This is a genomic window from Hyphomonas sp. GM-8P (assembly GCF_003263315.1).
In the GTDB taxonomy this organism is placed as follows: domain Bacteria; phylum Pseudomonadota; class Alphaproteobacteria; order Caulobacterales; family Hyphomonadaceae; genus Hyphomonas.
Genome location: NZ_AWFE01000035.1, coordinates 57,672 through 113,692, shown reverse-complemented (window position 1 = coordinate 113,692; position 56,021 = coordinate 57,672). Strand labels below are relative to the sequence as shown.

Genomic DNA, 56,021 nt, shown 5'->3' with positions numbered 1-56,021 from the left:
AGAAGGATCCGACTCACTTGGCCATCGACCCCTACATCGTGCTCGGCGTTCCGCGCTCGGCGACGGAGGCCGAGATCAAGAAGGCTTACCGGGCAAAGGCGAAAGCCCTGCATCCGGACCAGCACAAGGATGATCCCAAGAAGGCTGAAGAGTTCAAACGCGTCTCGGCCGCTTACGACATCCTTGGCGATAAGGAAAAGAAGGCGAAATTCGACCGCGGCGAGATTGACGGCGACGGTAACCCGACCGGCTTTGCTGGCGGTGGTCATCCGGGTGGTGCTGGCGGGTTCCGCTGGCAAAGCGCGTCGGGCCAGAGCCCCTTCGAAGGCGCGCAGGGCGACCCGTTCGAAGACATCCTATCCGGCATGTTCGGCGGCGGCCGGTCCCGCCGCGGCGGCCCGGGTCCGCAGAAGGGCCGGGATGTCCGCTACCGTGTGCAGGTTGACTTCGAGGATGCCGTGCTCGGCGCGCGCCGCCGCATGACCATGGCCGACGGCCGGGCGCTGGACGTGAACATTCCTGCCGGGATCGACACCGGACAGACGCTTCGTCTGAAAAGCCAGGGCCAGCAATCGCCTTATGGCGGCCCGCCCGGCGACGCGCTTCTGGAAATCGAGGTCCGTCCATCGAAGATCTGGGAGCGTGAAGGCAAAGACCTTCGCATGAAGCTGCCCATCGGCCTGAAGGAGGCCGTTCTCGGCGGCAGCGTGGAAGTGAAAACACCTTCCGGCCATGTCACGCTGAAAGTCCCGGCTGGCTCCAACACAGGCGCGCAGTTGCGGCTGAAGGGGAAAGGCGTGAAAACCGCGCCGCCGGGCGATCTGTATGTCCGGTTGGAGATCGTCCTGGAGAATCCGAAGGACGAAGGCCTGCGCAAGTGGGCGGAGAAATCCTGACGCCTGCCTGATTTGCTTTCCGGTGGTCAACCGAGCCTCCCTTGTTCCGGGGATATACGGCCGGGGCGTTGCCGGTAATGAGTTCAGTTCCAGAAACTGAACCTCAGGGGGGCGCTCATTATGCGCATCGCTATTATTGGCTTGTCCATGCTCACGCTTTCGGCCTGCGGAGCGGCCGGTTCCGAATTCGGCACTGAAGAAGCGGCTGGGCCGTGCGGCAATATCCAGGCCATGCTCGACGCGCGCACCGAAGCCGAACCGTTCAAGCGCCTGCGTGGCGTCAACAAGATGATGGGCGACACGCCGCTGTCGGATACTTTCATCGGGACGCACAAGCCTTTCGGCGCGGCCTGTACCGCAAGTGTCATGAACGGTTTTGGCGCCGGCACGACGATTTACACCTACAGCTGCCCCCTTTTCGAGGGCAATTCCATAGGCCGGGACGACGAGCGCGCAGATGCTGAAGCGGCGTTCGATACGGCGGCCAGTGAAATGCGGGCTTGTCTCGGTGACGGATGGGAAACCGCCGAGGATACCGAGAACGGAGATTATCAGGTATACCACAAACTCACGTATAAACCGGTGGACATGGCCGACAGTGCAAGCGGTTTCACCGTCGATCCCGCTTTCCTGGAGATGAGCTATACGCCCTTCATGCGCGGGCGGGGCGGACCGCCGGGCTGGCAGGTCATGTTGCAGTTCCAGGCGCAGGTCGATACTCCGGCGAAGGAGTAGGAAGATGCGCAAACGGATAGAACTATTCAGAACGGCCTTCGTGCTGGCAGCGGCGCTTGTGCCGGCAGGCTCGGCGCTGGCCGATTGCGCCGAGCTGAAGCAGGTCGCGGACAAGCTGGAAGCGGTCCGGCCCCTGACGTCGGATTTCCCGCTGGCGACCGGCTGGCTACATCGTGATGTGGCGCTGACCGGCGATTGGGTTCTGGACGGTTTCGACGACTGCCGTTTGGTGGACGGGCCGATCGGCAAAGTGACCCCGAAATATGTCACCACGGCGTATGAGTGCCATTTGCGGGAGATGCCGGGCAGTGAAGACGGCGCGGAGATGATGGTTGCGGATCGGGCTGCGTTCGAGACGCGGTTGAGGTCCGCGGTCGGATGGCTGCAGCCATGTCTGGAGAATGGCGAAGCGGGCTTTGAGCGGGATACAGGCAGTCATGGCACCACGGAGCGATTCGTGAGAATCCAGCGCAAAAGCGAGACTCTAGGACTGTATGAAAGGGCGAGGATTGCCCTGTCTATGGAAAGCTGGAGCGATGCGCGCCCGTACAATGATCCGAGGGCCGGATTTACCATGTCGATGACTCCGCGGGACATGAAGCTGGTCATTTTCAGCCCGGCCTGGACACTCGGTCCGCCGTGAGGCGGGTTGCCGGGGCGGCATTTGCCTGCATTTGAGGGGTGGAGGCACTGAATGAAAGTGAACGGTATCGTTCACTTCACATTCAGAGCTGCGGCCTTATACGGCAGGATATGAAACGGATTGCCGCCCTTTTTCTGGCCCTTGGCCTCGTCTTCGCGCCCGCGGCGTCGGCGCAGGACTGGATGAACCAGTTCTCGCCCGGACAGGCGCGCGATTCGCGCAATCAGGGACGGACCGTGCCGCTGAGCCAGATTTTCAACAATCTGAAGCGGCAATATGGCGGCTATCAGTTGAGCGCCGACCTGTATGACCGGGGCAATGGCAAATCGGTCTACGAGATCGACTGGATGACCAAGGATGGCCGCAAGATGCATTTCGTGGTCGATGCGCAAACGGGCGCCATCCTTGACCGCCGCGGTGCCTGAGCCAACATTAGCCCTTAGCCATTTCAGGGAGTAGCCGAACCATGCGTATCCTGGTTGTTGAAGACGATGCTGACCTGCGCCGCCAATTGGCCGACGTGCTGGGGCAGTCAGGTTATGCGGTCGATCTCGCCGCAGACGGTGAGGATGGCCACTTCCTGGGTGACACCGAACCTTATGATGCGGTGATCCTGGACCTTGGCCTGCCCAAGATGGACGGGGTGAGCGTGTTGAAGAAATGGCGCGCGGACGGAAAGTCCTTCCCGGTTCTGATCCTGACCGCCCGCGATTCGTGGAGCGAGAAGGTGGCCGGCTTCGATGCCGGGGCCGACGACTACCTGACCAAGCCGTTTATCACTGAAGAGCTGCTGGCCCGCCTCCGTGCGCTGCTGCGCCGTGCGGCTGGTCATTCCGCTGCGACGCTGGAAGCCGGCAAACTGATGGTGGATACCCGCGCCGCGCGCGCCATGATCAATGGCGAGCCGGTGAAGCTGACCGCGCACGAATACCGCGTCCTGTCCTACCTGATGCACCATCAGGGTCGGGTTGTTCCGCGTACGGAACTGGTCGAGCATATCTACGATCAGGATTTTGACCGCGACTCGAACACGATTGAAGTGTTCATCGGCCGCCTGCGCCGCAAGATCGGGCAGGACCGTATCCAGACCGAGCGTGGTCTCGGCTACCGACTCGTTGTGCCGGAGAATGAAGCACGCGTGGCCGGCTGATGCCGCCCCGTGCTGATTGCCGGGTATGAGCGACGCCGACACCAGACCTGATACATTCCTTGACCGCTGGACGCGCCTGTCGCTGGCCCGGCGGATCATTCTGGCGGCCGCTGTCTGGGGCCTGATCGTGCTGATCGGCGGGGCGCTGGCCCTGTCGGCGCTTTACCGGGCACAAACGCTGTCCCTTCTGTCCGACGATCTGGATCAGACCCTGATCACTCTGACGCGCGACATGACACGCGAGGGGGCGTTCCTGCCGGATGGCCGGGTGACCGACGACAACCACGTCTTCCTGTCGACAGATTCCCGCTACCAGACCCAGTATTCCGGCCGCTACTGGGCGATTGTTGCGGTGAACGAAGACGGCGAGGCGGTTGGTGACCTTCGCTCTCGCAGCCTGTGGGACGAGCCCGTGCCGGTGTCGCCGCGCCTGTTGAAGCGGGCGCTCGCCACGCCGGGCACGACGCAGTTCGGGATTGGGCCGGGGCCCGCCGGCCAGCGTATCTTCGCAGCAGCCAAGGCTATAATTGTGGAGAACCGCGCGACGCCGCTTGTGCTGGTCGCTGCCGCAGACAGGGCACAGAACGACGCCGCGGCGACCCGGTTTCGCAATTTGCTGATCGGCACAATGGTGGTCCTGTTTGGCAGCGTGTTCGCCGCGATGGTTGCCGGAATCCGCTATTCACTGCGGCCGCTGGTGAAGCTCGGCCATGACATTGCCGAGATCCGGGAAGGCACGCGGCTGAAACTGCCCGACGATTACCCGTCCGAAGTGCAGCCGCTGACGGAAGAATTGAACAAGCTGGTCGACCACAACCGGCAGGTTGTCGAGCGGGCGCGCACGCATGTCGGGAATCTTGCCCACGCTTTGAAGACACCAATTGCGGTCCTGCGCAACGAGGCGACAGGCAAGACTCAGCTGGACGATGTCGTGCGCCGCCAGGTCGATTCGATGCAGACCAATGTGGAGCACTATCTGAAGCGTGCCCGCATGGCTGCGCGGGCTGAAGCGCTGGGCGCGCGCACGGAAGTGCGCCCGGTTCTGGATGGTATCGCCCGGCTGATGAACCGGCTTTATGACGCCAAAGGCATTGATGTGACCGTCTTCGGTGGCGAGGCAGCCGTCTTCCGCGGGGAGCGGCAGGACCTTGAGGAGATGGTGGGCAATCTCATGGAAAATGCCTGCAAATGGGCGAAGGCCGATGTGCGGGTCAGCGTGCTCGACGATGCCACCGAATTACGGATCGAAGTCGATGATGACGGCCCGGGCCTGACCGCAGAAGAACGCGAAGGCGCGCTCAAGCGCGGGGTGCGACTTGATGAAACAACCCCCGGCACCGGACTGGGTCTGTCGATTGTCACAGAGCTGGCAGAGCTGCATAAGGGCGTGCTTGAACTGGATGAGGCCCCGGCCGGGGGCCTGCGCGCACGCCTGAGGTTTCCGAAACGATGAACCGCCTGAATATTGCTGTCGCCGGTCTCTGCCTCGCTGTGGCCGTGGCAGGCTATCTGGTGGTGGGCAAGCCGGGCATGCCCGACGAACCGATGGCCAAGCGGCAGGAAGGCCTCGCCCAGAAGATCGCCACGGCGCCGGAAACACTGACGCCTGCGGAAACCCTGTCGCGCCTGGAACTCGCGACGCAGCAGCGCCCGAACGACCCGCAGCCGCATTTCTTTATTGGCGAGATGCTGCGCGCAGAGGGCCGCCCGGAGGACGCAGCGCGCGCTTACCAGTCGGCCTTGCGGCGTGACGAGAATTTCGTTCCGGCGCTTGTGGCGCTGGCCGATACGCTGGTGGCGTTGTCAGGTGGCGGGGTCAGCCCGCAGGCCACGAGGCTGTATGGCCGGGCTTACGAACTGGACGAGACGCAGGTGCGCGCCGGAATGTGGGCCGCAATGGGGGCCGCGCAGGCAGGCGACCAGGACAAGGCCGAACAGGCCATGCGGTATATCTACAATAATCTTCCCGAAGGCGATCCTCGCCGGGACCGTTTCCGCGGCATGATCGAAGCCATCGGTCAGGGGGAAGAGGCTGCGCCCGGACCGGGACCGGCACCTTCGGAATAGGCAATTTCAGGGGTAGGCAGGGCCAGCTCCCGGGCGACCCGAAATCCCAGGCCGCTGCCTCGCGTGGATGGTGCGTGAATATCTCGGGTTGCCTCTCGCACTTCGCCCGGGCCGTAGTTCCAGGAGCCACCGCGTATCACACGATTTGAACAGTCAGGCTGCTGCGCGTCGCCATCCATGTCTGCGGCCCGTAGGGGGCCGTAGCAATCCTCCACCCATTCCCAGACATTGCCCGTCATGTCGAATAGGCCAAAGCCATTTGGAGCATAGGACCCCACCGGCGCCGTAAAGGCTGCGCCGTCGTCACAATTGAATGTGTTCCAATCCGGAAAGTTCTGCTTGGCCGATACATCTGCAGCGTTTCTCAGCATACAGTCCGCCTGCGTATTTTCGTTGATAGCATGGACCGACCGTGAGCCAGCCCGCGCGGCATATTCCCATTCCGCTTCGGTTGGCAGCCGATAGGTTTCCCCCGTCCGAAGGCTGAGCCAGCGCACATAGGCCTGCGCGTCGAGCCAGTTCACACAAACAACCGGATGGTCGGGTTCCTGAGCAAAGCCGGGGGCGTCCCAGGTTACATCTGCGTAGAAATCGAGACCGCCGTCGCGTAGCCCCCAGCACCAGCCTGCCGGTTTGTAACCTGTCGCGTCCATGAATGCCTTGAACTGAGCGACGGTGACTTCGGTACGGGCCAATGCAAAGCTGGTGGTTTCCCGTTCATCGGATGGCATTTCCTGAGTGTGGCGCGCCGGTTTCCAGAGCTCAGCGGATTTCAGCAGCTCGGCTTCCTCAACGGTCGTTCCCATCAGGAACCGCCCAGCCTGGATCGCCACCATGTCTGGACAGTCTGCACAATCCTGGAACACCGATCCTGCGGACGGGACATTGGTGCCGCCCGAGGCGCGCCCCATCCAGAATGTCGCCTGACTTGCGACAATCACCATGGCGGCCACACCGAAGACGGCGAGAACCTGCGTTCCGAGACGCTGTCCCGTTTCGTCGGTGCGTGTTGCCCCCAGACCAAACCGCATGAACCAGCCGCCGAACCCGGCCGTGATCAATGCGAGCAGGATCAGTCCCGGACTTGAGTGCGGGTGGACCACGCCACCTTCCGGCTCCAGGTCGAAGGCGATCCGGGCGGTCAGGACGGCTGCGGAGAGGGACAGGAGAGCAGCGCGGGCCGCCATCCGCCGCTGGCCCGGTTTGCCATCGAACGATGCCCGCCAGATTGCGTTCAGCCCGATGAATGCAAGAAGCGCCGCAATGGGCCAGGCAAACATGCCCGGATGAGCGAGGGGGGCAGATCCTGCAAGCATGCCGCCGACAAATGCGCAAATGACGGCATTGCCATAGCGGAACGCGCTGAAGGCAGGCTGGGTTTTGAAGTTCCTGAGCGTGTGGGCGTATCCGCCCAACGCGACGGCGAGCAGGATGAAGATGTAAACCCAATGGGGATCGGGCGAGAAATTTGCCTCTACACCCACAACAGCGAAAACGCGCCGGAGGGCGGCTCCGGCCAGGTCGACTATTTTCGCCGCAGTCGGCTGTTCAAACAGCGTCCCGAAAAAAGCCTGTGTCACACCGATCAGCCAGGCGAAGCTTTCGTGGACGAAGATGTGAAACCCATCGCGCATCAGGGACAACAGGGCCGCCACACTGATCAGGATGATCCCCACCTGGACGGTGAGATCGCCAAAGATTCTAAGCTGGCGCAATACGGGTCTCCCAGGCCGAAGCGGAAAGGGAAACCAGTAGCAATTCGCGTGCCACGCGAACTGTTATGGCGTGGTTCGGAGCGTTGACGCCGGCCTGTTTTAGAGGATGTGGCGTTCGAGGGTTCTGATCCCGACCCGGGATCGTCCATCCGCATCTATCGAACATGTTTCCATGCTGAACCGGCATCGCTGGCCATCAGGCGTAACGACGACGAGATCATCCGGCACGGCAGGCGGCTCCAGATGATGCCGCACAAAATGAGGGCCGAATTTCCTGGGTGGCAGGCCGCTGCGGATGAGCGCCGCTATGTTGTCTGCGCCCCGGATATCGCCGAAGGGTGAGGCGGTGGACCAGACGCCGTCCGGATGGAACAGGCTTGCGGCGGCCTCGGCATCGCGCCGGTCCACGCAATCGAGAAACCGCGCCAGCAGCGATCGGTCTGAGCGCCTTGCCGTGTGGGTGGTGTGCAGCAGGGCGTGCGCGGCTATCGAGTTCGGCTCCCCAAGTTCCGTATCGTACAGTTTCCGGACGTCAGGGTTCTCATAGGAGCGCCTGCGCGGGGCTTTGGCATCGATGTCGTAGATCGCTTTGCTGCGTTTTTTCAGGACATCAGGGTCCATGGATTTCGGCTCGCCGCCGCCGCCCAGACATCCGCCCGAACAGGCCATGACCTCGATGGCCACATATGCCGTGCGCCATGCGTCTGTCTCCAGCATGCGCTGAGCCGCGGCAATGCCATTGCAGACCGCTACAGTTCCGATGCCGGGAATGGTCGCCGTCTTTACGGCTTCGCGCACGTCACGCAATTGCTGCCACTCCAGCGGAACCTGGTCTTCCCGCCCTGTGAGGTGGGCTGCGGTACGAACCATCGCTTCCATCACACCGCCAGAGGCGCCGAAGATCTGCGCTGCGCCTGTGCTCTGGCCGAGCGGGCTGTCGAAACTGCCGTCTTCGGAAAGGGCGCCAAATGCAATGCCCCGGGACCGGATCATCCGGGCGAGTTCCCGCGTGGTCAACACATGATCCACGTCACCGGACATACCCGGCCGCAAGGCCTCGTCTTTTTTAGCCGTACACGGCATGACGCTGACAACATAGGGCTCCGTTTTTCCCTCGGCGAATTCCGGTCCGAGGGATCGCGCGAAATAGCCCCGCTTTGCGATGGCGCCATGCATCTGCTGGGGGGATTTCGTCGTGCTGAGATGCTGAAGGAGATCGGGCCGGTTGAGCTCAAGCCAGTTCACCCACCCCGGACAGCAGGATGTGAACAGTGGAAGGTCCGTCTGTGTTTCCAGACGGGTCAGCAGCTCCGTCCCTTCCTCCATGATGGTCAGGTCAGCTGTAAAATTCGTATCGAAGACATAATCGAACCCGAGCTGCCTCAGCGCGTTGATCAGCCTGCCGGTGCTGACAGTCCCGGGCGCCATGCCGAACTCTTCGCTGATCGCGATACGTGTGGCTGGCGCAACCTGGACGACAGATGTGCGTTTGCGCGCGTCGAGCGTATGCAGAACGTCGTGCCAATGCGGCGCCTCTATCAGGGCGCCGACCGGACAGACCAGCGTGCATTGACCGCAGGAAATGCACTGGGTTTCAGACAATGGGTCGTCGAAGACGGTGACGGGTAGGCGTTCGTCTCCGCGTTCGGCAAACCCGATCACGTATTGCTGCTGGCCGGCCTCGCCGCAGGCTTCGGCACACAGGCCGCACTCGATACATTTGGACAGGTCCCGCCATATGCTGGGCGACGTGTGGTCAGCTGATGAATGTTCAGGATGTGCGGCAGATCCCGGGGGAATTTCCTCCCAGCGCTCCTCCCACTGGTTTTCAGCGACAAGACTCTGCAGTTTGCAGGACCCGTTGACCTCGCATCGCATGCAGTCGTTCGGGTGGCGGGCTAACAGCCACTCTCCATTGCTCTGCCGGAATTCCCGAAGTGCATCTGAATCCGTTTCGACGACGTCGCCTTGATTCGCCGGAGTCGTGCAGGCTGGCCGCGGCTTTGTCTCGCCTTCAACCTCGACCAGGCACATCCGGCAGACCGAATGGGACGGCAGGCCCGGATAATGGCAAAGCGTGGGGATATGGATGCCTGCTTTGCTGGCAGCATCGAGCAGCGTGGCACCCTCGGCTATTTCGACCAGCCGCCCATTGATCGTCAGTTCGATCATCCGAAAAAGGTCTCAAATGCTGCAGGCGTCATAATCCCCAGTATAAACGCACAGCCCGCAATTAGACAGCCACGTCTCTATTGGGTTCAGGCCTTTCCAGCCTGCCCATACGGGCGTCAGGGTCTCGCCCGCGCCGGATGCATCTGCCGCACTCCCAATTTGGCGCGGGTCGCTCTATAAGACCGGCATGCGCGCACGCACTCGACGACTCTACACGTTTGGCATCGCCGCCGTCCTGCTGCTGGCTGCGGCGGGGCTTGCCTTCATGGCCCTGCGCCAGAATGCCAACCTTTTCTACACACCCCAAACGCTGGCCGAGAAAGGCCTGCCAAAAGAGGGGCGTGAGGTGAAAGTCGGCGGCTGGGTCGAGCCGGGGTCGCTGACCTATTCGGCGGATGGCGCCACCATGATGTTCACTGTGATGGACAACAGCGATGCCGACATCAAGGTCGCGTTCACCGGTATTGCGCCGGACCTGTTCCGCGAAGGGCAGGGCGTTGTTGCCATCGGCCAGTTCAGTCCCGACGGCACATTCACCGCCCGCCAGATCCTGGCGAAGCATGACGAGAACTACCAGCCGCGCGAACTGCGCCCCGAGGCAATCGGCGGATGATCGAAGCCGGGCATTTCGCGGCCTTCCTGGCGCTCGGCGCCGCGCTGGCGCAGACGATCTTCGGCCTGAAGGGCGATCGCCGGTGGGCAGGCATGTCCGCCGTGACCGGTTTTGGCCTGATGGCGTTTTCGTTCCTCACGCTGGTGCATGCCTTTGCCGTTTCGGACTTTTCGCTCCTGCTTGTGGCGAACAACTCCCACACGCTGAAGCCGATGCTCTACAAGATTGCCGGCACATGGGGAAACCATGAAGGCTCCATGGCGCTCTGGGCGCTGGTGACCTTTGCGTTCGGCGCAGCGGCGGCTGCCCTGATGAAGACGGGACGTGTGAATTTCGAGGCCCATGCGCTCGGCGTGCAGGGGTTCCTGACCGCCGGCGCGATGGGCTACCTGCTGTTTGCGTCCTCACCTTATCTGCGCCTCGACCCGGCGCCCTTTCAGGGGGCGGGGCTGAACCCGCTCCTGCAGGACCCGGCACTCTCCTTCCATCCGCCGATGCTGTATCTCGGCTATGTCGGGTACTCCTTCGTTTTCGCGCTTGCTGCGGCCGGCATGATGGATGGGCGCATTGACCGGGTGTGGGCGAAGGAAGCCCGGCGCTGGTCGCTCGCCGCCTTTGTGCCCCTGACCTTGGGCATCGCGCTGGGATCCTACTGGGCCTATTACGAGCTTGGCTGGGGCGGCTGGTGGTTCTGGGACCCGGTGGAGAATGCGTCCCTCATGCCCTGGCTGATCGGAGCGGCCTTGCTGCACTCCGTGATCGTCACGGAAAAGCGCGAAAACTTTGCGGCCTGGACGGCGCTTTTGTCCGTGCTGGCGTTCCTGTTCTCGATCATGGGAGCCTTCCTCGTGCGCTCCGGTGTGCTGACTTCCGTTCATGCCTTTGCTGTTGATCCGGAGCGGGGAACGATCCTTCTGTTCGGACTGATGGTCTATGGCGTGCTCGCCCTGGGCCTGTTCGTCTGGCGCGGGCCTTCCCTGAAAGGCGCCAAGCCCTGGCTGATTGTTAGCCGCGAAGGCGCGTTGATGGCCAATAACATCGTGCTTATCGTGGCAGCGCTGACCGTATTGCTGGGCACACTTTTCCCGCTGATGGCCGAAGCCGCTGGACGCACCATGTCCGTAGGCGAACCATATTTCCGGCTGACTTTCGTGCCCATCCTGGCGGTCCTGCTCGTCCTGCTGCCCGTCGCCCAGAACTGGGCGTGGGGCAAGGCGGATCTGAAGCAGTGGACGCGCTGGGCCATCGCAGGTGCCGCACTGGTCGCCGTGTTTGCCGCGCTGGGTATTGGCATCTGGAAGGTTTCACTGGGCGCGGCATTTGGGCTGGCGCTTGGCGTCTGGCTGATCGGCGGTGCCTTGTGGGAACTGCGGCGCCGTGCCGTCACGCTGAAGCGCGTGTTCCGCGTTTCCCCGCGCGTCTGGGGCATGACCCTCGCCCATATGGGGATCGGCCTGTTCATCATCGGCGCCGTGATCGAAACGACCGAACGGTATGAAACCACGGTTGCGCTGGCAGAAGGCGGATCGGGCGAGGCGGCTGGCTGGACCCTGACTCTGGAAGATGTCCGCTCCATCGAGGGGCCGAACTGGTATGCGGACAAGGCGGTGCTGACCGCCGTGAAGGGCGGTGTGACGACCGTGCTGCAGCCGATGAAGCGCTACTATCCTGCCGCGCGCATGCCGACGACCGAGACCGCGATCTTCAAGACCGGCACGGGCGATCTTTATGCGGCGCTTGGCGAGCAGCGTGTCGTGGACGGGCAGGCACGCTGGGTTTTCCGGGTCTACTTCAATCCGCTGATTGATTTCGTATACTTTGGCGTACTGCTGATTGGCCTCGGCGGCTGTCTCAGCATGGTGAAGGTCAAGCGATGAAGGCGTTGTTCCTGTCTCTCGTGATCGCACTGGCGGCCGATGTTCCGCTGGATAATCCGGCGGAGGAGGCCCGCGCGCAGGCGCTGATGCGGGAGCTGCGCTGCGTGGCGTGCGAGAATGAACCCGTCTCCCAATCCGCTGCGCCGATCGCCGAGGATATGCGGACCCGCATTCGCGAAATGGTCGGCGAAGGGTCTACCGACCAGGAAGTGCGCGACTGGTTTGAAAGTCGCTATGGCGAGTTCGTGCTGTTCCGCCCGAAGGGAAACAATCTGAGCGGCATGCTGCTCTGGCTTGGTCCGTTTCTCCTGCTCGCCATTGGCGGACTCATCGGCTTCCTCACCGCACGGCGGAAGCGGACAGTCGTGGACCAGATCGAATCGGAAGACGTCTGACCCCGCCTGCCATTCAGTCAGGATCTCGAAATTGTGAGGGGCAGGGTTTGCCGGCGCCGACCCCCGTGGGAATAGCCGTCAGGCTGGGTGGGGACATTGCTTGACGTCTGAATGGGACTTCGCAAGCCACCTTGGCAGTAGGCAAGACGTACGAAGTGGTGATTGACACCGGTAGGCCCGGGGATTGGGCCCTTCCAGCGCCGGCAACTGGCTTGAGGCATAGGCGCGATGACGCAACAGCCTGTCTGGCATGCGGTTAATCAAGCGCACAAATCAGCCCCTTCTGATCTATAGTGAAAACAAGTATGTCTCGCAAACTGTAGTATTTCAAGGGCTTTTTCGATTTAGTCATACTAACGGTATGTTTAAATCTGATAAGATTTGAAGTTTCAGAATTTTGTCGACCCCATCATTCGGCGGCTGGTTGAGAAGAGTTTTCCAGGCGCGGCCGGGCCTCGATCGGATTCCTCTCCATTCCTCGCCTGCCGGAAATGAGCTGATCGGACAGAGCGTCGGTCCGTTCCTGGGCACCGGCGTGATCTCCTGATTCCATTCGACTTACTGTCTTTTAATGACCACATTCGTTCTCGTATGATTATGTAACGTCCGACCGGACAAACGGCGATATTTCAGAGAGTTGGAGAGAGAAATCATGAAACTTGGCATTTCTCGGCAGGCACTGGTTGCAGCGCTTTTCGGAGCCGCAGCGGTTGGGACCTTGTCGATCGCGCCTCAGATTCTCAGCCCAGAGGCCGGCGCTCAGCCGATCGCGATCCAGGCGCCTGCGGGCGCGCCGATGAGCTTTGCCGACCTGATCGAACGCGTCGAACCCGCCGTCGTCAGCGTGAACGTGGTGTCCGAACGCCAGGTCAACGACATGGGCGACATGCAGGAATTCTTCGAACAGTTCCGCGGTCTGCCGGGGCTCGACGACTTCCTTGAGCAGCGCCGCCAGCAAGAAGAACAAGGCGAGGAGCCGCAGACGCGCGAAGCGCGTTCGCTCGGCTCCGGCTTCTTCATTTCGCAGGACGGCTACATCGTGACCAACAATCACGTGGTCGAGAACGCCGTCCAGATTGAAGTGGTAACGAAGGACGGGGCTGAACTGGAAGCCGAACTCATCGGCACTGATCCCGATACAGACCTCGCCGTTATCAAGGTGAAGGATAAGGGGACATACCCCTATGTGCGTTTCGGCAACTCCCATAATCTCCGCAAGGGCGACTGGGTCGTGGCCCTCGGCAATCCGTTCGGATTCAGCGGTACGGCGACGGCAGGCATCCTTTCGGCCGATGGCCGGGAGCTCGGCAATGATAGCCCGTATACGGACTTTCTCCAGATTGATGCTGCGATCAACCGCGGCAACTCCGGCGGCCCGACCTTCGACCTGCACGGCAATGTCGTCGGTGTGAACACGCAGATCCTGTCGCCCACCGGCGGTTCGGTCGGTATCGGTTTTGCGATCCCTGCCGAGCTGGCCCAGGAAGTGACCCAGGCCATCATCAAGGATGGTCATGTCTCCCGCGGCTGGCTGGGTGTCCAGATCCAGGACCTCACCGAAGACATGGCTGAGGCCCAGGGCATGGACAACAATGATGGCTCCATCATCGCTGACGTGACCGAAAACAGCCCGGCGGCCAAAGGCGGCCTCCAGCGTGGCGACATCATCCTGTCGGTCAATGGCCAGAAGGTCAGCGATGCGACCTCGACGACCCGCCTTGTCGGCCGTCTGATCGCCAACACATCGAACAAGTTCGACATCATGCGTGGCGGCAAGCGTCAGACGATCAATGTCGTCGTCGGCGAGCGGGGCGACAATCTCAGCGCCCAGCGCATTCCGGCTTCGGCCCTGTCCGAAGGCTCCGGCGACAATGCCGACGAAGCCACCATGGAATCGCTCGGCGTGACCTTCATTCCGCTCGACGACGAGATGCGCCAGCGTCTCGGCCTCGACAAGGACGAAGCCGGTCTCGTGATTTCAGAGGTTGAGCGTGGCGGAGCGATCGAAGAGGCCGGCCTGCAGCGCGGCATGGTCATCCTGGAAGCCAACAATGAGCCGGTCTCGAGCGTTGAAGTTCTGAAGAAGGCCATCGACGCCGCCAAGAAGGCGGACCGGACCAAAGTACTGATCGCTGTGCGTGTGGGCCAGATCACGACCTACCGCACCATCGACATCAGCAAAGACTAAGTGAGGCGGAAATGCTAGACACAGTTCAGGAGGATCCCATGCGTGTGCTGGTGATCGAAGACGACGCAGAAATGGCCAGCTTTATCGAGAAGGTCCTTGTTGAGGCTGGGCATTCGGTGGACAAAGCGGACGATGGCGAGCGTGGACTGGCAAAGGCGCGGTCGGAAGAATTCGACGCCATGGTGGTCGACCGCATGCTGCCAGAGAAAGACGGCCTGACCCTGCTGAAGGAATTCCGTGACGCGGGCGGCACGACACCGGCGCTCTTCCTGTCGGCGCTGGGCGACGTCCAGAACAAGGTACAGGGCCTGAAGGCCGGCGCCGAGGACTACCTCGCCAAGCCCTTCGCACCGGCAGAACTTGCTGCACGCGTTGAGGCGCTCGGCCGGCGCACGCCGGGCCAGGAACCGCCGGTCACCGTGCTGAAGGCGGGCGACCTGGAAATGAACCTGCTGACCCGCAAGGTCACGCGGGCTGGCCAGAAGATTGACCTGCAGCCGCGTGAGTTCCGCCTTCTGGAATACCTGATGCGCCATGCCGGCCAGGTCGTGACGCGCACCATGCTTCTGGAGAAAGTGTGGGACTATAATTTCGATCCGCAGACCAATGTGATCGATGTTCACGTCTCGCGCCTGCGCGCCAAGATCGACAAGGAATTCGACGAGCCGCTGCTACACACGGTCCGCGGGGCCGGATACAGGTTGCAGGGCTAGACGGATTGGCAGGGCGCTGGCACTAGCGAGCCATGAAATTCGCCCTGCCGACCTTCCTTAGGACGACCACATTCAAGCTGGCGCTGCTCTACAGCGCCATGTTCGCAGCATTTTCGGCGGCGTTGCTGGTCTACCTCTATTATTCGACGGTTTACTACATTCGCGCGGAATCCGACCGGCGGATGGATCTGGAATTCGAACAGCTGGGTAATGCCTACTTCACCGGCGGCATGGAACGCCTCAGCGAGTCGGTGTTCGAGCGGATGACCCGCAACGGATCGACCTTTTTCTATTATCTCGAAGATGCCTCGGGCCGCCGTATCGCCGGACACTTCCAGCGCATGCCTGCGCATAATCCTGATCTTGATGTCCAGACCGTGTACTTCGAAGTCACGCTGACGGAGCCGGACGGGTCCGAAGTCGTCCGTCCTGTGGCGGGCCGCATCGTGCGCCTGCGCGACAATGGCGGGGCTTTGCTGGTGGCGTTTGATACTGCGCAGCAAACCGCGATTGTGGGTCGGATCCAGAACGCCATCTTCATTGCCGCGCCCATCGGGCTTGTCCTGTCACTGCTGGGCGGTCTGTTGATCTCTCGCGGCGCGGCGCGGCGGGCAGATGAACTCGCGCGGACGGCAGAAATGGTGATGGGCGGCGAGCTTGGCCGCCGCGTGCCTGTGCGAGGGTCCGGCGACGAGTTCGACCGTCTGGGCCAGCGCATGAATGCGATGCTCGACCAGATCGAGAAGCTGGTCGAATCCACCCGCAATACCGGCAACGCAATTGCTCATGATCTGCGCTCCCCGCTCTCGCGTCTGCGCAACCGGCTGGAGATCGCGCTCTCCGAGCCGATGTCCAAGGAAAGCGCCGAAGCGACGCTTGGGGAGACGGTCGAGGAAGTCGACCGGGTGCTCGGCACCTTCAACGCCATCCTGCGCCTTGCCCGCCTCGAAGCGGGTGCAGAAGGCGAGCGCGTGCGGATGGACGTCAGCGAACTCGCCGAAGAACTGGCCGAACTGTTCGAGCCGGCCTGCGAAGAGGCCGAACAGAGCTTCCGCAGCCAGATCGCGAAACACCTGATGGTTCTGGGCGACCGGGACCTGATCGGCCAGGCTCTGTCGAACCTGCTCGACAATGCCATCAAGTACACCCCCGTGGGCGGAAATGTCAGTTTTACCGTGGCGCGCGGCCCGGAAGGCACGGTCGATCTCACAGTCATCGATACCGGACCGGGCGTTCCGCCGGACGCGCGCAAGCGGGTGGTCCAACGCTTCCAACGGATGGATTCGGCACGCACCCAGCCGGGTAGCGGCCTCGGCCTTGCCCTCGTTGTGTCAGTTGCGGAAATGCATGGCGGTGAATTGATCCTGTCAGACGGAAACGGCCCGGAGGGATCGCCCGGGCTGAAAGCGACATTGAGATTGCCCAGGGCATAAGCATGCTGAACGTCAGACCGATTGCTGAAACTCCTGAAGCAGCGCTGGCACTTGCCTGCGAACGGGCGCCATATCTGCGGCGGCTGGTCGGCCGGGATCTGGAAGACCGGGACTGGCGCGAAGCCATCGAAACCGTACGTATGCTGCCGAAATTGGGCCAGAAACCCATCGAAGAGGCGATGCGTGTTTTGCGCCGGGCCAAACAGGCAACGCATTTGTCGCTGGCCGGGGAAGACTTGTCAGGCACGCTGGACGTCATGGACGTCACACTGGTGCTGACAGAGCTCGCCTGTGAGTGCGTCGATACTGCCCTCAAAGTCGCCCTCGCGCATCATGGCCTTTCCGGCGATGGCATCTTCGCCATTGCGCTTGGCAAGATGGGCGCGTTCGAACTCAACTACTCCAGCGACATCGACTTCTGCATCTTCTATGACCCCGACGTGTTCGACGGAGGGGAACGTTCGCCCGGCGAGGCGGCACAGCGCGTCGCCCGGGATATCGTCCGCATGTTCGATGATATAACCGAAGACGGTTATGTCTTCCGCACCGATTTGCGCCTCAGACCCGACCCGTCCTCGACACCACTGGCCGTGTCCACCGCCATGGCGGAAGTCTATTATGAAAGCGTCGGCCAGAACTGGGAACGGATGGTCTGGATCAAGGCGCGCCCGGCCGCCGGAGACATCGCGGCGGCCAAGCGCTTCCTGAAGGGGATGGAGCCTTATGTCTGGCGCCGGAACCTCGACTACTGGGCCATTGGTGACATCCAGGCGATCAAACGGATGATCAACACCAAGGCCAAGGCGCGGGAATTCAGTATTCCGAACCCTGACATCAAGCTGGGGCCGGGCGGCATTCGCGAGATCGAATTTTTTGTTCAGACCCAGCAGCTGATCCTCGGCGGCCGGCGTCCTGAACTGAGGGACAATACGACCCTTGGCGCGATGGAGGCCCTGCGCGCTGGCGGAGTTGTTGAGGACGAGACAGCACGCGACCTGACCGAAGCCTATCGCCAGCTGCGCAATGTCGAGCACCGCATCCAGATGCGGAATGATGAACAGACCCACACGCTGCCGAAGGACCCGGAAGCGCGGGAAGTGGTCGCCTTCCTCAGTGGCTATGGAAATCTGGAGGAATTTGACCGGGACGTTCTCGAAACACGCCGGATCGTCCAGTCGGCCTATGACGCCCTGTTTGCTGCCGAAGACAGGGCGGCAGGGGAAACCCGGTCCGGCAATTTCGTGTTCACGGGGGTCGATGACGATCCGGGCACGGTCGAAACCCTCCGAGGCCTCGGCTTCAGTGATCCGAGTGCGGCGATCGAGACGATCCGCAGCTGGCACCGGGGCCGTGTGCCCGCCACGCGTACGGCGCGCGGGCGCGAATTACTGACGGCGATCCTGCCGCGCCTCCTGGAAGACATGGGCAAGACGGGTGAGGCTGACGAGGCGTTCCGCTGGTTCTCCCGTTTCTTCGGCGGCTTGTCGTCCGGTGTGCAGACGCTGGCCATGCTGCTGGCAGAACCGGACCTGCTGGACGATCTGGTCGCGACGCTGGCGCTGGCGCCCCGCCTCGCGGAAATCCTGTCCCGCCGTCCGGACTTGCTGGAATCGCTCGTCAGCGGGCAAGCGCCGGTGCGGCCTGAGATCGGACCTGATACGAGCTTCGACAGCGCGCTGGATGCCTGGCGCCGCTATCACCGCGACCAGCACTTCCTGACTGGCCACCGCCTGCTGCACGGGCTTATCCCGGCGAAGGATGCGGCGGAATACTGGACAGCGCTTGCCGACGACACAATCCGGGAAATGGCCGCCGCGGCGAAATGGGAAACCGAGCGCCGCAACGGGCCGCAACACGGTTCTTGGGGCGTGTTCGCCATGGGCAAGCTGGGCGGCAAGGAACTGACCGCCGGGTCCGATCTCGACATCCTCGTCATCTATGATGCCGACCCGCTGGAAGCGCAGACCTGGTACACGCGCTTCACCCAGCGCCTGATCACTGCGCTGACGGCGCCCACCGCGGAAGGCGCCCTTTACGAAGTGGATATGCGCCTGCGCCCATCCGGCCGCGCAGGCCCTGTTGCGGTCAGCCTGCCAGCCTTCACATCCTATCAGCACAAGGATGCCTGGACCTGGGAGCATATGGCGCTGACCCGGTTGCGCCCGGTCGCGGGAGATGAGGCGCTCGGGCAGACCGTCATGGATATTGCCTTCGATGCGATCACGGAACGTGCGAAGACAAATGCGGAAGCTATCCCGGCTGACATTACCGACATGCGTCAACGCCTCTACCGGGAAAAGCCGGGCAAGGGACTGTGGGACCTCAAAACCGCCGAGGGCGGACTGATCGATGTGGAGTTCGTCGTGCAGCAGGACATGCTGCTCGGTGGACGGGCCGAAGCGATCTGTGCGTCCACGCAGGACGCCATTGAACGCTCCAGCTTCAACATCGAAGAACGCCTTCTGCTGACGGAAGGCCTGCGCCTTCTCCAGGCACTCCAACAGGTCCAACGCGTGGCCATTGGCACCGAAACGCGCTCCGATGTCATGCCGGCAGGCCTGCGGGACAGGCTCTGCAGGGCCGTCGAAGCCGGCACGTTCCGTGATCTGGAGACTGAATTATCTTCCACAAAATCAAGGCTTCACCAGCTGGCTGTGGAAAAACTGCACCTCGACGCGACGGAAAGCGGGCCTTCTCCCGTTTCATAATCACTGGTCGCCCGGACACAGCGGCGGCCGCGAAAGAGAGGAGCTACCCCCTTATGAAACGTATCTTTCTCGCGACAGCATCCCTGGCCGCAGTGGCCACAATCGCTCTGCCGGCACTCGCTGGCCCACGCGGCGGCGGTCAAGGACCGGGCATGATGAAGGATCGCATGGAGGCGATGGACACGGACGGTGATGGCAACATCACCAAAGCCGAAGTCGATGCCCACCGTGCCATGATGTTCTCTGCCATCGATATCGATCAGGATGGCAAGGTCAGCGAAGCCGAGATGACTGCGCACCACGAAGCCATGATGGCCCAGAAGAGGACGCAGCGTCAGGCCGAGATGTTCAAGCGTATGGACACCGACGGTGACGGTACGATCAGTGCTGAGGAATTCACCTCCAAGCCTAACCGCATGTTCGACCGGTTCGACAAGGATGGCAATGGCGTGATCGCGATCGACGAAATCCCGGATCGCAAGGCCGGCTTCCGCGGCATGCGGGGCGACATGCCACCACCGCCTCCGCCGGAAGACGAATAAGAGATCGGGCTCAGGCCCGGTTGGGCGGCACGGCACGCATTCAGTATGTGACACCACCGTATTGAGTGCGTGCATCCCGCCTTCAACGGAGTAAGCTCGGTTCCGTGGCTTTTGTATCGGATCTCGACCAGATCACACGGGCGGCGGCGGGCGATCCGTCAGCCGTCTCGTGGCTGGTCGACCGGTACTCACCGGGCGTTCTCGGCCTGGCAACACGGATGCTTGGCGACCGGATGGAAGCAGAAGACGTGACTCAGGAGACCTTCCTTCGCGCATGGAAAGCGCTGCCCACCTGGGAACCGCGAGCCAGGTTCTCGACCTGGCTGCACCGCGTGGCGCTGAACCTCTGTTACGACATCCTGCGAAAGCGCCGTGAATCCCTGCCCGGCGAACTGCCGGAGATGACGGACCCGGAGCTGACCCCACCTGAACGGCTGTTGCAGACCGAACGGGTGAAGGCGATCGAAACAGCAATCGCCAACCTTCCGGAGCGCCAGGCAGCTGCCTTGACGCTCTGCGCCCTGCAAGGACACTCTCAGGTGGAGGCGGCGGAAATCATGGAAACAAGTGAAGAAGCGCTGGAAAGCCTTCTCGCGCGCGCCCGGCGCAGCTTGAGGGCGACACTGGCCGAACGGAGTGTGGCATGAAGGACCAAAGGATGACATCGACCTTGTCTGACGAACGGGTCCTCGAACTGATCGAGGCTTACGGTGCCGATCCTGCTGCCTTTCCCAAGGCGATGCGGGAGATTGCTGCGCGCCGCATGGCGGAGGCGCCCGGACTGTTTGCGAAAGCTCTGGATGATGCCCGCCGCCTGGACCAGTTCCTCGACCTCGTTCCGGCGGCCGAAGTGTCCGCATCGTTGCGCAACAGTCTGTTGGCGTGGGCGCCGAAACCGAAGCGGGATGCCGGGGCGAAGTTCGGCCTATGGCGGTTCCTGCCGGGATGGCTGCCAGCGGGGGCCGCGGCCTCTCTGGTCATGGGGCTTGTGATTGGTGTGAATGTTTCGCTGCCCGCATCGGTGGCCAGCGCCGAGACGACGGATGAGACCGACGTTGTGATGTATGCGGCCCTCGGATTTGGCGATTATGAATTGATGAGTGAGGCGGCAGAATGAGCGACACGTCTGATACGCCCCGGCGGTGGCCCCTGTGGCTGATTGGTTCGCTGATGGCGAACATGATTCTTGTGGGCCTTCTGTCTGGGCTCCTGATGCAGGCAGGCCCGAAGGGCACACCGGATAGGCCGCCGCGGGAGCGTATCTCCTGGGGTGACCGCGACGATGGCAGCCGTCAGGCCATGCGGCGGGTGTTCAAGGAAGCTTTCAAAGCGTCTGCGGAAGAGCGCACGGCGCGGGTCGAATCGCGCCGGCAGCTGGCTGAAGCAGTCATCGCCGAGCCCTATGACGCCGACGCGGTGCGGGAGGCTTTCCGCAAACTGAGATCGGCAGACGATGCGGTGAATGAGGCCACACACGAAGCCATGGTGAACCTGTTTGCCTCCATGTCGGAAGAAGAGCGCCAGCATATGGCGCAGATCCTGAGACGCGGACCGGGCGGTCATAAACCCAAGCGTGGTTCGGGACCGGGCGAACGCGGTGGTCCGGGGGATGGCCCTCCACCTCCGCCCCCGCCGCCTGATATGGAGCCGTAATCAGGGTTTCCTTTCGGCGCCCGGCGTTCCACAGTGGTGGCAAAACGGGAGGGCCGAATGAAAGAATACGCCGATTATGATGGTCTGGGTCTGGCGGAGCTTGTCCGCAGCAAACAGGTCAGCGCCGCAGAACTGCTGGAAGCCGCTGTCACGCGGGCTGAGGCTGCGCAGGACAAGCTGAACTGTTTCAGCGCGCTTTATCCGGATCTCGCGAAATCGCAGCTGGAAACCGGCGTCAGCAATGGCCCCTTCGCCGGCGTGCCCTTTGTCACCAAGGATCTCGCCGTTGAAGTAAAAGGCGCGCCGCTGACCAATGGCTCGGTCGCCTGGAAAGGCAATGTTGCCCAGCGCGATTCCGTGCTGACAAAGCGCTATCGCGAAGCAGGCCTCGTTTTCTTTGGCCAGACGACTACCCCGGAATATGGCCTGACCACGACCACCGAATCCACGCTCTACGGCCAGACGCGGAACCCGTGGGACCTGACCCGCACGTCGGGCGGCTCGTCCGGCGGAGCGAGCGCAGCCGTTGCTGCGGGTGTGCTGCCGGTAGCGCAGGCGAGCGATGGCGGCGGCTCCATCCGCATTCCAGCCTCCTGTACGGGCCTGTTCGGCATCAAGCCGTCCCGCGGCCGCGTGCCGATGGGGCCGGGGCGCACCGAGGGCTGGAACGGCATGTCCACCGTCCATGCGGTCAGCCGCAGCGTGCGGGACAGCGCGGCTCTGCTGGATGCCTGCCATGGCCGGGAGACGGGCAGCCGCTATGTGGCCCCGGCGCCGGACCGTCCGTATCTGGAGGAAGTCAGCCGCGATCCTGGCAGGCTGCGTATCGCGCTTTGGAAGCGGGCGCCGAATGGCACCATGCCGGATGCCGATGCGGATGCGGGGCTTATGGCAACCGCGAAGCTGCTGTCGGATCTGGGGCACGAAGTGGTCGAGACCGGACCGGAATTCGATGGGGAACTGCTCGCGAAGTATGCGCTGTTCACGATCTCCGCGAACATCGCCGCGGCCTTCGACGACCGCTCCGCCATGCTGGGCCGGCCGGTGCGCGAGGACGAGATGGAACCGATCACGGCGTCCATGGCGCATCTCGGCCGGACCGTGCCGATGGTGGAACTCGCCAAGGCGAACAATCTCTTCAATTCGGTCGCCATCGACTATGAGCAATTCCTGATCGATGGCGAGTTTGACCTGACGCTCTCGCCGGTGACGCATCGCGCGCCCGACAAGCTGGGCACAATGGCGCTGACGCAGGACGGTGATGCCATGGGCAAGGCGATTGCCGGCTTTGGCGCGCATTGTCCGATCTTCAACCAGACCGGCTGCCCCGCCATGTCCGTTCCGCTGCACTGGACGGAACCGACCGAAGAAGCGGCAGGTGGGCTTCCGATCGGCATGATGTTTGGCGGACGGTATGGGTCTGAAAGCCTTTTGTTCCGTCTGGCTGGACAATTGGAACAGGCCCGGCCATGGGCGGGGAAACGCCCGCCGCACTGGGTGGGCTGAACCAGACGGAAGAAAGACGATGAGCGAGCTGAAGACCCATCTTGGCGGATGCCATTGCGGCGCGGTCCGGTGGGAAGTGGACCTGCCTGACGCGTTTGAGGTGGAGGACTGCAACTGCTCGATGTGCGCCATGTCGGGCAATATCCACATCATCGTCCCGTCCAGCCGCTTCCGCCTCACACAGGGCAACGACAACCTCGTCGAGTACACGTTCAATACGGGCGTGGCGAAACACCTGTTCTGCCGGACATGCGGGGTGAAGAGCTTCTACATTCCGCGCTCCAATCCGGACGGCGTGGCCGTCACCTGGCGGTGCATCGATGACTGGCAGGACCTGAACGTCACCGTGAACAAGTTCGACGGGCAGAACTGGGAGAAGCACGCCCACACGCTGGCGCACAAGTCGAAGGCCTGACGCGTCAGTCCATACTGTCCAGCAGGCGGTGCATTTCCTCATCGGACCAACCGAAATGGTGGCCGTATTCGTGGATCGTGACGTGGGCGACCAGCTCGTCCAGCGTCACGTCTCCCCGCGCAGCCCATTCGAACAGGATCGGCAGGCGGTAGAGATAGACCAGCGGCTGCTGGATCGACGGATGCGTCACGCTTTCATGGATCAGCGGCACACCGGAATAGAGGCCGGACAGCTCCAGCGCATCCTGGATCTTCATCTCGTCGAGGATCTCATCCTCGGCATAGTCTTCCACGATGATGCGCACGGCGTCGGCGGCGGTCCGCATATGCTGGGGCAGGCGGGCGATGCAGGCTTCGGCGAGGCCAAGAATGTCCTCCGCTGTCGGAGCGGTCTCGTAGAGCATGCTCACACCAGCGACACGGCCGTGCCGGAGACCGCCACCATCATCATCGAGCCGCCCTGACCGATCACGGTGTAGTCGAACTTCGTGCCGACAATGGCATTGGCGCCGAGCTTCCTGGCTTCTTCCATCATCTCTGCCAGCGCATCGTCGCGCGTTTCGCGCAGCGTGCTTTCATAGGCGTTCGAGCGCCCGCCGACGATATTGGTGAAGCTGGCGAGGATGTCCTTGCCGAGATGCGCGCCGACCACGACCTCGCCGCAAACGACGCCGAGATACTTCGAAATCTCATGGCCCTGAACCGTGGGCGTGGTGGTGACGAGCATGGAGGGCGATCCTTTTGTGTTATCGAATAACGATATATTTGGGGAGGCGAGCCCAGCGTTTCAAGAGTCTTTTTCGAATACCAGCGCGGTCCATTCAACGCCCCGGGCCTTGTTTTCTGCCATGATGGAGTTCTTGCGGACGTGGCTGATGGGGCGGAGGTGGCAAGGCGCGGCGAGGGCGATGGTTTCTTCGCCTGTCACATCAAACATGCGGCGTCCTTCCGGGATGGGGCCGTGGCGCAAGCTCATGAACAGCCGGGCACCCGGCGCCAGGAGCGTCGCCACGCGTTCCATGCCGGTGGTGCGTTCTTCTTCGGTCAGGTGCATCCACACAGCGTTCAGCATCACCATGTCGAACCGCTCGACTCGAGCGTGCGTGTTCGCCAGCCCCGGCAGGCGGTCTTCCAGCCATGTGATCTCAGGTTCCGGATGAAGCTTTGCCGCTCGCAGGCGCAACGTCTCCACTGGTTCCACTGCCAGCACGGAATAACCGAGCGAAGCCAGCCAGGCGGCATCCCGCCCCGTGCCTGCGCCGATATCGAGCGTGCGTGCACGCGGCTCAGGAAACAGATGCCGCCAATGCGCATGCGTTTCCGGCGCCGACAGCGCCTCGTAACGCACAAACAGATCGTCTGCTTCTGCAGCGTATCCGGAGGTTGAGGTCAGGCTTGCCATGGTGGAAGCCTATCAGAAGCCTGCGCCCCGACAATCGGCACCGCTACTCTGCCGCCGTCTTCGCCCCGTCGTCGCCGTCCGTCAGGATTTCCAGCATCTTCAGCGCGCTGTCGGCAATGACGGTGCCGGGCGGGAAGATGGCAGAGGCGCCTGCTGCATAGAGCGCATCGAAGTCCTGCGGCGGGATCACGCCGCCCACGATGATGCGGGCGTTGGCCGCGCCTTCATTGCCAAGCGCGCGCTTCAGTTCCGGCACCAGCGTCAAATGGCCTGCAGCAAGCGAGGAAGCAGCGACAATGTCGACTTCGGCCTTGCGGGCGTCGGCGGCAGCTTCTTCCGGTGTCTGGAAGAGCGGGCCGATCTCGACATCCCAGCCAAGGTCCATCAGCGCGGAGGCGACGACCTTCTGGCCACGGTCGTGACCGTCCTGGCCCATCTTGGCGATGTAGACTTTCGGCTTGCGGCCATGTTTCTTCTCGAAGGCTGCGGCGAGGCTGAGCGCCTCGTCGGCCTTCTCGGTGCCTTTCACGCCGCCGCCATAGACGCCCTTGATGGAGCGGATGATGGCCTGGTGGCGGCCCTGGCTGCGTTCGACGGCTTCGGAGATTTCGCCGACGGTCGCCTTGGCGCGCGCGGCATCCACAGCGAGCGCGAGGAGGTTGCCTTCGGTGCCGGCAGCCGCTTCGGCAATCGCGTCCAGCTTGGCGGCGACTTCGGCTTCGTCCCGTTCGGACTTCAGGCGCGCCAGCTTGTCGAGCTGCATCTTGCGTACGGCGGCATTGTCGACCTTCAGCACCGGAACGTCTTCGTCTTCGTCCAGCAGGAACTTGTTCACGCCGACCACAGTCTGCGTGCCGCTGTCGATGCGCGCCTGCGTGTTTGCGGCGGCTTCCTCGATGCGCAGTTTCGGCAGTCCTTCCTCGATGGCTTTCGCCATGCCGCCCATTTTTTCGACTTCCTCGATATGGGCGAGGGCCTTGGCGGCGAGGTCGTGCGTCAGGCGTTCGACATAGTAGGAGCCGCCCCACATATCGATCGTCTGGCAGGCACCGGCTTCCTGCTGCAGGAACAGCTGCGTGTTCCGGCTGATCCGCGCGGAGAAGTCGGTCGGCAGGGCGAGGGCTTCATCGAAGCTGTTGGTGTGCAGCGACTGCGTCTGCCCGCCCGTGGCGGCGATGGCCTCAAGGCAGGTGCGGATGACGTTGTTGTAGACATCCTGCGCGGTCAGCGACCAGCCGGAGGTCTGCGAGTGCGTCCGCAGGCTGAGGGATTTCGGGTTCTTCGGGTTGAAGTTCTCTTTGACGAGTTTCGCCCAGAGAAGGCGTGCGGCCCGCATCTTGGCAACTTCCATGAACGTGTTCATGCCGATCGCCCAGAAGAAGGAAAGGCGCGGCGCAAACGCGTCCACGTCGAGACCGGCTGCCACACCAGCGCGGATATATTCAATGCCGTCGGCCAGCGTGTAGGCGAGCTCCAGGTCAGCCGAGGCGCCTGCTTCCTGCATGTGATAGCCGGAGATCGAGATCGAGTTGAACTTCGGCATGTTCTGCGACGTGTAGGCGAAGATGTCCGAAATGATCCGCATCGACGGCTTGGGCGGATAGATATAGGTGTTCCGCACCATGAACTCTTTGAGGATGTCGTTCTGGATCGTCCCGGCCAGTTTTTCCGGCCCGACGCCCTGTTCCTCAGCTGCCACGATGTAAAGCGCGAGGATCGGCAGCACGGCGCCGTTCATCGTCATGGAGACGGACATCTTGTCCAGCGGAATGCCGGAGAAGAGCGTACGCATGTCGTAAATGGAGTCGATGGCCACGCCGGCCATGCCCACATCGCCCGACACGCGGACGTGGTCGGAGTCGTAGCCGCGGTGCGTGGCCAGGTCGAACGCGACCGACAGGCCTTTCTGGCCGGCGGCCAGGTTGCGGCGGTAGAAAGCGTTGGAGTCTTCCGCCGTCGAGAAGCCCGCATACTGACGAACCGTCCAGGGCTGGTTCGTGTACATGGTCGGGTAAGGGCCACGGCCAAACGGGGCGAGGCCCGGATAATCGTCCAGGAAGTCCAGCCCGGCGCGGTCGGCCTCGGTATAGGCGGTTTTTACTTCGACGCCTTCCGGTGTTTCCCAGGCTTCGCCGGTTTTCGGGGCGACGGCCTTCGCGTGCGGCGTGCCGAGATCCAGTTTTGTGAAGTCGGGGAAGTCGGTCATTTGGACATCTCCAGATTAGCCGTCCATTCCGGAGTCGGCTGTTTCAGGATGAGGGTTTCGCTGGACGTGGCGACGTAAGGCTTGCCGTTCTGGTCGACGGCGCCGAACACATATCCCGAGCGGTCTGCAGACCATTGTGCCTGCAGGATGATGACGGAGACCCGGTCGCCATTGGCGCGTGTGAGCACGGCGGGTAGCGGGCAATCGACCGGAGCGACACTTTCCTCGCCTGAACCGGCCGTTGCGAAGATGGCGCGGTTCTCCCGCACGTCCCGCTCAATGGCCGGACGTCCCTTTACGCAAGGGTGGTTCTCCCAGTTGTCGAGTGTGAATTCCAGCATCATGGCGATCATAGCCCCAGTTCGGCGTGGGCGAGTTTCAGATTGTGCAGCACATCGCAGCCCATGAAGACCTGTGAGTCGATGACGTCGCCTTCATGCTTGCCGGCGATCCAGACATGTTGCGCACCGGCCTCTTTCAGCGCCTTTGCGGCGGCATCTGCTTCATCCGTGTAGCGTGCATCGCTACCGCAGATGCAGGCGATGCGGCAGCCGGACGCCTTGAAGGCAGCCGCGGCCTCGGCGGCGTCTTTCGGTGGCACCGGCGGTTCCTTGGCGGCGAGGCCGCCCGCCGCGAACAGGTTGCGGGCGAAGTCTGCGCGGGCCGTGTATTCAGCGAGAGGGCCAAGCGTGGCGAGGAAGATCGCCGGCGGTTTGGGTGCCGCAGCGGCCTTGTCGCGAAGGGTTTCGAAGTCTGCGCTGAGATGAATCGGCTCCAGCGCCTCGGCGGTTGCGTCCGTTTCCGTGGCGGGCGGCAGGTCAGGCACCAGCGCCTGCAGCGCTTCGTCCGTCAGTTCGGCGCCCGAGCGCAGGTGCGGCTGATCGGCTACCGGGGCGGTGATCTCTTCCAGCAGCGGGAATTCGGAAACGCCGGTGACCGGGATCTTGCGCTTGGCAATATCCTTGGCGCGGGCGTCGCGGGTCGCTTTCACACGGCCCTGGAAGGCGCCGGACATGAGGGAGGCGGCATAACCGCCTTCGCCTTCGATCTTCTGGAATTCGGCCCAGGCGGCTTCGGCCAGTTCATTGGCGAACGTCTCGGTGAACCATGCGCCGCCGGTCGGGTCCGCCACGCGGCCGAGCTGGCTTTCTTCCATCGCGATCAGCTGGGTGTTGCGCGCGATGCGGCGGCCGAGTTCTTCCGGCGTGCCCAGTGGCTCGTTGAAGGCGCGGATGGTCAGGATGTCCGCTCCGCCGACAGCGCCCGCAAAGGCGGCCGCAGTGTTGCGCAGCATGTTGGTCCACGCGTCATAGCGTGTCAGCATCCGGGCAGAGCTGTAGCCCTGAAGGCGCATCGGTTTCGAGGTCAGGCCAAGCGCTTCTTCAATACGGGCCCACAGGCGGCGCGCGGCGCGCAGCTTCGCCACGCCGATACCGTAATTGGCGTCGAGGGCGAGGCAGAAGATTGTCTTCGCGGCCACGTCCGCCGCACCGATGTGCGGGGCAAGGCGGCGCAGCGTGTCGACGGCCGAGGCGATCAGCGCGGCGAGTTCCAGCGCTTCCGATCCACCGGCCTCATGTACGGCGCGGGCATCGATGCGGAAGAGGTTCGCAGCGGGGTATTTCGCGGCTAGCACCTTGGCGAGCGCGCCCGCCTCGGCGAAGGCGGCGTCGAGGCCGCCGGCCAGTTTGCCTGTGCGGGCGAGGGCGCCCAGCGGGTCCATGTTGAAGTCGAGTTTGGCGTCCGCCTTGTTCCGGGCCCACTCGGCCAGGAAGGCGGCTTCGCGTGTTCCGGAGGTCATGACCGGGTCAAGCGCAACGCCTGCGATGGTCGCGTCGACGCCATTCAAGGCAATGTCATAGTCCGGCATGGTCATGGCCTGGACACCGTGTCGTCCGGTCGAATCGACGCTGAGTTCAACCGAACTCACGCCGCGTTCCAGATCCCGCAGCACTTCGCCATGCGTGTGCGAAGGCGAGGCATGGGTGAATGCCTGCCGGATATCCCAGGGCAGCCACTTGTCCGGCGCCGCCGTCGGCCCGCGCAGATAAGGCGCCTCGCCGGGCGTGCCGAGCGGGTCTTTCGAAGCCGGAAAATCGCTCTCACGATAGAGCGGGCGGATCTTCAGCCCGTCCGCCGTGGTGCGGGTGATTGCATCGATGCCACGGCCCTTGAGGGCCTTTTCGACCGAAGCCATCCATTCGGCTTCGGTGGCGTCCGGAAAAGTGCTGGAAAGCGGGAGGATGTCGTCTGCCATGATGGCCCGTGTATTGGCGCAAAGAATTGAAAAAGTGAACCACTTACTTGGCGGCATTCCGTAGCGGCCCGGAACGTCTTGACGCAAGATGCCAATAATGCGAATGAGAATAATTCGCAATTTGGAGATTCCCATGAAACAAGCACGTGCGGTTCTGAGGCTCATTCCATGCGATGGCCCAATAGATACGGGCGATTCCGGCTTATCGAACACTGGCGCACGCCGGGGAACCGCGCGGCATGACGGGGGTGCGGGACATGTCCCGGCGGACGCTTCCAGCCCGTGTGGTGTGCTGCAAGGCGAGGGCGATGCAGCCCGCGGCGTGCGTCAGGACCTGCTAAAAGAGTGGATGGGCTCGCATACGCGAATCCTGGGCCTATGGCTCGACCGCCTTCTGGAGGAGGACGACGACGCCGAACTCGTCTCCATGATTCACCGCCAGCACGCCTGGCTGTCCATGATGCAGGCCCGGATGGAGCGCGGCTGACCTCACGTCCGGCTTGCGGTGTGTTCGCGTGACAGGTTTAGTTCCCGGAAGAGATAAAGGCCGGGAGGAAAGCCATGAGACTGAAGACACCGCGTATCACGCCGCTCGCCGATTCGGAGATGGGCCCGGAAGTGAAGGAAATGATCGCGGGCCGTTTCGGCGACGCCCCTGTGTTCAATGTCTTCCGCACGCTCGCCCGCGCGCCGAAGGCCTACAAGCGCTTCATGGGCTGGGGCGGATACATCCTGTCGAAATACAATGACCTCAGCCCGCGCGACCGCGAGTTGGTCATCCTCCGCGCCGGATACAACTGGAAGGCCGGCTATGAATGGGCCCAGCACAAGCGCATTGGGCTCGATTGCGGCCTGACCGAAGACGAAATCGAGCGCATCAAGGCCGGTCCGGACGCGCCGGGCTGGAGCGCGAACGACAAGGCCCTGCTTCAGGCAACGGATGAGCTGACATCAGATGCGTTCATTACGGATAAAACCTGGGAAGCGCTGTCCGGCTTCAGTCAGAAACAGAAGATGGATCTGGTCATGACGGTCGGCCAGTACACGCAGGTCTCCATGATGCTGAACAGTTTTGGTGTACCTCTGGACGATGACCTGACCCTCGACCCGGACCTCGTCAAATGAGCCTTGCAGATGTGACCGGCCGCCTGTCCGGCAGGGTCGCGATCGTGACAGGTGCCGGCCAGACACCGGGTGAAACGGTCGGGAATGGGAAAGCCATCGCACTCCTGTTCGCGCGGGCTGGCGCCAGAGTTCTGTGTGTTGACCGGGACTTGGGCAGAGCCGAGGCGACCGTCGCGGACATCCTCGCGGAGGGCGGCAGCGCGAAAGCCTTTGCGGCTGACGTATGTGATCCGGACGATGCCGCGGCGATTGCCGCAGCTGCTGAAGAGGCGTTCGGTCCACCGGACATCCTGATCAACAATGTTGGCATTGGTGATGCGGGTGATGGTCCGCCGCACAAGCTGACCGAAGAGGCCTTTGATCGCACGCTGAAGATCAATCTGAAGGGGGCCTGGCTGGTTTCCAAAGCGGTGTTGCCGGGCATGCGGGAGCGCCGCGCGGGCGCGATCGTCAACATCTCGTCGCTGGCATCGCTCGCGGGCGGGTTCCAGATGGCTTATGAAGTGTCCAAGGCGGGCATGAACCGGATGACCCTCAGCGTGGCAACGTCCGGTGCGTCGCGCGGCGTGCGGTGCAACGCCATCCTGCCGGGCCTGATGGATACGCCCATGGCGATCCGCGGGATCGCGAAGATGCGCGGCGTTCCGGAGGACGAGCTGCGCAAGGAGCGGGCGGCACGCGTGCCGATGGGCTTCATGGGGTCCGGTTGGGACACGGCGCACGCAGCCCTGTTCCTTGCGAGTGACGAAGCCCGGTTCATTACCGGCGCCCTGTTACCGGTCGATGGTGGCGGCAGCGCACGGATTGGTTAAGCGAGCGCTTTGCCCGATGGGCATTGAGCGCGGGCACCAAGCTCTCTAGGCTCTGTTTTTCTATCTACCTGCGCTGTTCTGGCGCTCATGCCGGCCGGGTCTCGCCCGTACCGGCTCCACCTTATTGGCAGAGGCACAACGCGCCATGGTCGAATTCTTTATCCTTCTCGGACTGATTGTGGTGAACGGTGTGTTCGCAATGTCGGAGTTGGCTATCGTCTCCGCCCGGACCGCGCGGCTCCAGTCAAAAGCGGACCAGGGCGATGTGGGCGCCAAAACGGTGATCAACCTGCAGGCTGATCCATCCCGTTTCCTGTCGACGGTGCAGATCGGGATCACTCTGGTGGGTATCATTGCCGGTGCCTATGGCGCGACAGCGATTGCAGATGAATTGTCGCCCTTCATTGCGAAGCATGTGCCGGCCATAGAGGCGGAAGCTGGGGAAATCGCGTTCGGGCTGGTGATCGTTTTCACAACCTTCCTGTCGCTCGTCATCGGTGAACTTGTGCCCAAGCGGATCGCGCTGATCGCGCCGGAGGCGATCGCCAAAGTCATGGCGCCGCCCATGGCATTCGTTTCCAGGCTGGCCTTTCCGGTTGTCTGGTTGCTCCGCGTTTCGACCGAAGGCCTGCTCAGCCTGCTGGGCCTTGCAGGGATCAAGCAGGAACCGGTAACCGAAGAAGAAATCCACGCCATCCTGGATGAAGGTGCGACGAGCGGCGTCATCGACCTTGAAGAACAGCGCATGATGCGCGGTGTCATGCGACTCGCCGACCGGGACGTGCGTTCCATCATGATCCCAAGACCGGATATTGTCTGGATCGATACAACCGATCCGTGGGCAGACGTGAAACGGGAGATCCTCGAAAGCGGCAAGTCCCGGTTCCCGGTCGCGGATGAGCGACTGGACCGTGTGTTCGGCGTGGTCCAGACAAAGGACCTTCTCGCCACTGATCTGAGCGGCGAGGGGCCGAACCTCAAGACCGTCGCCCGGCCGGTTACGTTCGTACCGGAAACGCTTTCGGTCATGCGCCTTCTGGAATCCATGCAGGATACCGAAGTGCGCATGGTGTTGGTCGTGGACGAGCATGGCAGCATCCAGGGCATGGTCACCGCAGCAGATCTGCTCGGCGCCATTGCGGGTGACAGCGCGTTCTCCCCCAGCGAGGGCATCGACCGCCCGGCCCGGCGCGAAGACGGATCCTGGCTGATTGACGGCCTGATGCCGGTCGAGGATCTGGAAATCCTGCTGTCGGCCCCGGATTTCGGGGAGGCCGATGGGGGTGCCGTGACGGTTGGCGGCATGATTATCCATCATCTGCAGCGCCTCGCCCGCGACGGCGATGTGGTACACATATCCGGCTACCGGTTTGAAGTGATGGACCTTGATGGCCGCCGGGTGGACAAGGTGCTCGTGACACCGCCTGGGATAAGCGGGACCAGCTGATCCGATTTCAAGACGAGGCCGTAACGGAATCAGCTTCCCCCCACGTTATGGCTTGCCCGGAGTGGTCAGGACGCTAGATTTAGGGTCAATGTAAACACTGTTCACTTTAAGGGGAAATTGCCCATGGCTGTGCCGCCCGTGCTCCAGAACCTGCGCCTGCCTTTGATAGGATCGCCGCTGTTCATCATTTCCGGTCCTGAGCTGGTCATTGCCCAGTGCAAGGCTGGCATCGTCGGCAGCTTCCCGGCGCTCAACGCCCGCCCCGGGCCTGTGTTGCATGAGTGGCTGGACCGGATCACGACGGAATTGGCCGAACATGATGAGAAGAACCCGGATCGTCCGGCCGCGCCATTTGCCGTAAATCAGATCGTGCACAAGTCGAACGACCGGCTGGAGCACGATGTCGAGGCTTGCGTGAAGTTCAAGGTGCCGCTGGTGATCACGTCGCTCGGGGCGCAAAAAGCCGTCAACGACGCGATCCATTCCTATGGCGGTGTGGTGATGCACGATGTGATCGACACCTTCTTCGCCAAGAAAGCGCTGGAGAAGGGCGCCGACGGCCTGATCGCCGTTTGTACGGGTGCGGGTGGTCACGCTGGCCGCCTGTCGCCGTTCGCGCTGATCCAGGAGATCCGCGAATTCTTCGATGGCCCGCTGGCGCTGTCCGGCTCTATCGCTAATGGTGGAGCCATTGCTGCCTCGATCGCGATGGGCGCTGACTTTGCCTATATGGGCTCGGCCTTTATCGCCTGTGATGAGGCCAACGCTGTCGAAGGCTACAAGGACGCGATTGTGTCCTATGGCGCTGAGGACATCGTCTACTCGAACCTCTTCACCGGCGTGCACGGCAACTATCTGAAGCCGTCGATCGAGGCCGCCGGGCTCGATCCGGACAATCTGCCCGAGAGCGATCCGAGCAAGATGAACTTCGGCTCCGGCGGAAACACCAAGAGCAAAGCCTGGAAAGACATCTGGGGCTGTGGCCAGGGCATCGGTGCAGTCAAGAAGCGCGGCCCCGTGGCTGACTATGTCGACCAGCTGGAATCGGAGTACAAGGCTGCGATCGAGAAACTGAACCAGCCACGTACCTGGGGCGCAGCGCCGGCGACTGCTGGCTGAGGCAAGGGGATAAAGCCGGGCGTATCCGACACCGGCAACTGGCGCGGCCTGCGGTGACACGGGCCGCGCTTTTCTGTTCCGGCCTCCTCAATCCAACAGGCAAGCCAGGCGCTCAGACTTGTGCGTATGCTGATCGAAACTGTTTCTGACTTTGATGCAGACGGTTGGCGCTGGCCGCGAGCGCGGCGGGCGGAGGGCTGTTCGGACTCGTCGGTACGGTGATCGGGCGAACCGCGGGCTTGGTTGAGGCACGTCAAGCGCAGGTGCATGAACAGGCCCGCTGGGTGCATGAATCCGAAATGCAGAAGCTTCGCATCGAGGCCGCCGCGGCGGGGCGGGAAGCAGAATTGCATGCGGCAGAAACGTCCGGTGCCTGGGTAGGTCTCTCGGCGTCCATGGCAGCGGAGGCAGTTATCGGCGAGAGCGACAAATGGGTGAACGCCGTACGCGCGCTGACCCGGCCCGCTCTGACCGTGCTGCTCTGGGGCATCACGGGCACAGTCTTCCTCGGGGCGGATAAGGCCGGACAGGCGGGCATTGTGGAAACGGCCAACTTCGCCGCAACGGCCGCGACGCTCTGGTGGGGTGGTGATCGTGGGCCGAGACGCGAGATGCGTTGACGACATTGGCCGGCCCGGTCCATCCTCCCGGAAAATCCCGGAGGAACAAATACATGGCGGATGCTATCCTGGTGATCGATGAGGGAACAACCTCAGCCCGGGCCATCGTGTTCGATCGGGACTTCAATCAGGTCTCCCTTGCCCAGGAAGAAGTGCCGCTGGCCTATCCTGCCGATGGCTGGGTCGAACAGGATGGCAAGACGATCTGGGAGAAAACCGTCGAAGTCTGCCAGGCCGCCCTAGCGGAGGCGGGCGGCATCGAACGGATCGCCGGGATCGGCATCACCAACCAGCGGGAAACGACCCTCGTCTGGGAGCGCAAGACCGGCAAGCCGCTGGCGCCTGCGATTATCTGGCAGGACCGGCGCACGGCCAACGCCTGCGATGCGCTGAAGGCGGCAGGGCACGAGGCAGCCGTTCAGGCGGAGACCGGCCTGCTGATCGACCCGTATTTTTCCGGCACGAAAATCGCGTGGATCCTGGACACGGTGACCGGCGCACGCGAACGGGCGGAAGCGGGAGAACTTGCCTTCGGTACGGTTGAAACCTTCCTGATCTGGCACCTGACAGGCGGGCGTGTGCATGCAACCGATGTGTCCAATGCCTCGCGCACGTTGCTCTATCGTCTCGGTCTGGGAGATGACGGTGGCTGGAGCGAAGCCATGTGCAGCCTGTTCCGTGTGCCGATGAGCATGCTGCCGGAGGTAAAGCCCAATTCTGCGGACTTCGGGCTCTGTGATGAAAGCCTGTTCGGAAAGGCGCTGCCGATCCTGTCCGCGGCAGGTGACCAGCAATCTGCCCTGGTGGGGCAAGGCTGCCTTTCGCCAGGCATGGCGAAGATCACTTACGGCACCGGCGCGTTCCTTGTTGCCAATTCCGGGGCAGAGAAGCCGGAGTCGAAGAACCGGTTGCTGGGGACGGTCGGCTATGAAACCGCGGAAGGCGGGGCGATGGCGCTTGAGGGCTCCATCTTCAATGCCGGCACAGTCGTGAAATGGTTGCGCGACGATCTGGGGCTGATTTCCGACGCAGCCGAAAGCGAAGAGATGGCCGCGGCGCTGCCTGGCAATGGCGGTGTCTATATTGTGCCGGCCTTCACCGGCCTTGGCGCGCCGCACTGGAATGCCGATGCGCGTGGCACGATTAGCGGTATCACGCGCGCAACCACTGCGGCCCATCTCGTCCGCGCAGGTCTCGAGGCAGTTGCCTACCAGACACGGGACCTGCTGGACGCGTTCGAGGCGGACGGTGTGGAGATCCGTGAGCTGAGAGTCGATGGCGGCATGGTCGCCAATGACTGGCTGATGCAGTTCCTGGCCGATGTCTGCGCCCGTCCTGTTGTGCGGCCGGACTATCGGGAAATGACCGCGCTTGGCGCGGCGGCACTTGCTGCGATGCAGCTCGGCTGGATGAAGGGGGCGGACTGGCAGGCGCGCGAGGTCAAAGGCGTGCGTTTCGAGCCGCAGATGGATGATGAGCAGAGAACAGCTTTACTGAAGGGCTGGGCCGCCGCCCTTCGCCGCACGCTGGCCTGATCGGGTTCGCGCGCTTGAACAAAAGGGCAGGCCGAAAGGTCTGCCCTTTTTCGATTTGGGATTGCTGGTGTGGCAATTCTGTTTAAAACAGAAGAATAATTTGAACAACTGAGGCGCATGGTTGCCTGTGTCGGCGATCATGCTGATATAAAGTTACAATTCGTTCGAAGGTGGACAGCGCCCGGTCCGCTTTTGTTCCCGCAACTTCCAATCAGGACCTGACATGACCCGATCCAGACCCTTCCTGTCCTTCATTCTCGGCTCCACCATGATGACCGCCTGTGCCGGAATTACGCCGGATGTCACCGAAGCCAGTGATCCGGTCGAACTGGCCGGAAGCACGAGTGAATCAACCGAGGCGGTCCCGGAAGCGACGGCGGAAACGGCCTGGAGCCCGGGCGATGTTTTTGAAGGCCCCTATGGCGGGGTTCCGGCCTTCGACAAGATGGATATCGCCCTGATCGAGCCGGCACTTGAAGAGGGTATGGCCGCACAGCGCACAGAGATTGATGCGATCACGGCCAACCCGGATGCACCGACCTTTGAGAACACAATCGCTGCTATGGAAGATAGCGGCCGCCAGTTGAACCGTGTGCTGGCCTACTATTACCTCTGGGGGTCGAACCTTTCGACACCGGAATTCCGTGAGATCGAAACGCGGATGGATCCGGAAATTCAGGCGTTCTACGACTCGATCAACCAGGACCAGGCCTTGTTCGCCCGCGTCGATGCTGTGCGGCAGGGCGAGGAATACGACACGCTCACTCCCGCCCAGCAGCGTCTCGTCGAAATCATCCATCAGCAGTTCACCCGCAATGGCGGCACGCTAACGGGGGAAAAGGCTGAGAAGTTTGCGGAGATCAACAAGGAACTGGCCGGGCTCTATGCCGAATTCTCCGGCAACCTGCTGGCCGACGAGGAAGGCTGGGTCACCTATCTGAGCGAGGATCAGACAGGCGGCCTGCCGGAGTCCTATCTGAGCTCCGCTGCGGCGGCTGCCGACGCGCTCGGCAAGCCGGGCATGTATGCCGTGCGCAACACGCGTTCTTCGATGGATCCGTTCCTGACCTTCTCCACCGAGCGCGACCTGCGCGAACAGGTCTGGCGCAATTATTACAATCGCGGCGACAATGGCGATGCGCACGACAACAATGCCATCATCGCGAAGATCCTGAAGCTGCGCGATGAGCGTGTTGCGCTGCTCGGTTACGACAATTTCGCGGCATGGCGCCTGGAAGACCGGATGGCGAAGACGCCGGACCGGGCCTTCGACCTGATGCTGCAGGTGTGGAAGGCGTCTGTCGGCCGTGTGCACGAAGAAGTCGCGGATATGCAGGCCCTGGCGGATGCGGAAGGTGCAGGCATCACGATCGCACCGTGGGACTATCGTTTCTATGCAGAGAAAGTCCGCAAGGCGAAATACGACCTCGATTCCGAGGAAGTGAAGCAATACCTCCAGCTCGACAATCTGCGCCTCGCCATGTTTGACGTCGCAGGTGAAGTGTTTGGATTCGAATTCGTACCGATCACCGATGGTTCCGTACCGGTCTTCCATCCGGATGTCACAGTGTATGAGGTCAACGACAAGGCGACGGGCCGTAATGTCGGCCTCTGGTATTTCGATCCTTTCGCACGTGACGGCAAGCGTTCCGGCGCGTGGGCGACGACCTATCGTTCGCACGAAAGCTTCCGGGGTGAGAAGAATGTCCTGGCAGCCAACAATTCCAACTTCGTGAAACCTGCCCCAGGCGAGCCGGTGCTGCTCTCCTGGGACGATGCCGAGACCATGTTCCATGAGTTCGGTCACGCGCTGCACTATCTGTCGCTGAAAGTGGAGTATCCGAGCCTGACCGGCGGCCTGCGCGATTATACCGAGTTCCAGTCCCAGCTGCTGGAGCGTTGGCTGTCGACCGACCACGTCATCAACACCTATCTCGTCAGTGCAGAGACAGGTGAGGCGATGCCGGCAGAACTGGTCGAGAAGATCCGCAAGCCTCCACGTTCAATCAGGGGTTCGCAACGACGGAATACCTGGCGTCCGCCCTGATCGACATGAAGCTTCACATGGCCGATCCGGAAGGCCTCGATCCCGACAAGTTCGAGCGTGAGACGCTCGATGAACTCGGCATGCCGTCCGAACTCGTGATGCGCCACCGCACGCCGCAATTCGGGCACGTCTTCTCCGGCGAGGGATATGCGGCCGGTTATTACGGCTATCTCTGGGCCGATGTGCTGACGTCAGACGCCGCAGAAGCGTTCGCTGAAGCTTCCGGTGGTTTCTATGATCAGGATGTCGCGAGCGCGATGGTCAAATACCTGTTCGCTGCCGGCAATTCGATGGATCCGGCCGAGGCCTACCGCCTGTTCCGTGGCCGCGATGCCGAGATCGGTGCCCTCATGCGGGATCGCGGCTTCGCGGAGTAGCAGGCCAGGCCATTCAGGCAGGGCCATTCAGGCCGGGCTTTCCGCCGACGCTTGTTCTGTCGCAACCGGGGACTCCTCCGGTTCCAGCGTTTCGTTTGCGCGTTTGCCTTTCGGCGTCACGATCCGGCAGAGGACGAGGTCGCCGGTCACGTTCACGAGTGTCCGCGCCATGTCGAGAATCCGGTCGACGCCCATGACCAGCGGCAGGCCTGTCAACGGCACGCCGAAACTCGTCGCCGTGGTCGCAAGGATCGCGATACTGGCGCCCGGCGCAGCCGGCGCGCCGATGGAGGCCCCGGTCAGTGTCACCATCACCAGAGCGAGATCGCCCGGTGACAAGGGCGTGCCGGAAATGTCCGCAAGGAACATGATCGCGACGGACTGGTAGAGCGCCGTGCCGGCCATGTTCACGGTCGAGGCCAGCGGCACCACGGCGCCTGCCAGAGAGGGCGGCGTCTTCAACTTGTCGATCGCCGTCTTCATCGTCAGCGGCATCACTGCGGCCGAACTGGACGTGGAGAAGGCAAGCAGCTGGACGGGCACCACCGCCTCGATGAACTTCACCGGGTTCATCCGCCCGAACACGGTGACGATCACGAGATAGAGCAGGAGCAGGCAGGTGAGGCCTGACAGGACAATGCCGCAATAGGTGGCAAGGTCGACCAGCGTGCTGAAGCCGTTGGTGGCCGTCGTTTCCGCCATCAGGCCGAACACGGCGAGCGGCGCAAAGCGCATCGCCGTGCGGATCACCGTCATGGAGACTTCCAGCATCGCTTCCGCCAGCGCCACCAGCGGGCGGGTCAGTTCCTTCTTGTCGGCGGTCACCGTCGCGATGCCCACGAACAGGGAAAACATCACGATGGCCAGCATGTCCTGTTCCAGCAGGGAAGCGGCAATGTTCTGTGGAATGAGGCCGGTGATCATGTCCGGCAACTCTTTCGTTATGCCTTCCAGCGGCGAAGGCGGTGGTTCAGCCAGTTGCAGGTTTTCCGGCTTGAGGCTGGGCGGGGAAGGGTAGACGTGTTCCAGACCCCGGCCCGGACGGATGAGGCGTGCGAGCGAGATGCCGATCATCACGGCGGTCACCGTCGTCAGCATCACGAAGACCAGCAGTTTCCGGCCCACGGTGCGAAGCGCTTCCCCGCCGCCGGTGCCGGCAATGCCGAGGATGATGGAACTGGCCGCCAGCGGAATGATCACCATCCGCACCAGCGCCAGGAACAGGTTCCCCGGCAAGCCCAGCCAGTCGCCGATCACGGCGGCCTGGTCACGTGGTACAAAGTCGAGGTCTGGCCCAAGAACGAGACCGACGCCGATCCCGGTGCACAGCGCCAGAATCACCTGCAGCCACAGTTTGCCCCGCACCAGCACATCGAGCCGCCGGTTCAGGCGGTTATAGGTAAAGCGGGGCTTCTTCACGGAGGCCATGGTTACGTCTCGCGGGTTGGATATTCATCCCATAGGAGCCCGGCCCATGGAAGAAAAGCCGTAAGGCCCCGTAGGTGGCGCTGAATTTTCCGGGGATCCGCTGGTGCCGCGAGAGAGAATTGAACTCTCGGCCTCATCATTACCAATGATGCGCTCTACCACTGAGCTACCGCGGCATTGCAGGTGCGGAAAGCGGCGTTTAGCTTAAGCCATCCGACATGAAAAGACCGTTTCGCCGCGAATTGCACCTGACATGACAGACAAATCCCCTCCCAAGGACGAGAAAGCTGAACGCCTGGCCGCTGCGCTGCGGGCCAACCTGCGCCGCCGCAAGGCCGCCGCGCGCAAGCCGCCGGCCGATTCCGCGGCCAAACCGGACAAAGGCAAGTGACGCTTTCCCTCTCATCACGGGCTTATCTTGCTGCCCCCCATGAGATGCTGACCGCCATTGTGGCTGAAAATGCTTGGTACCGGGCAAAGATGCCGATTCTGGGCGAAATCGACCTCGTCACCCGCCACGCGGCGATCCATGCCGTGCTGAAGGACAAGGACCGGTTCGTTGTCGATGCCCGCCATGCCGGGCACAAGGCGGCGTTCGGCATGCCCTTCCTGCCGAAGTCACTGAAGATCATGGCGGACAATGTCCTCTCCATGGACGATCCGGATCATTCGCGCCTGCGACGCCTCGCCGATGCCCCGTTCCGGCGCGCGGCGATCCTGACCCAGCGCCGGAAGATCGTGGCCTATGCGCATGAGCTGCTGGACCTGATGGAAACGGACGGGAACACGGATCTCGTGTCCGGCTTCTGCCGTCCGCTGCCGCTGAAAGTGATCTACGGCCTGCTCGGCTTCCGGCCAGAGACCGAGGCAAAGCTCTCCCGCACGCTTAGCAACCTGACTGCCACCGATTCTCCGCTCACCATGCTGTGGGGCCTGTTCCGGCTCGGTCACATCCAGGACATGCTGCGGCAGGAGTTCCGCGCCCTGCACGCAGAACCGCGCGAAGGCCTCGTGTCGGAACTCGTCCATGCCGAGGCAGACGGCCAGAAGATGAGCGAGAATGAGCTGCTCGCCATGGTCTTCGTCCTCTTCGTGGCGGGGCATGAGACGACGACGCACCTCCTGTCCTCCGGCGTCTGGACGCTGCTGACTCAGCCGGGCGCCGCCGATGCCGTCCGGGCCATGGATGAGGAGGCTCGTTTCATCGCTGTCGACGAGCTGATGCGCTACTGCACGCCGGTGCAGATGACCAAGCCGCGCTTTGTGAAAGAAGACATGGCGTTCGAGGACAGGGCGCTGAAACGCGGCGACCGCGTCTTCGGTTTCCTCGCCGCCGGGAATATGGACCCGGCTGAGTTCGAAGATCCGCAGACGCTGAACCTCGCCCGCCGTCCGAACCGCCACGTCGGCTTCGGCTCAGGTCCCCACATCTGCCTCGGCATCCACCTCGCCCGGCTGGAGGCAGAAGTCGCGCTGGACGTCCTGCTCAGCCGCTACCCCCGCCTCGCCATCAAGGGCGGCGCAGAGAATGTGAAATGGATTTCCCGCGCTGGTCTCCGCGGCCTGAAACGCCTGCCGCTGGTGCTCCGCTGAAACCCGCTGAAAATCAACACAATCCGGCCCTCCCAAAACCGCGAAGCACGGTATAAGAGCCCCCATGGACAGACTCGTTATTCAAGGTGGCCACAAGCTGAATGGCCATATCCCGATCTCCGGCGCCAAGAATTCGGCGCTGAAGCTCATGGTCGCCTGCCTGCTGACGGACCAGCCGATCACCCTCACCAACATGCCGAGCCTGGCGGACACGCGCTTCCTGGCGCAGCTGCTGGAAACACTCGGCGTCGAGGTCTACTGGCCGAAGGGCGAGTCGACCTGCCACCTGAACGCCGCCGAGCTGAAAAGCACGATCGCGCCTTATGACCAGGTGCGGAAGATGCGGGCGAGCTTCAACGTTTTGGGCCCGCTGATCGCGCGCTCCGGCCACGCCACCGTGTCGCTGCCCGGCGGCTGTGCCATCGGCGCCCGGCCGGTGGACCTGCACCTTCAGGCGCTGGCCGCCATGGGCGCGGACCTGAAAGTGGAGCAGGGCTATGTGAAGGCTGCGGCCATTCACGGTCTGAAGGGTGCGCACATCAATTTCTCCATGCCGAGCGTCGGCGCGACCGAGCACGCCATGCTGACCGCCACGCTGGCCGAAGGCACGACCATCCTCGAAAACGCCGCGCGTGAGCCGGAGATCGAAGACCTTGCAAACTGCCTGAACAGCATGGGCGCGGATATCACCGGCGCCGGCACGGCCGTCGTCCGCATCAAGGGCGCCGAGAGCCTGAAAGGCACGACCCATTCGGTCATGGCAGACCGGATCGAGGCGGGCACCTATGCCATCGCCGCGGCCGCCGCGGGCGGGGACGTGACGCTGGACGGCTGCCCGGTCGATGCGCTCGGCGCGCTGATCGCCAAGCTGCGTGAGGCTGGCGTCACCGTGGACGCTGATGAAGCCGCCCACACGCTGCGCATCCGCCGGAACGGCACGCACCTCAAAGCCGTGAACCTCTCCACACAGCCGCACCCGGGGTTTCCGACCGACCTGCAGGCCCAGTTCATGGCCCTGATGGCCATCGCCGACGGCACCAGCGTCATCCGCGAGACGATTTTCGAGAACCGCTTCATGCATGCGCCGGAGCTTTCCCGCCTCGGCGCCGACATCACCGTGCGCGGGCAGGAAGCCATCGTGAAGGGCGTGCCCCAGCTGACAGCAGCGCCTGTCATGGCGACAGATCTGCGCGCATCGGTCTCGCTCGTGATCGCAGGGCTTGCGGCCGAGGGTGAAACCGTGGTGAACCGCATCTACCACCTCGACCGGGGCTTCGAACGGCTGGAAGAGAAACTGACGGCCTGTGGCGCGAAGATCGAGCGCCGGTCCGGGGAAGAGGAATAGGGGCGACGACTTGAAGGGGCTGGCATGTCTGAACTGAAACCACTCCGCCTCCTGGCTGAAGAGGCCGAGGATCTCGAAATCATTTCCGCCGCGGTGCAGGACGCCGTCGTGAAGGCCGAGAACCTGAACTACGAGGCGCGCATCCGCCGCTTCTCGCTGGAGATCAACCGCTACCGCTGGGAAGAGGGCGTCACCAAGCGCCGCGACGGCGAGCGTGTCCGCTCCCTGCTTGCCTTTGACGGCGTATTGGGCGTGAAAACCCGCGCCGTGACCAAGGCCGACCCGGAACTGATCCTGTCGTTACTACAGGTGACTTTCACGCCGGACGCCGAGCCGCCCGGAGGCAAAATCACGCTCCTCTTCGCAGGCGACGGCGAAATCGAGTTGACCGTGGAAGCCCTCGACGCGACCCTGCTCGACAGCGATTACATCTGGAATACGAGGCACACGCCCAGCCACGAACGCCGGAAGCGGTAGGCGCTACCCCTCCGCCCGGTGGCAGACTGCCTGGAGCTTGTTCCCGTCCGGGTCTCTCACATAGGCGCCGTAATAGTTCTTGTGATAGTGCGGGCGCGGGCCGGGCGGGCCTTCATCCGATCCGCCATTGGCCATCGCGGCCGCATAAAATGCGTCCACCTTGGCCCGGCTGTCTGCGATGAAGGCAACATGCGTGCCGTTGCCGTTCGTGGCGGGCTGGCCGTCGAACGGCGGGCCGATGAACAGTTTTGGCCCAGTGGCTTCGCCATAGGCAATGCCGCCATCATATTCGAACATGACCGGGATGGAGAGCGCCTCCATGACTGCTGCCCAGAAGGACTTCACGGCGGCCCAGTCATTGGTGCCGAGGGTGACATGGCTGAACATTGGCGGTCCTCCGAAACCGTGCCGGATGGGCGAGCCTAAGCCGGGAAGCGGGGGTGGCCAAGCCTGACGGGCTGAATGCGCCGACTCAGCGCCTTGCCAGCGGCGGATGGAGAGTCCATGAAGCGGGGTTCAAAACACCAATCCTTCCTGGGAATTCCGCGCCAATGGCCCGTACATTCAGCACATCCGCACCGGATTTCGAGACCCGGTTCAGCCGCTTCCTTGGGGAACAGCGGGCGGATGGCCATGACGTAGGCGGCATCGTTGCGAAGATCCTGGATGAGGTGGAAGTCCGCGGCGGTGAGGCTGTGGCCCGCTATACGGCCCAGTTCGACGAGCTGCAGATCGACCCGACCACGCTGCAGTCCGACAATGTGGACCTTGCTGCGCTGGCCGCCGAATGCCCGGCAGACCTGAAAGCCGCCATCGATTTCGCCCATGATCGCATCGCCGCCTATCACAGCGCCCAGCGCCCGGAAGACCATTCGTTTACGGATGAGGCTGGCGTCGAGCTTGGCTGGCGCTGGACGTCGCTGGAAAGCGTCGGCGTCTATGTCCCGGGCGGACGGGCGAGCTACCCGTCCTCCGTGCTCATGAACACCGTTCCGGCCAAGATCGCAGGCGTGGACCGGATCGTCATGGTCGCCCCGGCACCGAAGGGCGAGATGGCCCCCGCTGTGGCCTATGCGGCCCTGCGGGCAGGGGTCGACGAATTCTACCCGCTCGGCGGGGCACAGGCGGTCGGTGCGCTGGCCTTCGGGGCCGGGCGGCTGAAACCGGTCGACAAGATTGTCGGGCCGGGCAACGCCTTCGTTGCTGAAGCCAAGCGCCAGGTCTTCGGCCGCGTCGGCATCGACACGATTGCGGGGCCCTCGGAAATCCTCGTCATCGCGGACGAGACCGCAAATCCGGACTGGATCGCGGCAGACCTGCTCAGCCAGGCCGAGCACGACCCATCCTCCCAGTCGATCCTGATTGCTGTGGATGAGGCTGTGGGCAGGGCTGTGGATAACGCTGTGGACAAGCAGTTGAAAACGCTGGCCACGGGCGAGCGCGCGGCCCGGTCCTGGTCGTCTCACGGGGCAATCATCTTCGCGCGCGACCTGGACGAGGCCGCCACCATCGCCAACCGCATCGCCGCGGAGCACGTCGAGCTCGCCGTGGCTGACCCCGACGCCATGCTGCCGAAGATCCGCCATGCCGGGGCAGTGTTCCTCGGCCACCACACGCCGGAAGCGCTGGGCGACTATGTTACCGGTTCGAACCACGTGCTGCCCACCAGCCGCGCGGCGCGTTTCTCTTCTGGCCTCGGTCTTTATGACTTCCTGAAGCGCATGAGCGTGCAGCGCGCGAGCGCCGAAGGCTTTGCCGCGCTGGCCCCGGCGGCCCTGCGCCTTGCCGAAGCAGAGCGCCTGCCGGCGCATGCGCGCTCCATCTCCATCCGGTCTAACGCAGGAACCGGTGATGTCGGATAAGAACCGCCTCATCGCTGTCGAGATCGACGAAGACACGCTGGGCGCCTCGGGGCCTGACGCCGAGCATGAGCGCCGTGTCGCCATCTTCGACCTGATCGAACAGAACAGCTTCGCCCTGCCGGAGCACGGCGAGGGCCCGTTCATCCTGGTCCTATCCAAGGTTGAGCGGCGCCTCGTCTTCGCTGTGCGCGACGAGCACGGCAAGGACGTTCACACCTTCATCCTGTCGCTGAACCCGTTCCGGGGCGTGATCCGCGATTATTTCATGATCTGCGACAGCTATTACGATGCGATCCGCACCCAGTCGCCGCACCAGATCGAAGCGATCGACATGGCCCGGCGCGGTGTTCACAATGAAGGCTCGGAGCTTCTGGCAGAACGTCTGCAGGGCAAGGTCGAGATCGATTTCCTGACCGCCCGGCGCCTGTTCACCCTGATCTGTGCCCTCCATGCGGGCCAGGCTCGGGCAGCAGGCTAGAGACCCAACGACTTCAGCGCATTTTCGATTTTGGCCCGTTGGACCGGGTCGTTGAAGGGGAAGGCGCTGAAGAAGCCTTCCACGCTGATATCCGGATCGCGCTGCCGGGCCAGTTCTATCCAGCGGTTTGCGGCCTCATCATCACCTGCCAGTTTGCGGGCCATGCCTGCGATGACTGTGATGTGGACATGGGCCCCCGGCGTACGCACGGCCCGTTCAGCCCAAAGGGTCGCTTCCTGGTGATGATCCCGGAGAAGGTGGGTCAGGCCACGCGTCGAGAGCATGGCATAATGCAATGGATCCAGCGGGCTGAGGCGGATCGCGAGATCGACATCCTGTTCGCCTTCCACGCCGCGCCCCGACATGGTTTGCGACAGGGCGCGAAGATACACCGCCTGTGCATAATTGGGATTGAGGGACACCGCCCTGTCCAGCCAGTGATAGGATCCGTCGAGGTCTTTCTCGATCCAATGGGTACGGCCCATCACCAGGTTGGCAAACGGATCCATCGGATCGCAGGCCATGGCTTGCTCGGCCGAGGCACGCGCCCCGGCGATCTCTGCATCCGTGTCCGGAACGTAGTGAAGGAAAGCGTTCTGGAAGCGGGTAAAGGACATGCCGGCATGGGCACGCGTGAAATCCGGTACGCGTTCCAGCGCCTGCCGGAACAGGCCCTGGGCGATCTCATTGTCCTTCCGGGTGAAGCGGAACATGTGGTTGAGGCCGAGATGATAGGCCGACCAGGCATCAAGGCTGGTGGCGGGCAGAGCCCTCGCCATGCGCGCCTCATTGAGCGGGATATGCACGTCGAGCTCCGACACGACCGCTGAGACGATCTGTTCCCTGAACTCGTGAACATCGCCGATCTCTCCGGCATACTGCTCGCCCCACAGCACGCCGCCATCCTTCGTTTCGGCCAGTTCGACGGTCACCTTCATGCGCGATCCGATGATCTCCACCGCGCCGGAAAGTACATAGCCGACGTTCAGCACCTCGCCGATATTCCGCACATCCGGCTCAGTGCTCCGGAAGCGGAAGGTCGACCCGCGCGCGATGACGAACAGCCAGCGCAGGCGCGACAGGCTGGTGATCAGCTCATGTGGCAGGGCATCCGCCATCGGCGCATACTCGCCCGCGATGCCGATCAGCCGGAAGGGCAGCACGGCAATGGAGGGCTTGCTGCCCGAGACCGGGGCCTCCGGTGCGGCATCCGCCGTTTCGATGACCGTTTCGGTCACTGTCGCGACGGGCGTCTCAGCCCCCCGGAATTCCGGTTCGACCGCGAAGCGGAAGCCGACCCCATGCACCGTGCGGATCAGGCGCTGGGCCCGCCCATCGTCGCCCAGCAGTTTGCGGGCGGACTTGATGCGGCTGGACAGGGCCGAATCCGACACTGCCCGTCCATCCCAGATCTTGTCGATGATCTCGTCCTTGCTCACCAGTCGGTCATGGTTCTCCGCCAGCAGGAGGAGATGCGACAAAACCTGCGGTTCGGTCGGCAGCGTTTCTCCTCCGCGCCGCAACTCGAACCTGGCCTGATCCAGTTCGAAATCTTCAAAAAGATAGATCATCCGGGCCAGACTAGACGGAATCCGGAATTTCTCCACAAATTCTCCAGACCCTCTCCAATTCTGCCCGGGCGGCCTGCCGTAAGTTCAACTCATCGGCGCCGGGATGGTCCTGGCCCCTGACAAAAAACAAAAGGAAATCAACATGCCTCTCGTTACGATCGATGTGATCAAAGACGTCTTCACCCCAGCCCAGAAGCAAGACCTGATCGAGCGCGTCACCGACGCCATGGTCGCTGTGGAAGGCGAAGCGATGCGCCCGGTGACCTGGGTCCGCGTCATGGAAGTCGAACAGGGCGACTGGGCCATTGGCGGCCAGGTGCTCAAAGCGGCGGATGTCCACGCCCTGGCGACAGCCAACGCGGCCTGACCTTAACCAGTCCCCGCGAGCATAGTTCCCCCGCGCCGGATGAGAGGTTTTCCGCCTCTCATCCGGTTGCGTTTTTGGGGGCAGGGGCGGTCAGAGAGGCCGCCGGATGACTCGAATCCTTGCCGGAATCCATGCAAAGCGCTAAGGCGCACCCTAAATCAACGGATGGCGGCGCGTTGGACCGTCCTGTTTTGGAGACTGCATGTCGAAGGAAGAACTGATTGAATTCGAGGGAACGGTAGTGGAATTGCTGCCGAACGCGACCTTCCGCGTGAAACTCGAAAATGACCACGAGATCATCGCCCACACGGCCGGCAAGATGCGCAAGAACCGCATCCGCGTGCTGACCGGCGACAAAGTGATGGTCGAGATGACGCCCTATGACCTGACCAAGGGCCGCATCACCTACCGCTTCAAGTAAGCGTCATGGCGTCCACCGGGGCCGCGCGGCTCATCCTTGCCAGCGCAAGCCCCCGGCGGCAGCAACTGCTCGCCCAGATCGGCATTGTGCCGGACGCCATCTGCCCCACAGACATCGACGAAACCCGCCGCAAGGACGAAAGCCCGCGCGCGCTGGCTGAACGGCTTGCGCGCGAAAAGGCGCTGGCCTGCCCCGAAGAGGGCTTTGTTCTGGCCGCCGACACGGTCGTCGCGCTGGGCAGCCGGAACCTTGAGAAAGCCGCCGACGCGGCCGAGGCCGAGGCCTTCCTGCGGCTCCTCTCCGGCCGGGCGCACCAGTGCATCACTGGCATCGCGGTGCGCGCGCCCGATGGCCGCTTCAGCGCCCGCACCGTGCTCGCCCGCGTGAAATTCAAACGCCTCACCGACCGGGACATCGCCGATTACGTCGCCAGCGGCGACTGGAAGGGCAAGGCCGGCGGCTACGGCATCCAGGGCGCCGCCGGCGCTTTCGTCACCGGCATCAACGGCAGCTACACGGCGATTGTCGGACTGCCGCTCTATGAGACCAAGGCCCTGCTCGAGGGGATGGGGTGGAAGAACCCTCCCATATCCCGGGAGGGCTGAGCGCTATTCAGCAGGAGCCAGCGGCCAGAATGCCGGAATGACGAAAACCGCGACCACCAGCATGACGATGTTCAGCGGAAGTCCGATCTTCAAAAAATCCGCGAAGCGATAGCCGCCTGCTGTATAGACCAGCGTATTCGTCTGATAACCGATCGGTGTGGCGAAGCTTGCGCTTGCCGCAAACATGACCGCCACCACAAAAGGCCTCGCATCAATGCCGAACTGTTCGGCGAGACCGATGGCTATCGGCGTGAGCAGGATCGCCGCCGCAGTGTTGCTGATGATCTCTGTAAGGATGGAAGTGATCAGGTAGAGCGCAGCGAGGATGTAGATCGGGCCGAGCCCCCCCGTCAGCGCGACGAGACTATTGACGATCAGCTCGGCAGCGCCGGTCTTGTCCATGGCAATGCCCAGCGCGAGCATGCCGAAGATCAACATCAGGATGTCCCACTGGATGGACTTGTAGGCCTCTTTGTGATCGAGGCAGCCGGTCGCGACGACAGCCGTCGCAGCGATGATGGCCAGGGCCACAATCGGCAGGACTTCAATCGCAGCAAGTCCCATGACTAGCAGAACGGCTGCGACCGCAATCGGGGCCTTGTCCCGCTTGATGGCCTTCTCGGACGTCTGGGTGAGATTGTTGAAATCGCCTTCTTCGAAAACCTGCCGCACGCCCTTGGCAGGCCCTTCGATCAGGACCGTGTCACCCACCTCAAAGAACAGGTTCCCCATCTGCGGTGCCATGTTCTCTCCGCGCCGATGGATTGCGAGCACGTAGACGCCGTACAACCGGGCGAGGCCCAGCCCTTCAAGGCGGCGGCCAATCAGGCGGGACTGAGGGCCGATCACGCCCTCCATGATGACCGTCTCACTGGTCTGAACCGGTTCGAAGCTCGGCCGGGCATTGGCTTGCGCACCGATGGCAACGCTTCCAGCCTCGCGGAGCGTCAGCATCTCTGCCACAGGTGAACGCAGCACGACCCGGTCGCCTCCTTTGAGCCTGATCGACGTCAGGTCCGCCCGCAGGGACTGGCCTTCGCGAAATACGTCCACGATCGTATAGCCTTTCCCGGCGGTGAACCCCGTCTCGGACAGCTGTTTGCCGACCAGAGGGGAATCGATCGGGATCAGGATCTGGGCGATGAAGCGACGCTCCTTGCTGTCAGGCAGCATGGCGGCGAGCGTCTCGCGTACGGGCAGCAGGAAGGGGCCGACAATGGCGATGTAGACCGCGCCAGCCAGGGCCAGGCAGAGGCCGGCGCCGGTAATCTCGAACATGCCGAAAGGCGCAAGGCCGTTGGTCTGGGAAACGCCGTCTACAAGAATGTTCGTCGATGTCCCGATCAGCGTGGTGGTCCCCCCGAAGATGGAGGCGAACGAGAGCGGGATCAGCAGCTTTGATGCGGATACCCCGATGCTTTTCGCCAGGCTCATCGCCACGGGGATAAGAATGACAACGACAGGCGTGTTATTGATGAATGCGGACAGGACGATCACGCCCGTCATCATCGCAATGACGGCGATGACGGGGGAGGTTTTCGTGGCCAGCCGGGAAACCAGGCGGCCGCCCGCATCGATGACGCCCGTGCGTTCCAGCGCGGCTGAAAGAACAAACATGGCGCCGATCGTGATCGGTGCCGAATTGGAGAAGACGCCGAGCGCGTCCTCGGTGGTCAAAATGCCGGTGAGCAGCAACGCCCCCATCGCCAGGAGCGCGGTGACGTCAGCCGGAAACCTTTCCTTTATGAAGCCAAAGAAGACCACCACCACCAGCAACAGAACGATGGCGATCTCGATTGCCGGTTCTGAAAACAAGGAACTCATTCAACAGAATCCGTCGACAAACCGGAGGCTGGATCGCCCTCGGTTCCAGTATTTTGTTCAGCGGACCCGCCAGTTCGTCAATCAAAAGCGCTAATGCGTCTCGTGACTTGTGCTCGTACCTTCGCCTTCATTACAGGCATCGCCAGTCTGCAGCTCTGCGAGTCCAAGCCCCTGCTGGAAGGCATGGCGTGGAAGAATCCTCCGTCCCGCTGAAAAAAGGCAGCTACGCTACAAACCGGCCATCGAGCCGAGCCAGACGCTGTAGGCCACATAGGCACCAAGAAGGATTGCGCCTTCGACCCGGCTGATGCGCCAGCGCGTCACGGCAACCAGAAGTAAAAGTGCGGTCACGCCTGTCATCACCCAGATGTCAAATGTGGCGATAGAGGCCGGTACCGCGATGGGATGAATGAGGGCGGTTGTGCCGAGAATGAACAAGACGTTGAAAATGTTGCTGCCGACAATGTTGCCGAACGCGATGTCGGATTGGCCACGGCGGGCGGCGGCAATGGTCGTGACCAGTTCCGGCAGGGATGTGCCGACGGCGACGATAGTAAGGCCGATGACCGCTTCAGAAACCTTGAAGGCCTGAGCGACCTCGATGGCGCCGAACACCAGAAAACGGGCGCCAAGGATCGTGAGCGCGAGACCGGCCGCGATAAAAGCGAGGTCCTTCCAGACGCTACCAGATTGTACTTGCCGTTCGCCAACGACTTCAACTTCTGGCTTCGAGGCGCTCGCCAGCCGTTCATTGAGAAGAGTGAAGACGAGATAGGCCATCAATGTCAGGACAAAGAAGGCCCCGATCGCCGGTGTAAACCGCCCGAACAGGGCCGCGCCCAGACACATGAGTGTGGAAAGGACAAGCACTGTTCCGTCCCGCCGGAAGGCTGCCTTGTCGATAATGACAGGCGCGAGCAATGCAGCGACGCCGAGGATGAGCAGAATGTTAGCGATGTTGCTGCCGACCACATTGCCCACCGCAATACCGGGGGAGCCGACAAAAGCGGCTTGCAGGCTGGTCACCAGTTCGGGTGTGGACGTGCCGAAGCCAACAAGGGTGAGGCCGATCACGAGCGGCGACAGACCGACCCTGCGGGCCAGGTCAACAGCGCCGCGAACAAGTAGGTCACCGCCAAAAACAAGGCCCAGAAGGCCGCCGACAATCAGAAGTGCAATGTCCATGGATTCCGCCGAGAAAGCCTGTCACCGGTGCGGGGATCGTCGGTTTGACCGGCGTCACAATAAGTGGAATTGGCGGACTGCATTTACAAGAGCGGACAGCCTGTGAGACTTCCAGGCCTGCCGCGGATGTCTCCTGCCATCTTGTTGGCCGGTTCCGTGGACAGATCCCGTTCCATCCACCCCCAAACCCAACACCCACAACACATCTGCGTGCTTGAGTCCGACAGTTTCGCATCGCCTCCGTCCTCTTCTGCATGGATGAGACAGGCGATTTTCTTTCAGAGGCGGTGGAGACGGCGCGGGCGCTGCACCGCTGGCGGACGGCAGGTGAGATAACGCCGGTCAGTCTTCAGGCTGTGCCACGCTTCTGCGCGGGCCGGCTCGCCGAGAGCTTCTGGCAGGTCCTCAGTGTACGCCTTAATGAAGCGCTCGCCGTGGCGTGGAACGATAGCGGCTGAGCCTCTCCAGGTTTTATGATTTTGCCGGAATGCGAGAGCGTTTCCGGGCAAACGTGCTGGAAGAAAGGTCAGCTCCGCTCCGGGGTGGCTCTGCCGAAGGCTTTCCTCATATTGATACCCGTCGGAGAGAAGCCGGCACTCCGGTACAGGTTTTGAGCGATGTCATTATCCGAGGCGACCCGCAGCCGGACTTCGCTGTGACCTGTCTTGGCATACATCTCCTCCAGAGCTGTCAGGGCGGCTTTGGCGTAGCCCTTTCCGCGATGGGCTGGAAGAATGTAGAAGTCGCTGATGAAAACGCAGGGGCCGTCTTTATCCGGCTTGCACCAGAGATAGCCGAGCGTGGCGGCGCCGTCTTCGCCAATGATGCATAAAAGGTCCTGTCCCGGTGTATCGGCGCCCAGAGGCAAATCACGCTCGACGTCCCGTTTCGCGCTCGCCAGCGCGCTGTCCATGTCCTGATCATAATTCGCGGAGATCTCCGCGGCATAGTCAGGAACGAAATAGGCGACATAGTCAGCGAACTCGCTGTCCAGCATCGGGCGGAGGCGTATCATGGGTTTTCTCCGCTCACCTGTCGTGTGGTCTTTAGGTCCGTTCCAGTGTGGTGACGGCGGCGACGCACAGACCGACCACCGCGACAATGCCCAGCCAGAGCGGATCGGCAGTTGCCAGAAGGCCCGCCTGCTGCTGGGCGGAGGAGATCGTTTTGGTCACGGTGCTGTCCAGCGTCACCCACTCGCCGAGCAGGCCCGGCAGCTGGAGCGCGGCGACGACGGCGCCAATGCCGCCCACGGCCAGCAAAATGCCCCGGCGCATCAGGGCGCGGCGGCGCACCTTGCCCATCACCTCGTCCACGAAGGGCTTGGCTTCCAGCGCGCGGTCTTCGGCCGCGAACAGGCTGGACAGGTCCTGGAAGGTTTCTTCTTCGCGCATGTTTCTACTCCATCACGCCACTTCGGGCTTCGCAAGGTGTTTGCGGAGGGCTTCGACGCCACGCAACACATGGGATTTCACGGTGCCAAGCGGCCAACCGGTGGCTTCGGCCGCTTCGCGGTGGGTGAGGCCGGCGGCGACGCACATGACGACGCAGACACGCTGGGCCTCTGTCAGTTTTTCCAGTGCCCGGCTGAGGTCCATCCGGTCGTCCTGCTGGTCACTGGGCCGGGAACCATGCGCGCCAAAGGGAATGATCTCGGCCGTTTCGTCGAACTCGATCTCCGGCCTTGTCTTGCGGCGGACCTGGAGGAATTCTCGCCAGCAGATGGCGCAGATCCAGGCGCTGAACGTGCCGCCGGCATAGGTGGCGATCTTCTGCCAGGCCGTCAGGAAGGTGGTCTGGGCAATGTCGTCACCGGCGCTCGCCGACCCTGTCAGGCGCCGGGCCATGCCGCGTACGCGGGCCTGGTGGCGGCGGACGAGTTCGGCGAAAGCCGCCTCGCTGCCGCGTGCAGCATCTGCTGCCAGGTCCGGATCCGTGCGCATGTCCCGTCCTTCGTCCGTGACCAGAAAGAGGTCAGGCCTTCCGTTCATTGCGACCCGACACCCACAGGCCCAGATATGCAACACCCAGGAAGACCGGGAAGGCGGCAACGCCCAGCATCGGACGGATCGCTTCGCCTTCTTCCATGCCCACCATCGTGCCGAGGAAGGCAAAGGCAAGACCGGCGGCGATGAACAGCACGCCGCGGCGGAGGTCAGCCCGCACCGGGTCGTTCGCCAGCGACAGGCGCACCATCATGTCGTCCGACAGGACCTGTCCCTTGTCGATGGCATGGCGTAGCGTCTCATGGATGGTGTTGCGTTTGCGGGAATTGAAATAGCTGACCAGCCACACAATCCCGACGATTGATCCGAACAATATGGCCGGGACGACAATGTCTTCGGTCATTTCAGGCTCCTTCTTGCAAACTCGCGCGGCGGAATTGCCGCTGTTTGACTGTCAGATGCAGCGAAGGGCCTGAATGGATGCAGGCAGTGTGATTTTTTTGGAAAAGTGCCTAATTCAGCCCGCCGACCGGGAGGGACAGGTCCACCACTTCGGTCGCGGCCTCAGCCTCGGTTTTCACCTTGTGAACCAGGAGCGCCTTCTCGCCGCGCGTGGTTTGCGGAGCGAACAGGTTGGTCAGGCGGACCTCGATATCGGCATCCGCCGGCAGGGGCTGGCCCAGCGGCACGATCAGGGTACGCGTGCCTTTTTCCGGCACGATCACATCGGTCAGCTTCCGCGTGATCACGACTTCGGTGCCGCTGCGGACTTCGATCACACCCTCCAGGCGCGCATGGGCGTTGCCGGTATTGGAGAAGTCGAGGCCGATCGCCGGGGCTCCGGCGTCGGTGACGGTCAGGCGGCTCGCCTCGATGCGCGGACGGGAACTTGCCTTGCCGATCGTCATGCTCACCAGGGAGGCGATCTGGTTTTTCTGCCAGCGGCCTTCCGCGTCCTTCATGACGGATGAAGCAAGCAGGGCGACCCGATAGTCTCCGGTCCGCGGGGGCCGTTCCGGGGTAGAGAGGTTGATGAACACCTGTTTTGACTGGCCGGGCGCCAGCGAAATGGTCGGCGCGCCATAGCGGGTCCAGGCGGCGGCGGAGGTTTCGCTCTCTCCGGCAGGTGTGAAAATGGGTGCGCCATCTGCGTCAAAGGCCCAGTCGGCCAGCGCGAGCGATACGGAAACGGGGCGGGCGGGATCGAGGTTCGCGACGGTCACGACCTGCCGCATCGGCTGGCCGGCATCCAGTTCCAGCTCCACGCTGGCGGGCTGAATTCCGATCCGGCCCTGGGCTTCAGCCATGAATGCAGCGCCCCCGGCGGCCAGAAGAGCCGCAAGGAAAGCGCGAAATGGCATTTTGGCAGGCATGGCTCACGTCCCTGGAGGGCCAGCAATTCATGACATGATCGTAAAAGAACCTTACCGCCCGGTTTAGATTTCCCTGCGAGCCAGCGCTTGATGGAAACCGGGCGTAAGGTTAAGCGCGAAGCTTCATGGTGAAACTGACTCCCAAGGCAAAGCGCAAGAAACGCAAGCACATCGCGGCGGACCTTTCGACAAGGGAAGGCCGCGCACGAGCACGGCGCGAAATGGTCTGGCAGGACCATGGCTTCCTGCGCGCGATCTACCAGAATCTCCACCAGATCTCGCCGGACATGTACCGGTCGAACCAGCCGTCGCCCGCCAAGGTCATGAAATATGCGAAAGAATTGGGACTGAAGACGATCCTCAATCTGAGGGGTGAAAGCACCAAGGGCTATTACCTGCTGGAGAAAGAAGCCTGCGAACAGGCCGGTATTACACTGATCGATTTTCAGGTTTTTTCCCGTGATACGCCGACCCGCGAAGCGATTTTCGCGGCCCGCGACCTGTTCGAGACGATCGAATATCCGGCCCTGATGCATTGCAAATCAGGTGCAGATCGGGCCGGTCTGATGGCTGTGCTCTATATGCTGCTCAAGGAAAAAGTCCCGTTCCATCAGGCGACTGAGCAACTTTCCCTGAAATATCTCCACATCAAGCACGGCAAGACGGGCATGCTGGATGCCTTCTTCCAGGCCTATGCCGACTTCAATGCGGGACGGCCGGAAGACGAGTGGAAGCCCTTCCTCGACTGGATCGCCGAAGACTATGACCGGCTGGAGGTGAAAGAGGATTTCCTGCGCGATTTCGGCAAGGGCATCCAGGTCGACAAGATCCTGCAGCGCGAATAGCACCTCGAAACGGCACCGCTTCCCCCACAGTGGGATTCATGCTTCGCTCGCCCGCGTTACCGGTGAGGGAGACGCCGATGCGGACGATCATGCTTGCGGGGCTGGCTTTTGCCGCTGCGCTGACCGGGTGTGGCGGCCCGAAAGACAGCCACGATCAGCTTGTCGATACCTGTATCGCGGAAGGCGAGGTGCCGGAGACGTGTGCCTGTATTGTCGATGCCATGCAGTCCGAACTCAGCCCGGACCTGTTCAAGCGCTCTGCCGTAGCGATTTCCCGCGAGAAACGCCCGGTCGGCGAATACATTCTCAGCCTGTCGGACGAGGAAAAGATGCA

At 62.6% G+C, this 56,021-nt stretch carries 57 protein-coding genes, 1 tRNA gene and 1 pseudogene (2 of these 59 cut by a window edge); 40 read left to right on the top strand and 19 right to left on the bottom strand.

Annotated elements, in window-relative coordinates; all coding sequences use genetic code 11:
• The 7 genes from HY26_RS03485 to HY26_RS03455 form a co-directional block, all read left to right on the top strand.
• A protein-coding gene (locus HY26_RS03485) for a DnaJ C-terminal domain-containing protein (protein ID WP_034768801.1) crosses the window boundary here: on the top strand, positions 1-896 show its 3' portion. It extends 10 nt beyond the left edge of the window; only the last 896 of its 906 coding nucleotides appear in the window; its start codon lies off the left edge, out of view; the stop codon is at positions 894-896.
• Positions 897-1,016: 120 nt separating this feature from the next.
• Positions 1,017-1,631, top strand: coding sequence for a hypothetical protein (locus tag HY26_RS03480; RefSeq protein ID WP_112072927.1), 615 nt, complete (start codon positions 1,017-1,019; stop codon positions 1,629-1,631).
• 4 nt (positions 1,632-1,635) lie between these two features.
• Positions 1,636-2,274, top strand: coding sequence for a hypothetical protein (locus HY26_RS03475; RefSeq protein ID WP_034768793.1), 639 nt, complete (start codon positions 1,636-1,638; stop codon positions 2,272-2,274).
• Positions 2,275-2,384: 110 nt separating this feature from the next.
• Entirely contained in the window at positions 2,385-2,699 is a 315-nt protein-coding gene (locus HY26_RS03470) for a PepSY domain-containing protein (RefSeq protein ID WP_051600251.1), read from the top strand.
• Between the two features lie 41 nt (positions 2,700-2,740).
• On the top strand, positions 2,741-3,424 hold the full coding sequence (locus tag HY26_RS03465) for a response regulator transcription factor (RefSeq protein ID WP_034768792.1): 684 nt from the start codon (positions 2,741-2,743) through the stop codon (positions 3,422-3,424).
• Positions 3,425-3,449: 25 nt separating this feature from the next.
• Positions 3,450-4,877 (top strand): ATP-binding protein, encoded by a 1,428-nt coding sequence (locus HY26_RS03460; RefSeq protein WP_034768790.1) that lies wholly within the window; start codon positions 3,450-3,452, stop codon positions 4,875-4,877.
• Complete coding sequence (locus HY26_RS03455; RefSeq protein WP_034768788.1) at positions 4,874-5,491, top strand: hypothetical protein; 618 nt, start codon at positions 4,874-4,876, stop codon at positions 5,489-5,491. The genes HY26_RS03460 and HY26_RS03455 overlap by 4 nt, the downstream gene beginning before the upstream one ends.
• On the opposite strand, the gene HY26_RS03450 is transcribed toward HY26_RS03455, so the two are convergent.
• Complete coding sequence (locus HY26_RS03450; protein WP_112072926.1) at positions 5,443-7,206, bottom strand: formylglycine-generating enzyme family protein; 1,764 nt, start codon at positions 7,204-7,206, stop codon at positions 5,443-5,445. The two genes, HY26_RS03455 and HY26_RS03450, sit on opposite strands and share 49 nt — an antisense overlap.
• 99 nt (positions 7,207-7,305) lie before the next feature.
• Positions 7,306-9,378, bottom strand: coding sequence for a [FeFe] hydrogenase, group A (locus tag HY26_RS03445; protein WP_112072925.1), 2,073 nt, complete (start codon positions 9,376-9,378; stop codon positions 7,306-7,308).
• Between the two features lie 187 nt (positions 9,379-9,565).
• Here HY26_RS03445 and ccmE point away from each other — a divergent pair, with 187 nt between their 5' ends.
• From ccmE to HY26_RS03380, 13 genes are all read left to right on the top strand, one after another.
• A complete protein-coding gene (gene ccmE, locus HY26_RS03440) occupies positions 9,566-9,991 on the top strand; it encodes a cytochrome c maturation protein CcmE (protein WP_034768784.1) in 426 nt (141 codons plus the stop codon).
• The gene (locus HY26_RS03435) at positions 9,988-11,868 is read left to right on the top strand and encodes a heme lyase CcmF/NrfE family subunit (RefSeq protein ID WP_112072924.1); all 1,881 of its coding nucleotides are present in this window, start codon (positions 9,988-9,990) and stop codon (positions 11,866-11,868) included. Before ccmE ends, HY26_RS03435 begins: the two co-directional genes overlap by 4 nt.
• The gene (locus HY26_RS03430) at positions 11,865-12,263 is read left to right on the top strand and encodes a cytochrome c-type biogenesis protein (protein WP_051600249.1); all 399 of its coding nucleotides are present in this window, start codon (positions 11,865-11,867) and stop codon (positions 12,261-12,263) included. The genes HY26_RS03435 and HY26_RS03430 overlap by 4 nt, the downstream gene beginning before the upstream one ends.
• Positions 12,264-12,915: 652 nt before the next feature.
• Entirely contained in the window at positions 12,916-14,451 is a 1,536-nt protein-coding gene (locus HY26_RS03425) for a Do family serine endopeptidase (RefSeq protein WP_233351520.1), read from the top strand.
• 38 nt (positions 14,452-14,489) lie between these two features.
• On the top strand, positions 14,490-15,164 hold the full coding sequence (locus HY26_RS03420) for a response regulator transcription factor (protein ID WP_034768779.1): 675 nt from the start codon (positions 14,490-14,492) through the stop codon (positions 15,162-15,164).
• 32 nt (positions 15,165-15,196) lie between these two features.
• Positions 15,197-16,597, top strand: coding sequence for a HAMP domain-containing sensor histidine kinase (locus HY26_RS03415; RefSeq protein WP_034768777.1), 1,401 nt, complete (start codon positions 15,197-15,199; stop codon positions 16,595-16,597).
• A 2-nt stretch (positions 16,598-16,599) separates the two neighbouring features.
• Positions 16,600-19,305 (top strand): bifunctional [glutamine synthetase] adenylyltransferase/[glutamine synthetase]-adenylyl-L-tyrosine phosphorylase, encoded by a 2,706-nt coding sequence (locus tag HY26_RS03410; protein ID WP_112072923.1) that lies wholly within the window; start codon positions 16,600-16,602, stop codon positions 19,303-19,305.
• Between the two features lie 53 nt (positions 19,306-19,358).
• The gene (locus HY26_RS03405) at positions 19,359-19,847 is read left to right on the top strand and encodes an EF-hand domain-containing protein (protein ID WP_112072922.1); all 489 of its coding nucleotides are present in this window, start codon (positions 19,359-19,361) and stop codon (positions 19,845-19,847) included.
• A 104-nt stretch (positions 19,848-19,951) separates the two neighbouring features.
• On the top strand, positions 19,952-20,494 hold the full coding sequence (locus tag HY26_RS03400) for an RNA polymerase sigma factor (RefSeq protein ID WP_034768775.1): 543 nt from the start codon (positions 19,952-19,954) through the stop codon (positions 20,492-20,494).
• The gene (locus HY26_RS03395; RefSeq protein ID WP_146740165.1) at positions 20,491-20,964 is read left to right on the top strand and encodes a hypothetical protein; all 474 of its coding nucleotides are present in this window, start codon (positions 20,491-20,493) and stop codon (positions 20,962-20,964) included. Before HY26_RS03400 ends, HY26_RS03395 begins: the two co-directional genes overlap by 4 nt.
• Positions 20,961-21,500 (top strand): periplasmic heavy metal sensor, encoded by a 540-nt coding sequence (locus tag HY26_RS03390; RefSeq protein WP_112072920.1) that lies wholly within the window; start codon positions 20,961-20,963, stop codon positions 21,498-21,500. The genes HY26_RS03395 and HY26_RS03390 overlap by 4 nt, the downstream gene beginning before the upstream one ends.
• Positions 21,501-21,557: 57 nt before the next feature.
• Positions 21,558-23,006: an amidase gene (locus HY26_RS03385; RefSeq protein ID WP_112072919.1), complete on the top strand. Its 1,449-nt coding sequence runs from the start codon at positions 21,558-21,560 to the stop codon at positions 23,004-23,006.
• 19 nt (positions 23,007-23,025) lie between these two features.
• On the top strand, positions 23,026-23,421 hold the full coding sequence (locus tag HY26_RS03380; RefSeq protein WP_034768771.1) for a GFA family protein: 396 nt from the start codon (positions 23,026-23,028) through the stop codon (positions 23,419-23,421).
• 4 nt (positions 23,422-23,425) lie between these two features.
• Here the strand turns inward: HY26_RS03380 and HY26_RS03375 are convergent, their stop codons facing one another.
• Genes HY26_RS03375 through HY26_RS03350 form a run of 6 tightly spaced genes read right to left on the bottom strand, consistent with a single transcriptional unit; the run spans position 23,426 to position 29,285 of the window.
• Positions 23,426-23,824 carry a metallopeptidase family protein gene (locus tag HY26_RS03375; RefSeq protein ID WP_112072918.1) on the bottom strand — a complete coding sequence of 133 codons (399 nt, stop codon included), beginning with the start codon at positions 23,822-23,824 and terminating at the stop codon, positions 23,426-23,428.
• A 2-nt stretch (positions 23,825-23,826) separates the two neighbouring features.
• Positions 23,827-24,147: a YbjQ family protein gene (locus HY26_RS03370; protein ID WP_034768769.1), complete on the bottom strand. Its 321-nt coding sequence runs from the start codon at positions 24,145-24,147 to the stop codon at positions 23,827-23,829.
• A 60-nt stretch (positions 24,148-24,207) separates the two neighbouring features.
• Entirely contained in the window at positions 24,208-24,822 is a 615-nt protein-coding gene (locus HY26_RS03365) for a bifunctional 2-polyprenyl-6-hydroxyphenol methylase/3-demethylubiquinol 3-O-methyltransferase UbiG (RefSeq protein WP_034768768.1), read from the bottom strand.
• Positions 24,823-24,865: 43 nt separating this feature from the next.
• On the bottom strand, positions 24,866-27,028 hold the full coding sequence (gene scpA, locus HY26_RS03360) for a methylmalonyl-CoA mutase (RefSeq protein WP_034768766.1): 2,163 nt from the start codon (positions 27,026-27,028) through the stop codon (positions 24,866-24,868).
• Positions 27,025-27,381, bottom strand: a complete 357-nt coding sequence (locus HY26_RS03355; RefSeq protein WP_034768764.1) for a hypothetical protein — start codon at positions 27,379-27,381, stop codon at positions 27,025-27,027. Before HY26_RS03355 ends, scpA begins: the two co-directional genes overlap by 4 nt.
• Positions 27,378-29,285 (bottom strand): methylmalonyl-CoA mutase family protein, encoded by a 1,908-nt coding sequence (locus HY26_RS03350; protein WP_112072931.1) that lies wholly within the window; start codon positions 29,283-29,285, stop codon positions 27,378-27,380. Before HY26_RS03350 ends, HY26_RS03355 begins: the two co-directional genes overlap by 4 nt.
• 133 nt (positions 29,286-29,418) lie before the next feature.
• Between HY26_RS03350 and HY26_RS03345 the strand changes: the two genes are divergently transcribed.
• The 8 genes and pseudogenes from HY26_RS03345 (at position 29,419) to HY26_RS03310 (ending at position 38,367) form a co-directional block, all read left to right on the top strand.
• The gene (locus HY26_RS03345; protein WP_112072917.1) at positions 29,419-29,772 is read left to right on the top strand and encodes a hypothetical protein; all 354 of its coding nucleotides are present in this window, start codon (positions 29,419-29,421) and stop codon (positions 29,770-29,772) included.
• Positions 29,773-29,846: 74 nt separating this feature from the next.
• Positions 29,847-30,410, top strand: coding sequence for a carboxymuconolactone decarboxylase family protein (locus HY26_RS03340; RefSeq protein WP_034768761.1), 564 nt, complete (start codon positions 29,847-29,849; stop codon positions 30,408-30,410).
• Complete coding sequence (locus HY26_RS03335; RefSeq protein WP_034768759.1) at positions 30,407-31,222, top strand: SDR family NAD(P)-dependent oxidoreductase; 816 nt, start codon at positions 30,407-30,409, stop codon at positions 31,220-31,222. The genes HY26_RS03340 and HY26_RS03335 overlap by 4 nt, the downstream gene beginning before the upstream one ends.
• A 124-nt stretch (positions 31,223-31,346) precedes the next feature.
• Entirely contained in the window at positions 31,347-32,669 is a 1,323-nt protein-coding gene (locus HY26_RS03330) for a hemolysin family protein (RefSeq protein WP_158531408.1), read from the top strand.
• A 123-nt stretch (positions 32,670-32,792) separates the two neighbouring features.
• Entirely contained in the window at positions 32,793-33,788 is a 996-nt protein-coding gene (locus HY26_RS03325; protein ID WP_112072916.1) for a nitronate monooxygenase family protein, read from the top strand.
• A gap of 164 nt (positions 33,789-33,952) precedes the next feature.
• Complete coding sequence (locus HY26_RS03320; protein ID WP_112072915.1) at positions 33,953-34,408, top strand: hypothetical protein; 456 nt, start codon at positions 33,953-33,955, stop codon at positions 34,406-34,408.
• A 53-nt stretch (positions 34,409-34,461) separates the two neighbouring features.
• Positions 34,462-35,943, top strand: coding sequence for a glycerol kinase GlpK (gene glpK / locus HY26_RS03315; protein ID WP_112072914.1), 1,482 nt, complete (start codon positions 34,462-34,464; stop codon positions 35,941-35,943).
• A gap of 268 nt (positions 35,944-36,211) precedes the next feature.
• A pseudogene (locus HY26_RS03310) lies at positions 36,212-38,367 on the top strand (M3 family metallopeptidase).
• 27 nt (positions 38,368-38,394) lie between these two features.
• Here the strand turns inward: HY26_RS03310 and HY26_RS03305 are convergent.
• Both HY26_RS03305 and HY26_RS03300 read right to left on the bottom strand, forming a co-directional pair.
• On the bottom strand, positions 38,395-39,795 hold the full coding sequence (locus tag HY26_RS03305) for a dicarboxylate/amino acid:cation symporter (RefSeq protein ID WP_112072913.1): 1,401 nt from the start codon (positions 39,793-39,795) through the stop codon (positions 38,395-38,397).
• Between the two features lie 101 nt (positions 39,796-39,896).
• A tRNA-Thr gene (locus HY26_RS03300) sits at positions 39,897-39,971 on the bottom strand.
• Positions 39,972-40,048: 77 nt separating this feature from the next.
• On the opposite strand from HY26_RS03300, the gene HY26_RS19135 reads away from it, so the two are divergent.
• The 4 genes from HY26_RS19135 (at position 40,049) to HY26_RS03285 (ending at position 43,210) form a co-directional block, all read left to right on the top strand.
• On the top strand, positions 40,049-40,186 hold the full coding sequence (locus tag HY26_RS19135) for a hypothetical protein (RefSeq protein WP_175354409.1): 138 nt from the start codon (positions 40,049-40,051) through the stop codon (positions 40,184-40,186).
• A gap of 44 nt (positions 40,187-40,230) precedes the next feature.
• Positions 40,231-41,388: a cytochrome P450 gene (locus tag HY26_RS03295; protein WP_081813210.1), complete on the top strand. Its 1,158-nt coding sequence runs from the start codon at positions 40,231-40,233 to the stop codon at positions 41,386-41,388.
• A 64-nt stretch (positions 41,389-41,452) separates the two neighbouring features.
• Complete coding sequence (murA, locus tag HY26_RS03290) at positions 41,453-42,733, top strand: UDP-N-acetylglucosamine 1-carboxyvinyltransferase (RefSeq protein ID WP_034768746.1); 1,281 nt, start codon at positions 41,453-41,455, stop codon at positions 42,731-42,733.
• A gap of 24 nt (positions 42,734-42,757) precedes the next feature.
• Positions 42,758-43,210: a DUF2948 family protein gene (locus tag HY26_RS03285; RefSeq protein WP_034768744.1), complete on the top strand. Its 453-nt coding sequence runs from the start codon at positions 42,758-42,760 to the stop codon at positions 43,208-43,210.
• A gap of 3 nt (positions 43,211-43,213) precedes the next feature.
• Here the strand turns inward: HY26_RS03285 and HY26_RS03280 are convergent, their stop codons facing one another.
• The gene (locus HY26_RS03280) at positions 43,214-43,597 is read right to left on the bottom strand and encodes a VOC family protein (protein WP_034768743.1); all 384 of its coding nucleotides are present in this window, start codon (positions 43,595-43,597) and stop codon (positions 43,214-43,216) included.
• Between the two features lie 164 nt (positions 43,598-43,761).
• Between HY26_RS03280 and hisD the strand changes: the two genes are divergently transcribed.
• Both hisD and HY26_RS03270 read left to right on the top strand, forming a co-directional pair.
• Positions 43,762-45,072 (top strand): histidinol dehydrogenase, encoded by a 1,311-nt coding sequence (gene hisD / locus HY26_RS03275; RefSeq protein ID WP_034768742.1) that lies wholly within the window; start codon positions 43,762-43,764, stop codon positions 45,070-45,072.
• A complete protein-coding gene (locus HY26_RS03270) occupies positions 45,062-45,550 on the top strand; it encodes a UPF0262 family protein (protein WP_034768741.1) in 489 nt (162 codons plus the stop codon). Before hisD ends, HY26_RS03270 begins: the two co-directional genes overlap by 11 nt.
• Here HY26_RS03270 and HY26_RS03265 read toward each other — a convergent pair.
• On the bottom strand, positions 45,547-47,121 hold the full coding sequence (locus tag HY26_RS03265; RefSeq protein ID WP_034768740.1) for a winged helix-turn-helix domain-containing protein: 1,575 nt from the start codon (positions 47,119-47,121) through the stop codon (positions 45,547-45,549). The two genes, HY26_RS03270 and HY26_RS03265, sit on opposite strands and share 4 nt — an antisense overlap.
• Before the next feature lie 142 nt (positions 47,122-47,263).
• On the opposite strand from HY26_RS03265, the gene HY26_RS03260 reads away from it, so the two are divergent.
• From HY26_RS03260 to HY26_RS03250, 3 genes are all read left to right on the top strand, one after another.
• A complete protein-coding gene (locus HY26_RS03260; RefSeq protein ID WP_034768907.1) occupies positions 47,264-47,488 on the top strand; it encodes a tautomerase family protein in 225 nt (74 codons plus the stop codon).
• Between the two features lie 202 nt (positions 47,489-47,690).
• Positions 47,691-47,909: a translation initiation factor IF-1 gene (gene infA / locus HY26_RS03255; protein ID WP_011646371.1), complete on the top strand. Its 219-nt coding sequence runs from the start codon at positions 47,691-47,693 to the stop codon at positions 47,907-47,909.
• A gap of 5 nt (positions 47,910-47,914) precedes the next feature.
• Positions 47,915-48,514 (top strand): nucleoside triphosphate pyrophosphatase, encoded by a 600-nt coding sequence (locus tag HY26_RS03250; RefSeq protein WP_034768739.1) that lies wholly within the window; start codon positions 47,915-47,917, stop codon positions 48,512-48,514.
• 3 nt (positions 48,515-48,517) lie between these two features.
• Here the strand turns inward: HY26_RS03250 and HY26_RS03245 are convergent, their stop codons facing one another.
• Both HY26_RS03245 and HY26_RS03240 read right to left on the bottom strand, forming a co-directional pair.
• Positions 48,518-50,338 carry an SLC13 family permease gene (locus HY26_RS03245; RefSeq protein WP_034768737.1) on the bottom strand — a complete coding sequence of 607 codons (1,821 nt, stop codon included), beginning with the start codon at positions 50,336-50,338 and terminating at the stop codon, positions 48,518-48,520.
• 228 nt (positions 50,339-50,566) lie between these two features.
• Positions 50,567-51,523 (bottom strand): calcium/sodium antiporter, encoded by a 957-nt coding sequence (locus tag HY26_RS03240; RefSeq protein ID WP_034768736.1) that lies wholly within the window; start codon positions 51,521-51,523, stop codon positions 50,567-50,569.
• Between the two features lie 254 nt (positions 51,524-51,777).
• Between HY26_RS03240 and HY26_RS03235 the strand changes: the two genes are divergently transcribed.
• Positions 51,778-51,981 carry a hypothetical protein gene (locus tag HY26_RS03235; RefSeq protein ID WP_034768735.1) on the top strand — a complete coding sequence of 68 codons (204 nt, stop codon included), beginning with the start codon at positions 51,778-51,780 and terminating at the stop codon, positions 51,979-51,981.
• Positions 51,982-52,049: 68 nt separating this feature from the next.
• On the opposite strand, the gene HY26_RS03230 is transcribed toward HY26_RS03235, so the two are convergent.
• From HY26_RS03230 to HY26_RS03210, 5 genes are all read right to left on the bottom strand, one after another.
• A complete protein-coding gene (locus HY26_RS03230) occupies positions 52,050-52,538 on the bottom strand; it encodes a GNAT family N-acetyltransferase (RefSeq protein WP_034768734.1) in 489 nt (162 codons plus the stop codon).
• 31 nt (positions 52,539-52,569) lie between these two features.
• On the bottom strand, positions 52,570-52,917 hold the full coding sequence (locus HY26_RS03225; protein WP_034768732.1) for a hypothetical protein: 348 nt from the start codon (positions 52,915-52,917) through the stop codon (positions 52,570-52,572).
• Positions 52,918-52,929: 12 nt separating this feature from the next.
• A complete protein-coding gene (locus HY26_RS03220; RefSeq protein WP_081813205.1) occupies positions 52,930-53,514 on the bottom strand; it encodes an RNA polymerase sigma factor in 585 nt (194 codons plus the stop codon).
• Entirely contained in the window at positions 53,498-53,872 is a 375-nt protein-coding gene (locus HY26_RS03215) for a DUF6249 domain-containing protein (RefSeq protein ID WP_034768729.1), read from the bottom strand. Before HY26_RS03215 ends, HY26_RS03220 begins: the two co-directional genes overlap by 17 nt.
• A gap of 109 nt (positions 53,873-53,981) precedes the next feature.
• Complete coding sequence (locus HY26_RS03210; protein ID WP_139068965.1) at positions 53,982-54,776, bottom strand: hypothetical protein; 795 nt, start codon at positions 54,774-54,776, stop codon at positions 53,982-53,984.
• A gap of 191 nt (positions 54,777-54,967) precedes the next feature.
• Between HY26_RS03210 and HY26_RS03205 the strand changes: the two genes are divergently transcribed.
• Together HY26_RS03205 and HY26_RS03200 are read left to right on the top strand one after the other, a co-directional pair.
• Complete coding sequence (locus HY26_RS03205; protein ID WP_051600246.1) at positions 54,968-55,687, top strand: beta-lactamase hydrolase domain-containing protein; 720 nt, start codon at positions 54,968-54,970, stop codon at positions 55,685-55,687.
• Between the two features lie 77 nt (positions 55,688-55,764).
• On the top strand, positions 55,765-56,021 hold the 5' portion of the coding sequence (locus HY26_RS03200; RefSeq protein ID WP_034768725.1) for a hypothetical protein. The gene runs 61 nt beyond the window's last position; the window shows 257 of its 318 coding nt (coding positions 1-257); its start codon is at positions 55,765-55,767; the stop codon falls past the right edge of the window.

Bases quoted from the DNA above. Each gene is read 5' to 3' on its own strand.
- HY26_RS03480 (WP_112072927.1), top strand. From the start codon at position 1,017: ATGCGCATCGCTATTATTGGCTTGTCCATGCTCACGCTTTCGGCCTGC.
- HY26_RS03475 (WP_034768793.1), top strand. From the start codon at position 1,636: ATGCGCAAACGGATAGAACTATTCAGAACGGCCTTCGTGCTGGCAGCG.
- HY26_RS03470 (WP_051600251.1), top strand. From the start codon at position 2,385: ATGAAACGGATTGCCGCCCTTTTTCTGGCCCTTGGCCTCGTCTTCGCG.
- HY26_RS03465 (WP_034768792.1), top strand. From the start codon at position 2,741: ATGCGTATCCTGGTTGTTGAAGACGATGCTGACCTGCGCCGCCAATTG.
- HY26_RS03460 (WP_034768790.1), top strand. From the start codon at position 3,450: ATGAGCGACGCCGACACCAGACCTGATACATTCCTTGACCGCTGGACG.
- HY26_RS03455 (WP_034768788.1), top strand. From the start codon at position 4,874: ATGAACCGCCTGAATATTGCTGTCGCCGGTCTCTGCCTCGCTGTGGCC.
- HY26_RS03445 (WP_112072925.1), bottom strand. From the start codon at position 9,378: ATGATCGAACTGACGATCAATGGGCGGCTGGTCGAAATAGCCGAGGGT.
- ccmE (WP_034768784.1), top strand. From the start codon at position 9,566: ATGCGCGCACGCACTCGACGACTCTACACGTTTGGCATCGCCGCCGTC.
- HY26_RS03435 (WP_112072924.1), top strand. From the start codon at position 9,988: ATGATCGAAGCCGGGCATTTCGCGGCCTTCCTGGCGCTCGGCGCCGCG.
- HY26_RS03430 (WP_051600249.1), top strand. From the start codon at position 11,865: ATGAAGGCGTTGTTCCTGTCTCTCGTGATCGCACTGGCGGCCGATGTT.
- HY26_RS03425 (WP_233351520.1), top strand. From the start codon at position 12,916: ATGAAACTTGGCATTTCTCGGCAGGCACTGGTTGCAGCGCTTTTCGGA.
- HY26_RS03420 (WP_034768779.1), top strand. From the start codon at position 14,490: ATGCGTGTGCTGGTGATCGAAGACGACGCAGAAATGGCCAGCTTTATC.
- HY26_RS03415 (WP_034768777.1), top strand. From the start codon at position 15,197: ATGAAATTCGCCCTGCCGACCTTCCTTAGGACGACCACATTCAAGCTG.
- HY26_RS03410 (WP_112072923.1), top strand. From the start codon at position 16,600: ATGCTGAACGTCAGACCGATTGCTGAAACTCCTGAAGCAGCGCTGGCA.
- HY26_RS03405 (WP_112072922.1), top strand. From the start codon at position 19,359: ATGAAACGTATCTTTCTCGCGACAGCATCCCTGGCCGCAGTGGCCACA.
- HY26_RS03395 (WP_146740165.1), top strand. From the start codon at position 20,491: ATGAAGGACCAAAGGATGACATCGACCTTGTCTGACGAACGGGTCCTC.
- HY26_RS03390 (WP_112072920.1), top strand. From the start codon at position 20,961: ATGAGCGACACGTCTGATACGCCCCGGCGGTGGCCCCTGTGGCTGATT.
- HY26_RS03385 (WP_112072919.1), top strand. From the start codon at position 21,558: ATGAAAGAATACGCCGATTATGATGGTCTGGGTCTGGCGGAGCTTGTC.
- HY26_RS03380 (WP_034768771.1), top strand. From the start codon at position 23,026: ATGAGCGAGCTGAAGACCCATCTTGGCGGATGCCATTGCGGCGCGGTC.
- HY26_RS03375 (WP_112072918.1), bottom strand. From the start codon at position 23,824: ATGCTCTACGAGACCGCTCCGACAGCGGAGGACATTCTTGGCCTCGCC.
- HY26_RS03370 (WP_034768769.1), bottom strand. From the start codon at position 24,147: ATGCTCGTCACCACCACGCCCACGGTTCAGGGCCATGAGATTTCGAAG.
- HY26_RS03365 (WP_034768768.1), bottom strand. From the start codon at position 24,822: ATGGCAAGCCTGACCTCAACCTCCGGATACGCTGCAGAAGCAGACGAT.
- scpA (WP_034768766.1), bottom strand. From the start codon at position 27,028: ATGACCGACTTCCCCGACTTCACAAAACTGGATCTCGGCACGCCGCAC.
- HY26_RS03355 (WP_034768764.1), bottom strand. From the start codon at position 27,381: ATGATCGCCATGATGCTGGAATTCACACTCGACAACTGGGAGAACCAC.
- HY26_RS03350 (WP_112072931.1), bottom strand. From the start codon at position 29,285: ATGGCAGACGACATCCTCCCGCTTTCCAGCACTTTTCCGGACGCCACC.
- HY26_RS03345 (WP_112072917.1), top strand. From the start codon at position 29,419: ATGAAACAAGCACGTGCGGTTCTGAGGCTCATTCCATGCGATGGCCCA.
- HY26_RS03340 (WP_034768761.1), top strand. From the start codon at position 29,847: ATGAGACTGAAGACACCGCGTATCACGCCGCTCGCCGATTCGGAGATG.
- HY26_RS03335 (WP_034768759.1), top strand. From the start codon at position 30,407: ATGAGCCTTGCAGATGTGACCGGCCGCCTGTCCGGCAGGGTCGCGATC.
- HY26_RS03325 (WP_112072916.1), top strand. From the start codon at position 32,793: ATGGCTGTGCCGCCCGTGCTCCAGAACCTGCGCCTGCCTTTGATAGGA.
- glpK (WP_112072914.1), top strand. From the start codon at position 34,462: ATGGCGGATGCTATCCTGGTGATCGATGAGGGAACAACCTCAGCCCGG.
- HY26_RS03305 (WP_112072913.1), bottom strand. From the start codon at position 39,795: ATGGCCTCCGTGAAGAAGCCCCGCTTTACCTATAACCGCCTGAACCGG.
- HY26_RS19135 (WP_175354409.1), top strand. From the start codon at position 40,049: ATGACAGACAAATCCCCTCCCAAGGACGAGAAAGCTGAACGCCTGGCC.
- HY26_RS03295 (WP_081813210.1), top strand. From the start codon at position 40,231: ATGCTGACCGCCATTGTGGCTGAAAATGCTTGGTACCGGGCAAAGATG.
- murA (WP_034768746.1), top strand. From the start codon at position 41,453: ATGGACAGACTCGTTATTCAAGGTGGCCACAAGCTGAATGGCCATATC.
- HY26_RS03285 (WP_034768744.1), top strand. From the start codon at position 42,758: ATGTCTGAACTGAAACCACTCCGCCTCCTGGCTGAAGAGGCCGAGGAT.
- HY26_RS03280 (WP_034768743.1), bottom strand. From the start codon at position 43,597: ATGTTCAGCCATGTCACCCTCGGCACCAATGACTGGGCCGCCGTGAAG.
- hisD (WP_034768742.1), top strand. From the start codon at position 43,762: ATGGCCCGTACATTCAGCACATCCGCACCGGATTTCGAGACCCGGTTC.
- HY26_RS03270 (WP_034768741.1), top strand. From the start codon at position 45,062: ATGTCGGATAAGAACCGCCTCATCGCTGTCGAGATCGACGAAGACACG.
- HY26_RS03265 (WP_034768740.1), bottom strand. From the start codon at position 47,121: ATGATCTATCTTTTTGAAGATTTCGAACTGGATCAGGCCAGGTTCGAG.
- HY26_RS03260 (WP_034768907.1), top strand. From the start codon at position 47,264: ATGCCTCTCGTTACGATCGATGTGATCAAAGACGTCTTCACCCCAGCC.
- infA (WP_011646371.1), top strand. From the start codon at position 47,691: ATGTCGAAGGAAGAACTGATTGAATTCGAGGGAACGGTAGTGGAATTG.
- HY26_RS03250 (WP_034768739.1), top strand. From the start codon at position 47,915: ATGGCGTCCACCGGGGCCGCGCGGCTCATCCTTGCCAGCGCAAGCCCC.
- HY26_RS03245 (WP_034768737.1), bottom strand. From the start codon at position 50,338: ATGAGTTCCTTGTTTTCAGAACCGGCAATCGAGATCGCCATCGTTCTG.
- HY26_RS03240 (WP_034768736.1), bottom strand. From the start codon at position 51,523: ATGGACATTGCACTTCTGATTGTCGGCGGCCTTCTGGGCCTTGTTTTT.
- HY26_RS03235 (WP_034768735.1), top strand. From the start codon at position 51,778: ATGGATGAGACAGGCGATTTTCTTTCAGAGGCGGTGGAGACGGCGCGG.
- HY26_RS03230 (WP_034768734.1), bottom strand. From the start codon at position 52,538: ATGATACGCCTCCGCCCGATGCTGGACAGCGAGTTCGCTGACTATGTC.
- HY26_RS03225 (WP_034768732.1), bottom strand. From the start codon at position 52,917: ATGCGCGAAGAAGAAACCTTCCAGGACCTGTCCAGCCTGTTCGCGGCC.
- HY26_RS03220 (WP_081813205.1), bottom strand. From the start codon at position 53,514: ATGAACGGAAGGCCTGACCTCTTTCTGGTCACGGACGAAGGACGGGAC.
- HY26_RS03215 (WP_034768729.1), bottom strand. From the start codon at position 53,872: ATGACCGAAGACATTGTCGTCCCGGCCATATTGTTCGGATCAATCGTC.
- HY26_RS03210 (WP_139068965.1), bottom strand. From the start codon at position 54,776: ATGGCTGAAGCCCAGGGCCGGATCGGAATTCAGCCCGCCAGCGTGGAG.
- HY26_RS03205 (WP_051600246.1), top strand. From the start codon at position 54,968: ATGGTGAAACTGACTCCCAAGGCAAAGCGCAAGAAACGCAAGCACATC.